56 protein-coding genes, 1 pseudogene and 1 riboswitch (2 of these 58 cut by a window edge) are annotated in these 54,643 nt (G+C 71.9%); of the genes and pseudogenes, 33 read left to right on the plus strand and 24 right to left on the minus strand.

All coding sequences use genetic code 11. The features are described from left to right. Both AB4Y78_RS07265 and AB4Y78_RS07270 read right to left on the minus strand, forming a co-directional pair. Positions 1-307, minus strand: the 5' portion of a protein-coding gene (locus AB4Y78_RS07265) for a YbjQ family protein (protein WP_441713595.1). It extends 221 nt beyond the left edge of the window; only the first 307 of its 528 coding nucleotides appear in the window; its start codon is at positions 305-307; its stop codon lies off the left edge, out of view. Continuing rightward, positions 307-627 (minus strand): YbjQ family protein, encoded by a 321-nt coding sequence (locus AB4Y78_RS07270; RefSeq protein ID WP_259908789.1) that lies wholly within the window; start codon positions 625-627, stop codon positions 307-309. Before AB4Y78_RS07270 ends, AB4Y78_RS07265 begins: the two co-directional genes overlap by 1 nt. 107 nt (positions 628-734) lie before the next feature. Between AB4Y78_RS07270 and AB4Y78_RS07275 the strand changes: the two genes are divergently transcribed. The 3 genes from AB4Y78_RS07275 (at position 735) to AB4Y78_RS07285 (ending at position 3,926) form a co-directional block, all read left to right on the plus strand. Continuing rightward, positions 735-1,787 (plus strand): 4-hydroxy-3-methylbut-2-enyl diphosphate reductase, encoded by a 1,053-nt coding sequence (locus AB4Y78_RS07275; RefSeq protein WP_441713597.1) that lies wholly within the window; start codon positions 735-737, stop codon positions 1,785-1,787. Positions 1,788-1,885: 98 nt separating this feature from the next. Further along, positions 1,886-3,361: an MFS transporter gene (locus AB4Y78_RS07280; RefSeq protein WP_441713599.1), complete on the plus strand. Its 1,476-nt coding sequence runs from the start codon at positions 1,886-1,888 to the stop codon at positions 3,359-3,361. Positions 3,362-3,371: 10 nt separating this feature from the next. Further along, entirely contained in the window at positions 3,372-3,926 is a 555-nt protein-coding gene (locus AB4Y78_RS07285; RefSeq protein ID WP_441713601.1) for a universal stress protein, read from the plus strand. Here AB4Y78_RS07285 and AB4Y78_RS07290 read toward each other — a convergent pair. Next, positions 3,923-4,681 carry an IclR family transcriptional regulator gene (locus AB4Y78_RS07290; RefSeq protein WP_441713603.1) on the minus strand — a complete coding sequence of 253 codons (759 nt, stop codon included), beginning with the start codon at positions 4,679-4,681 and terminating at the stop codon, positions 3,923-3,925. The genes AB4Y78_RS07285 and AB4Y78_RS07290 overlap by 4 nt on opposite strands. 78 nt (positions 4,682-4,759) lie before the next feature. On the opposite strand from AB4Y78_RS07290, the gene hutH reads away from it, so the two are divergent. Genes hutH through hutI form a run of 4 tightly spaced genes read left to right on the plus strand, consistent with a single transcriptional unit; the run spans position 4,760 to position 10,104 of the window. Then, a complete protein-coding gene (hutH, locus tag AB4Y78_RS07295; RefSeq protein ID WP_441713605.1) occupies positions 4,760-6,316 on the plus strand; it encodes a histidine ammonia-lyase in 1,557 nt (518 codons plus the stop codon). A 10-nt stretch (positions 6,317-6,326) separates the two neighbouring features. After that, entirely contained in the window at positions 6,327-8,021 is a 1,695-nt protein-coding gene (locus tag AB4Y78_RS07300) for a urocanate hydratase (RefSeq protein ID WP_441713692.1), read from the plus strand. Positions 8,022-8,023: 2 nt separating this feature from the next. Further along, complete coding sequence (gene hutG, locus AB4Y78_RS07305; RefSeq protein ID WP_441713607.1) at positions 8,024-8,947, plus strand: formimidoylglutamase; 924 nt, start codon at positions 8,024-8,026, stop codon at positions 8,945-8,947. Beyond that, complete coding sequence (hutI, locus tag AB4Y78_RS07310; RefSeq protein WP_441713608.1) at positions 8,944-10,104, plus strand: imidazolonepropionase; 1,161 nt, start codon at positions 8,944-8,946, stop codon at positions 10,102-10,104. Before hutG ends, hutI begins: the two co-directional genes overlap by 4 nt. Positions 10,105-10,406: 302 nt before the next feature. On the opposite strand, the gene AB4Y78_RS07315 is transcribed toward hutI, so the two are convergent. Both AB4Y78_RS07315 and AB4Y78_RS07320 read right to left on the minus strand, forming a co-directional pair. Continuing rightward, positions 10,407-11,615, minus strand: a complete 1,209-nt coding sequence (locus tag AB4Y78_RS07315) for a DNA recombination protein RmuC (RefSeq protein WP_441713609.1) — start codon at positions 11,613-11,615, stop codon at positions 10,407-10,409. Positions 11,616-11,672: 57 nt separating this feature from the next. After that, the gene (locus AB4Y78_RS07320; protein ID WP_441713610.1) at positions 11,673-13,379 is read right to left on the minus strand and encodes a DUF222 domain-containing protein; all 1,707 of its coding nucleotides are present in this window, start codon (positions 13,377-13,379) and stop codon (positions 11,673-11,675) included. Between the two features lie 104 nt (positions 13,380-13,483). Between AB4Y78_RS07320 and AB4Y78_RS07325 the strand changes: the two genes are divergently transcribed. From AB4Y78_RS07325 to ychF, 3 genes are read left to right on the plus strand one after another with little or no spacing between them, the layout of a single operon-like run. Beyond that, positions 13,484-14,038, plus strand: a complete 555-nt coding sequence (locus tag AB4Y78_RS07325) for an NUDIX domain-containing protein (protein ID WP_441713611.1) — start codon at positions 13,484-13,486, stop codon at positions 14,036-14,038. Next, complete coding sequence (locus AB4Y78_RS07330) at positions 14,035-14,346, plus strand: hypothetical protein (protein WP_441713612.1); 312 nt, start codon at positions 14,035-14,037, stop codon at positions 14,344-14,346. Before AB4Y78_RS07325 ends, AB4Y78_RS07330 begins: the two co-directional genes overlap by 4 nt. A gap of 12 nt (positions 14,347-14,358) precedes the next feature. After that, the gene (ychF, locus tag AB4Y78_RS07335; protein WP_441713613.1) at positions 14,359-15,444 is read left to right on the plus strand and encodes a redox-regulated ATPase YchF; all 1,086 of its coding nucleotides are present in this window, start codon (positions 14,359-14,361) and stop codon (positions 15,442-15,444) included. 23 nt (positions 15,445-15,467) lie between these two features. Here ychF and AB4Y78_RS07340 read toward each other — a convergent pair whose 3' ends face one another. Together AB4Y78_RS07340 and AB4Y78_RS07345 are read right to left on the minus strand one after the other, a co-directional pair. Further along, positions 15,468-15,902 (minus strand): hypothetical protein, encoded by a 435-nt coding sequence (locus tag AB4Y78_RS07340; protein ID WP_441713614.1) that lies wholly within the window; start codon positions 15,900-15,902, stop codon positions 15,468-15,470. Between the two features lie 228 nt (positions 15,903-16,130). Next, the gene (locus AB4Y78_RS07345) at positions 16,131-16,733 is read right to left on the minus strand and encodes a histone deacetylase (protein ID WP_306512162.1); all 603 of its coding nucleotides are present in this window, start codon (positions 16,731-16,733) and stop codon (positions 16,131-16,133) included. A gap of 89 nt (positions 16,734-16,822) precedes the next feature. Here AB4Y78_RS07345 and AB4Y78_RS07350 point away from each other — a divergent pair, with 89 nt between their 5' ends. After that, entirely contained in the window at positions 16,823-17,662 is an 840-nt protein-coding gene (locus AB4Y78_RS07350; protein WP_259908765.1) for a hypothetical protein, read from the plus strand. Further along, positions 17,659-18,411: a hypothetical protein gene (locus tag AB4Y78_RS07355; RefSeq protein WP_441713615.1), complete on the plus strand. Its 753-nt coding sequence runs from the start codon at positions 17,659-17,661 to the stop codon at positions 18,409-18,411. Before AB4Y78_RS07350 ends, AB4Y78_RS07355 begins: the two co-directional genes overlap by 4 nt. Before the next feature lie 236 nt (positions 18,412-18,647). Here the strand turns inward: AB4Y78_RS07355 and AB4Y78_RS07360 are convergent, their stop codons facing one another. Then, positions 18,648-19,832 (minus strand): hypothetical protein, encoded by a 1,185-nt coding sequence (locus AB4Y78_RS07360; protein ID WP_441713616.1) that lies wholly within the window; start codon positions 19,830-19,832, stop codon positions 18,648-18,650. Next, entirely contained in the window at positions 19,832-19,957 is a 126-nt protein-coding gene (locus tag AB4Y78_RS07365) for a hypothetical protein (protein WP_272948436.1), read from the minus strand. Before AB4Y78_RS07365 ends, AB4Y78_RS07360 begins: the two co-directional genes overlap by 1 nt. A 34-nt stretch (positions 19,958-19,991) precedes the next feature. On the opposite strand from AB4Y78_RS07365, the gene AB4Y78_RS07370 reads away from it, so the two are divergent. Next, a complete protein-coding gene (locus tag AB4Y78_RS07370; RefSeq protein ID WP_441713617.1) occupies positions 19,992-21,095 on the plus strand; it encodes a PQQ-dependent sugar dehydrogenase in 1,104 nt (367 codons plus the stop codon). Here the strand turns inward: AB4Y78_RS07370 and AB4Y78_RS07375 are convergent. Both AB4Y78_RS07375 and AB4Y78_RS07380 read right to left on the minus strand, forming a co-directional pair. After that, complete coding sequence (locus tag AB4Y78_RS07375) at positions 21,082-21,702, minus strand: hypothetical protein (protein ID WP_441713618.1); 621 nt, start codon at positions 21,700-21,702, stop codon at positions 21,082-21,084. The two genes, AB4Y78_RS07370 and AB4Y78_RS07375, sit on opposite strands and share 14 nt — an antisense overlap. Next, positions 21,699-22,481 carry an alpha/beta fold hydrolase gene (locus AB4Y78_RS07380; protein ID WP_441713619.1) on the minus strand — a complete coding sequence of 261 codons (783 nt, stop codon included), beginning with the start codon at positions 22,479-22,481 and terminating at the stop codon, positions 21,699-21,701. The genes AB4Y78_RS07375 and AB4Y78_RS07380 overlap by 4 nt, the downstream gene beginning before the upstream one ends. Positions 22,482-22,535: 54 nt before the next feature. Between AB4Y78_RS07380 and AB4Y78_RS07385 the strand changes: the two genes are divergently transcribed. Continuing rightward, the gene (locus AB4Y78_RS07385) at positions 22,536-24,302 is read left to right on the plus strand and encodes a GNAT family N-acetyltransferase (RefSeq protein WP_441713620.1); all 1,767 of its coding nucleotides are present in this window, start codon (positions 22,536-22,538) and stop codon (positions 24,300-24,302) included. A 12-nt stretch (positions 24,303-24,314) separates the two neighbouring features. On the opposite strand, the gene AB4Y78_RS07390 is transcribed toward AB4Y78_RS07385, so the two are convergent. Further along, the gene (locus tag AB4Y78_RS07390) at positions 24,315-24,566 is read right to left on the minus strand and encodes a hypothetical protein (protein WP_441713621.1); all 252 of its coding nucleotides are present in this window, start codon (positions 24,564-24,566) and stop codon (positions 24,315-24,317) included. On the opposite strand from AB4Y78_RS07390, the gene AB4Y78_RS07395 reads away from it, so the two are divergent. Genes AB4Y78_RS07395 through AB4Y78_RS07415 form a run of 5 tightly spaced genes read left to right on the plus strand, consistent with a single transcriptional unit; the run spans position 24,561 to position 27,242 of the window. Further along, positions 24,561-24,929, plus strand: a complete 369-nt coding sequence (locus AB4Y78_RS07395) for a hypothetical protein (protein ID WP_259908757.1) — start codon at positions 24,561-24,563, stop codon at positions 24,927-24,929. The genes AB4Y78_RS07390 and AB4Y78_RS07395 overlap by 6 nt on opposite strands. A 49-nt stretch (positions 24,930-24,978) precedes the next feature. Next, positions 24,979-25,902 carry an NADP-dependent oxidoreductase gene (locus AB4Y78_RS07400; protein WP_441713622.1) on the plus strand — a complete coding sequence of 308 codons (924 nt, stop codon included), beginning with the start codon at positions 24,979-24,981 and terminating at the stop codon, positions 25,900-25,902. 9 nt (positions 25,903-25,911) lie between these two features. Beyond that, complete coding sequence (locus AB4Y78_RS07405; RefSeq protein ID WP_259908755.1) at positions 25,912-26,286, plus strand: hypothetical protein; 375 nt, start codon at positions 25,912-25,914, stop codon at positions 26,284-26,286. Next, entirely contained in the window at positions 26,279-26,791 is a 513-nt protein-coding gene (locus AB4Y78_RS07410) for a hypothetical protein (RefSeq protein ID WP_387354940.1), read from the plus strand. Before AB4Y78_RS07405 ends, AB4Y78_RS07410 begins: the two co-directional genes overlap by 8 nt. Before the next feature lie 10 nt (positions 26,792-26,801). Then, the gene (locus tag AB4Y78_RS07415) at positions 26,802-27,242 is read left to right on the plus strand and encodes an SRPBCC family protein (protein ID WP_259908753.1); all 441 of its coding nucleotides are present in this window, start codon (positions 26,802-26,804) and stop codon (positions 27,240-27,242) included. A gap of 19 nt (positions 27,243-27,261) precedes the next feature. Here the strand turns inward: AB4Y78_RS07415 and AB4Y78_RS07420 are convergent, their stop codons facing one another. The 4 genes and pseudogenes from AB4Y78_RS07420 to thiD form a co-directional block, all read right to left on the minus strand. Beyond that, complete coding sequence (locus AB4Y78_RS07420; RefSeq protein WP_007923803.1) at positions 27,262-27,582, minus strand: DMT family transporter; 321 nt, start codon at positions 27,580-27,582, stop codon at positions 27,262-27,264. Continuing rightward, complete coding sequence (locus AB4Y78_RS07425) at positions 27,579-27,731, minus strand: hypothetical protein (protein WP_441713693.1); 153 nt, start codon at positions 27,729-27,731, stop codon at positions 27,579-27,581. The genes AB4Y78_RS07420 and AB4Y78_RS07425 overlap by 4 nt, the downstream gene beginning before the upstream one ends. Positions 27,732-27,778: 47 nt before the next feature. Further along, positions 27,779-27,922 (minus strand): annotated as a pseudogene (locus AB4Y78_RS07430) (SMR family transporter); the annotation flags it as partial. Positions 27,923-27,983: 61 nt separating this feature from the next. Next, positions 27,984-28,820, minus strand: a complete 837-nt coding sequence (thiD, locus tag AB4Y78_RS07435) for a bifunctional hydroxymethylpyrimidine kinase/phosphomethylpyrimidine kinase (protein ID WP_441713623.1) — start codon at positions 28,818-28,820, stop codon at positions 27,984-27,986. Between the two features lie 29 nt (positions 28,821-28,849). Next, positions 28,850-28,957: riboswitch (TPP riboswitch) on the plus strand. Between thiD and thiC the strand changes: the two genes are divergently transcribed. From thiC to AB4Y78_RS07455, 4 genes are all read left to right on the plus strand, one after another. Continuing rightward, complete coding sequence (thiC, locus tag AB4Y78_RS07440) at positions 28,955-30,706, plus strand: phosphomethylpyrimidine synthase ThiC (protein WP_007923800.1); 1,752 nt, start codon at positions 28,955-28,957, stop codon at positions 30,704-30,706. Its footprint overlaps the riboswitch before it by 3 nt. Beyond that, on the plus strand, positions 30,703-32,061 hold the full coding sequence (locus AB4Y78_RS07445; RefSeq protein WP_282071492.1) for an MFS transporter: 1,359 nt from the start codon (positions 30,703-30,705) through the stop codon (positions 32,059-32,061). Before thiC ends, AB4Y78_RS07445 begins: the two co-directional genes overlap by 4 nt. After that, a complete protein-coding gene (locus tag AB4Y78_RS07450; RefSeq protein WP_441713624.1) occupies positions 32,058-32,846 on the plus strand; it encodes a hydroxyethylthiazole kinase in 789 nt (262 codons plus the stop codon). Before AB4Y78_RS07445 ends, AB4Y78_RS07450 begins: the two co-directional genes overlap by 4 nt. Then, positions 32,843-33,487, plus strand: coding sequence for a thiamine phosphate synthase (locus AB4Y78_RS07455; protein WP_282071497.1), 645 nt, complete (start codon positions 32,843-32,845; stop codon positions 33,485-33,487). The genes AB4Y78_RS07450 and AB4Y78_RS07455 overlap by 4 nt, the downstream gene beginning before the upstream one ends. On the opposite strand, the gene AB4Y78_RS07460 is transcribed toward AB4Y78_RS07455, so the two are convergent. Next, complete coding sequence (locus tag AB4Y78_RS07460; protein ID WP_441737001.1) at positions 33,468-34,691, minus strand: MFS transporter; 1,224 nt, start codon at positions 34,689-34,691, stop codon at positions 33,468-33,470. The two genes, AB4Y78_RS07455 and AB4Y78_RS07460, sit on opposite strands and share 20 nt — an antisense overlap. 44 nt (positions 34,692-34,735) lie before the next feature. On the opposite strand from AB4Y78_RS07460, the gene AB4Y78_RS07465 reads away from it, so the two are divergent. Together AB4Y78_RS07465 and AB4Y78_RS07470 are read left to right on the plus strand one after the other, a co-directional pair. Then, positions 34,736-35,188, plus strand: coding sequence for a deoxycytidylate deaminase (locus AB4Y78_RS07465; RefSeq protein ID WP_007923792.1), 453 nt, complete (start codon positions 34,736-34,738; stop codon positions 35,186-35,188). A gap of 41 nt (positions 35,189-35,229) precedes the next feature. Next, positions 35,230-36,141, plus strand: coding sequence for a universal stress protein (locus tag AB4Y78_RS07470; protein ID WP_441713626.1), 912 nt, complete (start codon positions 35,230-35,232; stop codon positions 36,139-36,141). Positions 36,142-36,144: 3 nt separating this feature from the next. On the opposite strand, the gene AB4Y78_RS07475 is transcribed toward AB4Y78_RS07470, so the two are convergent. Further along, a complete protein-coding gene (locus AB4Y78_RS07475) occupies positions 36,145-36,843 on the minus strand; it encodes an alpha/beta fold hydrolase (RefSeq protein WP_007923790.1) in 699 nt (232 codons plus the stop codon). 1 nt (position 36,844) lies between these two features. Continuing rightward, entirely contained in the window at positions 36,845-37,765 is a 921-nt protein-coding gene (locus tag AB4Y78_RS07480) for a pirin family protein (protein WP_441713627.1), read from the minus strand. Positions 37,766-37,824: 59 nt separating this feature from the next. On the opposite strand from AB4Y78_RS07480, the gene malQ reads away from it, so the two are divergent. The 6 genes from malQ (at position 37,825) to AB4Y78_RS07510 (ending at position 46,097) form a co-directional block, all read left to right on the plus strand. After that, positions 37,825-39,948 (plus strand): 4-alpha-glucanotransferase, encoded by a 2,124-nt coding sequence (gene malQ / locus AB4Y78_RS07485; protein ID WP_441713628.1) that lies wholly within the window; start codon positions 37,825-37,827, stop codon positions 39,946-39,948. A gap of 304 nt (positions 39,949-40,252) precedes the next feature. After that, positions 40,253-41,848 carry a peptide ABC transporter substrate-binding protein gene (locus tag AB4Y78_RS07490; protein ID WP_441713629.1) on the plus strand — a complete coding sequence of 532 codons (1,596 nt, stop codon included), beginning with the start codon at positions 40,253-40,255 and terminating at the stop codon, positions 41,846-41,848. 169 nt (positions 41,849-42,017) lie between these two features. Continuing rightward, positions 42,018-42,947 (plus strand): ABC transporter permease, encoded by a 930-nt coding sequence (locus tag AB4Y78_RS07495; protein WP_259908742.1) that lies wholly within the window; start codon positions 42,018-42,020, stop codon positions 42,945-42,947. Then, positions 42,940-43,929 carry an ABC transporter permease gene (locus AB4Y78_RS07500; RefSeq protein ID WP_282071512.1) on the plus strand — a complete coding sequence of 330 codons (990 nt, stop codon included), beginning with the start codon at positions 42,940-42,942 and terminating at the stop codon, positions 43,927-43,929. The genes AB4Y78_RS07495 and AB4Y78_RS07500 overlap by 8 nt, the downstream gene beginning before the upstream one ends. 19 nt (positions 43,930-43,948) lie before the next feature. After that, the gene (locus tag AB4Y78_RS07505) at positions 43,949-44,956 is read left to right on the plus strand and encodes an ABC transporter ATP-binding protein (RefSeq protein ID WP_007923780.1); all 1,008 of its coding nucleotides are present in this window, start codon (positions 43,949-43,951) and stop codon (positions 44,954-44,956) included. After that, the gene (locus AB4Y78_RS07510) at positions 44,949-46,097 is read left to right on the plus strand and encodes an ABC transporter ATP-binding protein (protein ID WP_282071514.1); all 1,149 of its coding nucleotides are present in this window, start codon (positions 44,949-44,951) and stop codon (positions 46,095-46,097) included. The genes AB4Y78_RS07505 and AB4Y78_RS07510 overlap by 8 nt, the downstream gene beginning before the upstream one ends. A gap of 76 nt (positions 46,098-46,173) precedes the next feature. Here the strand turns inward: AB4Y78_RS07510 and AB4Y78_RS07515 are convergent, their stop codons facing one another. The 5 genes from AB4Y78_RS07515 to AB4Y78_RS07535 form a co-directional block, all read right to left on the minus strand. Continuing rightward, complete coding sequence (locus AB4Y78_RS07515) at positions 46,174-47,328, minus strand: ABC transporter ATP-binding protein (protein ID WP_441713630.1); 1,155 nt, start codon at positions 47,326-47,328, stop codon at positions 46,174-46,176. After that, the gene (locus tag AB4Y78_RS07520) at positions 47,325-48,371 is read right to left on the minus strand and encodes an ABC transporter ATP-binding protein (RefSeq protein ID WP_441713631.1); all 1,047 of its coding nucleotides are present in this window, start codon (positions 48,369-48,371) and stop codon (positions 47,325-47,327) included. Before AB4Y78_RS07520 ends, AB4Y78_RS07515 begins: the two co-directional genes overlap by 4 nt. A gap of 5 nt (positions 48,372-48,376) precedes the next feature. Further along, a complete protein-coding gene (locus AB4Y78_RS07525; RefSeq protein ID WP_265231127.1) occupies positions 48,377-49,384 on the minus strand; it encodes an ABC transporter permease in 1,008 nt (335 codons plus the stop codon). Then, positions 49,381-50,385 carry an ABC transporter permease gene (locus AB4Y78_RS07530; RefSeq protein WP_007923775.1) on the minus strand — a complete coding sequence of 335 codons (1,005 nt, stop codon included), beginning with the start codon at positions 50,383-50,385 and terminating at the stop codon, positions 49,381-49,383. Before AB4Y78_RS07530 ends, AB4Y78_RS07525 begins: the two co-directional genes overlap by 4 nt. A gap of 89 nt (positions 50,386-50,474) precedes the next feature. Further along, on the minus strand, positions 50,475-52,130 hold the full coding sequence (locus AB4Y78_RS07535) for an ABC transporter substrate-binding protein (RefSeq protein ID WP_265231129.1): 1,656 nt from the start codon (positions 52,128-52,130) through the stop codon (positions 50,475-50,477). Positions 52,131-52,364: 234 nt separating this feature from the next. Between AB4Y78_RS07535 and typA the strand changes: the two genes are divergently transcribed. Beyond that, positions 52,365-54,260, plus strand: coding sequence for a translational GTPase TypA (typA, locus tag AB4Y78_RS07540; protein ID WP_259908737.1), 1,896 nt, complete (start codon positions 52,365-52,367; stop codon positions 54,258-54,260). Between the two features lie 13 nt (positions 54,261-54,273). Further along, positions 54,274-54,643 carry the start of an ABC transporter substrate-binding protein gene (locus AB4Y78_RS07545; RefSeq protein WP_441713633.1) on the plus strand. 1,379 nt of this gene lie beyond the right edge of the window, so 370 of the gene's 1,749 nt are visible here — the first part of the coding sequence; its start codon is at positions 54,274-54,276; its stop codon lies beyond the right edge, outside the window.

Consider the following 54,643-nt stretch of genomic DNA (forward strand, 5'->3'; position numbering starts at 1 on the left):
TCGTCATGCTCTTGCCCTGACCGCCGAAGAGGTTGACGTATCGGGTCACCCACCTCGAGGGGAAGTCCGGTGCATAGGCCACGCTCCCGTGGACGAGCGTCGAGGTGCCGACGTGGTCGGGGGACTCGGTGCTGCTCCGCGTCAGGTGCGCCAGACGGGGCTCGGCCTCGGCCAGCAGGCGCTGGGTCGCATCCCTGCGTTGCAGCCCCACGAGCGCCGCGTAGACCGGCACGAGGAGCGGCAGGACGACGACGAGTCCGCAGCACAGCAGGCTGACGACCAGGCCGGCGGCGTCGCCGCCGCTCATCAGGCGTCCGCCAGCACGACCGCGGTGCCGTAGGCGTAGATCTCGGCGGCGCCGGGGGCCACGGCAGCGGTCGTGAAGCGGACGTTGACGACGGCATTGGCGCCCATCCCCTGGGCCTGGAGCACCATGCGGTGGATGGCTTCGTTGCGGCTCTCGGCGAGCAGCTCGGTGTAGGCGGTGAGCTCGCCGCCGGCGAGGTTGCGGAAGCCGGCCATGATGTCGCGGCCCAGGTGCTTGGCCCGCACCGTGTTGCCGTTGACCAGGCCGAGGGTCCGGGTGATCCGCGCCCCGGGCACGCTCTCGGTGTTGCTGAGGAACATCCGTCTCTCCCTGCTCGTCGTCCTGTCCAGGGCACAGTCAAGCAGCCCCGCCCGACGGTCCGGCGGCGATCAGGGCGTGTTCAGCCCCCTCACCTACGATGGAGGGCATGACCACCAGTGCGACCCCGACCGCCGACACCGCCGCCCCGCAGGATGCCAAGCGCGTGCTGCTCGCCGCGCCCCGCGGCTACTGCGCCGGTGTCGACCGTGCCGTCGTCACGGTCGAAAAGGCCCTCGAGCTCTACGGCCCGCCGGTCTACGTGCGCAAGGAGATCGTCCACAACAAGCACGTCGTGACGACCCTCGAGAAGAGGGGCGCGATCTTCGTCGAGGAGACCGACGAGGTGCCCGAGGGTGCGACCGTCGTGTTTTCCGCCCACGGCGTCGCCCCGATCGTCCACGAGGAGGCCAAGGCCCTCAGCCTCAAGACGATCGATGCGACCTGCCCGCTGGTCACCAAGGTCCACCGCGAGGCGGTCCGCTTCGCCGACGACGACTTCGACATCCTGCTCATCGGTCACGAGGGGCACGAGGAGGTCGTCGGCACCTCTGGCGAGGCGCCGAACCACATCACCCTCGTGGAGGGCCCCGATGACGTCGCCAACGTCGAGGTCCGCGACCCCGACAAGGTCGTGTGGCTGTCGCAGACCACCCTCTCGGTCGACGAGACGATGGAGACGGTGCGCCGGCTGCGCGAGAAGTTCCCCAAGCTGCAGGATCCGCCCTCCGACGACATCTGCTACGCGACGCAGAACCGTCAGCTCGCCGTCAAGCAGATGGCCAAGGACTGCGACCTGATGATCGTCGTCGGCTCGCGCAACTCCTCCAACTCGGTGCGCCTCGTCGAGGTCGCCATCGAGCACGGCTCGCGCGATGGTCACCTCGTCGACTACGCCGACGAGATCGACGAGGCCTGGCTCGACGGTGTGCGCACCGTCGGTGTCACCTCCGGAGCCTCCGTGCCCGAGATCCTCGTGCGCGGGGTCCTCGACTTCCTCGCCGAGCGGGGCTACGGCGAGCCGCAGCCGGTCACCGCCGCGGAGGAGTCGCTCCTCTTCGCCCTGCCCAAGGAGCTGCGCCGCGACCTCAAGGCCGCCGGCATGAGCGACCAGATGAAGCACGACGCCGGCGCCCTCGGTGACGCCAGCCAGCTGCACTGAGCAGAGGCCGTCACTTCCACCCGCGAGTCGTCCCTCGGGAGTAACGTCGGCGCGGGCGCGAGTCCTCAGCGTCCACCGAACTCCACGGAAGGACGCTGATGCCTGATCAGGTCGTGGCACAGGACAAGCCGGTGAGGAGCCTCATCCCGGCCCGCATGCACGACATGCCGTGGTCGCGGTTCCACTGGATGGTGATCTTCGGTCTCGGGACCGCCTGGATCCTCGACGGGCTCGAGGTCCAGATCGTCGCCGCCGGAGGCTTCGAGAAGACCCTCGGGATGACGGCGGCTGACGTCGGCCTCGCCGGCACCGTCTACCTCGTCGGTCAGGTGACCGGCGCCCTCTTCTTCGGGCGGATGACCGACACCCTGGGCCGCAAGAAGCTCTTCACGCTCACCCTGGCGCTCTATCTGGTCGCTTCGGGTCTCGCGGCCTTCTCGCCGAACATGTGGATCTTCCTCGCCCTGCGGTTCGTCGCCGGGACCGGCATCGGCGGTGAGTACTCCGCCGTGAACTCGGCGATCGACGAGCTCATCCCCGGCAAGTTCCGCGGGCGCGTGGACCTGGCGATCAACGGCACCTACTGGTTCGGTGCGGGGGTCGGCGCCTTTGCCAGCTACTGGCTGCTCAACCCCGACATCGTCGGCGAGTCGATCGGCTGGCGGATCGCCTTCCTTCTCGGCCCGGTCCTCGGTCTGGGCATCATCTACCTGCGTCGTCACATCCCCGAGAGCCCGCGATGGATGGTCACCCACGGCAAGATGGACGAGGCCGAGGAGGTCGTCTCTCGGATCGAGGACGAGGTCCGGGCCGAAGGGAAGACGCTTCCGGAGCTCGACATGGAGCATGACGGCATGTGGATCAAGGCCCGCGAGGGCCTCACGCCTCGGCAGCTCGCCTACGTCTTCTTCCAGATGTACCCCACGCGCACGGTCCTCGGCGCGACGCTGATGATCACGCAGAGCTTCCTCTACAACGCGATCTTCTTCACCTACTCACTCGTCCTGCAGAACTTCTACGACAAGACGCCTTCGAGCGCCGCGGTGTACTTCTTCCCCTTCGCCATCGGCAACCTGCTCGGACCGCTGCTGCTCGGCCCGCTCTTCGACACCGTGGGGCGCCGCAAGATGATCGGTGGCTGCTACGGCTTCGCGGCGGTCGTCCTGACGACCTCGGCCTTCCTCTTCAACGCCGACGTGCTGACCGCGGGGACGCACACGATCTTCTGGTGCGTGGCCTTCTTCTTCGCGAGCGCCGGCGCCTCCGCCGGGTACCTCACGGTCTCGGAGATCTTCCCCCTCGAGGTGCGCGGCCAGGCGATCTCCTACTTCTTCGCCATCGCGCAGATCTTCGGCGCCATCGGCCCCGTCTTCTACGGGTGGCTCATCGGCGACGGCAGCAGCCGGGGGCCGATGTTCTGGGGTTACCTCATCGCTTCAGGGATCATGCTCATCGGGGCGCTCGTCGCCGCGGTCTGGGGCGTGGACGCCGAGGGCAAGTCGCTGGAGGAGATCGCACCACCGCTCACCAGCTATGACGACGAGGGCAACGAGACCGTCGACCTGCCGGTCTGAGGAGAGTGAGATGAGCGAAGCACCCCGCCCCTACACCGTCGTCGTCGGGGTCAGCACGACCTCCGGGTCCCCGGCGGCACTGCGCTGGGCGGCGGCCCAGGTGGCCCTCAACGAGGGCCGACTGGTCGCCGTGCGCGCCTGGAAGATGACCGCCACCGCGGGCTCGACCTCCGGAGTCATCGCCGCGAGCACACCGCGAGAGCGGGACGTCGTGGGGACCCTCGAGCGCTCGCTCGCCGCCGACGTCGCCGCGGTGCTCGGGCCCGACCACGGCGCCGAGCTTCGCCTCGTGCGCGGCGGGCACCGGCGGGTGCTCCTCGAAGCGGCCGAGGGAGCTGACCTGCTCGTCATCGACGCGCCTCGCCGGCTGGCCGGCGAACCGATGTTTGCGCAGCGCCTCCTCGAGCGCGCGACCTGCCCGGTGGTCGCCATGCCCCCGAGCATCTCGGAGCAGCCCCTCGGAATGGTCGAGCGCGCAGGACGGGCCATCGGGCGCGCCGCGGTCCGCTCCGCAGGCACGGCCGGGAGGCCCGGCTATCGTCCCCCTGCGCCCCCACGGCACTAGCCGGTGGCCCGGGGCCGCAGTCGAGCGCTCACGAGATCGGCCGTGCTGGTAGCCGCCTGCGCCAGGCGGGCGGAGCCCCCTTCGTCGACGTCGGCGGAGCGATAGGTGACCGCTACCGCGGCCACAGGATGACCGTCGCGGTCAAGGACGGCCGAGGCGACGGATGACAGGTCGGGCGAGACGCTTCCCGCCTCGACGGCGTGCCCGCGGGCCCGGACGTCGACGAGCAGTCGTCGCAGGGCCGATGGTGTCGCCGGCCCACCGCCGACCATGACCGCGGCCGACGGGTAGAGGGCCGTGACCTGCCGGCGGGGGAGGGCGGCGAGCATCGCCAGCCCGCTCGCCGTGAGCGTCGCCGGCAGGCGCACCCCGACGTCGGTGACGAGCGAAGGGCGACGCGGCGCCCGCTCCTCGATGACGTAGAGGACGTCTCGACCCGACAGCACCGCCAGGTGCGCGTTGTGCGTCGTCGCGTCGACGAGCCGCTCGACGAGTGGCCGGGCCAGCCGCTGGAGCGGGTCCTGGCGCTGGTACCCCGCGCCGAGCTCGTGGACCGCGGCTCCGATGCCGTAGGTGCGCTCCTCGGCGTAGTGCACGACGTAGCCGTGCTCCACGAGGACCGTGAGCAGGTGGTAGGTGCTGCTGCGCGGCAGGTCGAGCGCGCGGGCGAGGTGCGCAGCGGGGATGGGTTCGGCGCGGCTGGCCAGGTGGGTCAGTGCGCGCAGCGCGTGGCCCGCGGAGGTGGCATTGGACATGGGGCTCCTGTCTCGTATCCGAGACACTATCCCCTCCGTCGGCGCTCCCGGTGACGCCGAAGGGAGTTGCATGGACCCATGAGCACCGACACCACCACCGTCGTCCTCGGCGACCGGCCCCTCACCATCGACGAGGTCGTCGCCGTCGCCCGCCACCACGCCGCCGTCGAGATCAGCGACTCCGCCTGGGAGCGGGTCCGCGCTGCGCGCACCGTCATCGAGGGCCTCGCGGAGGACACCGTCGCCCACTACGGCGTCTCGACCGGCTTCGGCGCCCTGGCGACGACGCACATCCCGCACGACAAGCGCGCCCAGCTGCAGCGCTCGCTCGTGCGCAGCCACGCGGCCGGCGCGGGCCCAGAGGTCGAGGAGGAGGTCGTGCGCGCGCTCATGCTGCTGCGCGTCCAGACCCTCGCGACCGGTCGCACCGGCATCCGCGAGGAGACCCTCCGTCTCTACCTCGCGCTGCTGCAGCGCCACATCACCCCGGTCGTCCACGAGTACGGGTCGCTCGGCTGCTCCGGCGACCTCTCCCCGCTCAGCCACTGCGCGCTCACCCTCATGGGCGAGGGGCGGGTGCGGGTCGACGGCGGCGACGAGGTCGACGCGGCCGAGGCGCTCACCGGTGCCGGCCTGACCCCCGTCGAGCTCCACGAGAAGGAGGGCCTGGCGCTCATCAACGGCACCGACGGCATGCTCGGCATGCTCTGCCTCGCCGTCCACGACCTGCGCCGCCTGCTCACCACCGCCGACATCGCCACCGCGATGAGCGTCGAGGGGCTGCTCGGGACCGACGACGTCTTCGCCGCAGACCTGCAGGCCCTGCGCCCCCAGCCCGGCCAGGCCCTCTCGGCCGCCAACATGCGCGCCGTCCTCGCCGACAGCCCGATCCGTGACAGCCACCGCGACCCGGCGGCCTGCACGCGCGTCCAGGACGCCTACTCCCTTCGCTGCGCGCCGCAGGTGCACGGTGGTGCCCGCGACACCGTCGAGCACGCCGCGACGATCGCCGGCCACGAGCTCTCCTCGGCCATCGACAACCCCGTCGTCACCCTCGACGGGCGCGTGGAGTCCAACGGCAACTTCCACGGGGCACCCGTGGCCTACGTCCTCGACTTCCTCGCGATCGTCGCCGCTGACGTCGCGAGCATGAGCGAGCGGCGCACCGACCGCTTCCTCGACGTCAAGCGGTCCAACGGGCTGCCGCCCTTCCTCGCTGATGACCCCGGCACCGACTCCGGCCTGATGATCGCGCAGTACACGGCCGCCGGGATGGTCTCGGAGATGAAGCGCCTGGCCACCCCCGCCAGCGTCGACTCGATCCCGAGCAGCGCCATGCAGGAGGACCACGTGTCGATGGGCTGGGGCGCCGCGCGCAAGCTGCGCCGCAGCGTCGACGCGCTCGCCCGGGTCGTCGCCATCGAGCTGCACACCGCCGCGCGGGGGATCGCGCTGCGGGCCCCCCTTCGTCCGGCATCGGCCACCGCCGCAGTCATCGACGCCCTCGCCGAGCACGGGGAGAGCGGGCCCGGCCCGGACCGCTTCACCTCGCCCGACCTCACCGCCGCCCACCTCGCCGTCGTCGACGGGTCGGTCCTCGCGGCCGCACAGTCCGTCACCGGCTCGCTGAAGTAGAAGGAGCCTGATCACCATGGACGGAGCCCGTCCCGTGCGTGCCCCCCGAGGCACCGAGCTGACCGCCCGCAGCTGGCAGACCGAGGCGCCGCTGCGCATGCTCATGAACAACCTCGACCCCGAGGTCGCCGAGCGCCCTGACGACCTCGTCGTCTACGGCGGCACCGGCCGTGCCGCGCGATCGTGGGAGGCCTTCGACGCGATCGTCGAGACCCTCACCGACCTCGCCGACGACGAGACGCTGCTCGTGCAGTCGGGCAAGCCGGTCGGCGTGCTGCGGACCAACCCGTGGGCGCCGCGCGTGCTCCTGGCCAACTCCAACCTCGTCGGCGACTGGGCCACGTGGCCGGAGTTTCGCAAGCTCGAGGCCGAGGGCCTGATGATGTACGGCCAGATGACCGCCGGGTCGTGGATCTACATCGCGACCCAGGGGATCCTCCAGGGCACCTACGAGACCTTCGCCGCGGTGGGTCGCAAGCGGTTCGGTGGGACGCTCGCCGGCACCCTGACCCTCACCGGCGGCTGCGGCGGCATGGGCGGCGCGCAGCCCCTCGCCGTGACGCTCAACGGCGGCGCCTGCCTCATCGTCGACGTCGACGAGACGCGGCTGCGCCGGCGCCAGGCCAAGCGCTACCTCGACGAGGTCGAGACCGATCTCGAGGTGGCCCTCGCCAAGGTCATCGCGGCGAAGGGGGAGCGCCGCGCCCTGTCCGTCGGTCTCGTCGGCAACGCCGCGGAGATCTTCCCCGAGATCCTGCGCCGCCACCGGGCCGGCGAGGTCGAGGTCGACGTCGTCACCGACCAGACGAGCGCGCACGACCCGCTGAGCTACCTGCCGGCGGAGGTGACGCTCGACGAGTGGCAGCGCGAGTCCGAGGCCGACCCGGAGGGCTTCACCAAGAAGTCGCGCGAGTCGATGGCCGCGCAGGTCCAGGCGATGGTCGAGTTCCAGGACGAGGGCGCCGAGGTCTTCGACTACGGCAACAGCATCCGCGACGAGGCCCGGCACGCCGGCTACACGCGGGCCTTCGAGTTCCCCGGCTTCGTCCCGGCGTACATCCGGCCGCTCTTCTGCGAGGGGCTCGGGCCCTTTCGCTGGGTGGCGCTGTCGGGTGACCCGGAGGACATCGCCGTCACCGACGCCGCGCTCAAGGAGCTCTTCCCGGACAACGAGCACCTGCACCGCTGGCTCGACGCCGCCGGCGAGCTCGTCGAGTTCGAGGGCCTGCCCGCGCGCATCTGCTGGCTCGGCTACGGCGAGCGGCACCAGGCGGGCCTGCTCTTCAACGAGCTCGTGCGCGAGGGCAAGGTCAAGGCGCCGATCGTCATCGGCCGCGACCACCTCGACTCCGGCTCCGTCGCCTCGCCCTACCGCGAGACCGAGTCGATGCTCGACGGCTCCGACGCCATCGCCGACTGGCCGCTGCTCAACGCCCTCACCGCGACGAGCTCCGGTGCGACCTGGGTGTCGATCCACCACGGCGGCGGCGTGGGCATTGGCCGCTCGATCCACGCCGGCCAGGTCGGCGTCGCCGACGGCACCGACCTCGCCGCGCAGAAGCTCGACCGGCTGCTCACCAACGACCCCGGCATGGGCGTGATGCGGCACGTCGACGCGGGCTACTCGCGGGCCGCGGAGGTCGCCGCCGAGCGCGGGGTGCGGGTGCCGATGGAGCCGCGCATCCGGGACGGGCAGGAGGGGTGAGCATGGCTCCCTTCGCGTGGAGCGGGCGCAGCGACGGCGACGGGCCGGCGCACCGGCGCTTCTGGGGCGTCGTGGCCGAGCCCAGGTCCGGCCGACCGGCCGACGCCGCGCTCGTCGGCTTCGCCAGTGACGAAGGGGTGCGCCGCAACCGCGGTCGCGTCGGCGCGGCCGAGGGGCCGGGGGCGATCCGGGCCGCGCTCGCCTCCCTCGCCGTCCACGAGGACCTCACGGTCGTCGACCACGGTGACGTCGTCATCGACGGCGAGGACCTCGAAGGGGGCCACGCCCGGCTCGGCGAGGTGATCGCGGCCGCCCGCGAGGGCGCCGACCTGACCGTCGTCCTCGGGGGCGGGCACGAGACGGCCTACGGCAGCCATCTCGGGCTCGGCCTGCGGCCGGGGCTCGGGGTGCTCAACCTCGACGCGCACTTCGACCTGCGGGAGGCGGACCGGCCGACGTCGGGCACGCCCTTCCGGCAGATCGCGCGCGAGCGCCAGGCGGCGGGGCTGGACTTCGACTACGCGGTGCTCGGCATCGCGCGCACCGGCAACACGTCGGCACTCTTCGACACCGCCAAGGCGCTCGGCGCGCGGTGGTTGCTCGACGACGACAGCCAGCAGGTCGAGCCGGCCGTGGCCTTCGTCGGCGACGTCCTCGCGGGGGTCGACGAGGTGTACCTGACGATCGACCTCGACGTGCTGCCCGCTGCGGTGGCGCCCGGGGTGAGCGCGCCTGCGGCACTGGGGGTTCCCCCCTTCGTCATCCAGTCGGTGTGCGACGCGGTCGTCGACAGCGGCAAGCTCGTCCACCTCGACGTCACCGAGCTCAACCCGCGCCTGGACGTCGACCAGCGGACCGCCCGCGTGGCGGCCCGGTTGATCCACCGCGTCATCACCCGCGAGGCCGCGCGCAGGAGGTCGGCATGAGCACGCTCGTCACCAACATCGGTGAGCTCGTCACCTGCGACGGCACGGGCGAAGGGGGCGTCGGCGCCCGCGCCGACCACGCCCTCGTCGTCGACGCCGGGCGCATCGCTTGGGTCGGGCCCGCTTCGTCGGCACCCGCCGCGGACGCGGTCATCGACGTCGAAGGGCGTTGTGTCACACCGGGTTTCGTGGACAGTCACGCCCATCTCGTCTTCGCGGGGGACCGGTCGGCGGAGTTCGCCGCTCGGATGGCGGGCCAGGTCTACGACGGGGGCGGCATCGGGGTGTCGGTCGCTGCGACCCGCGAGGCCGGTGATGACCACCTGCGGGCCGCGCTCGCGGCTCGCGTCGCGGAGATGCGCGCCCAGGGCACGACGACGGTCGAGGTGAAGTCCGGCTACGGCCTCACCGTCGCCGACGAGGAGCGGGCGCTGCGCCTGGCCGCTGAGGTCACCGACGAGGTGACCTATCTCGGGGCGCACGTCGTGCCCGCGGAGATGCGTGATGACCGGGCGGGCTACGTCGAGCTCGTCACCGGCGAGATGCTCGCGGCGTGTGCGCCGCACGCCCGGTGGGTCGACGTGTTTTGCGAGCCGCACTCGCCGCACGCCTTCACCGGGGAGGAGTCGCGCGAGGTGCTCGAGGCCGGCCGCGCGGCGGGGCTCGGGCTGCGGGTCCACGGCAACCAGCTCGGTCACGGGCCCGGTGTGCAGCTTGCCTGCGAGCTCGGCGCCGCGAGCGTCGACCACTGCACGTACCTCTCGTCGGCGGATGTCGACGCGTTGGTCGGCTGTGCCGGCACGACGACGGCGACGCTGCTGCCGGGCGTGGAGTTTTCGACCCGGTCTCCGTGGCCGGATGCCCGGGCGCTGCTCGATGCCGGGGTGTCGGTCGCGCTCGCGAGCGACTGCAACCCGGGGACCTGCTACTCGAGCTCGATGCCCTTCGTCATCGCGCTCGCGGTGCGGGAGATGGGCCTCACGCCGAGCGAGGCCGTCGTCGCCGCGACCCGCGGCGGAGCCCGCGCACTGCACCGCGACGACATCGGCCGGATCGAGGTGGGTGCCCGCGCCGACCTCGCCCTGCTGGAGGCGCCCAACCACCTGCACCTGAGCTACCGCGCCGGGGTACCGATCGCCCGGTCGTTGGAGGTCTGAGGGCTTGCGCATTTCCCTAGGGAAATACGGAGGACGGCTGTCATTTCCCTAGGGAAATACGGAGGGCGGCTGTCATTTCCCTAGGGAAATGCGGACGAAGGGGAGGGGCTCAGCCCCGGTCCCAGGGCGTCACCCAGTCCGGGGCCGGGTCCTCACCGGTCCGCCCGTCGACCGACTCGAGCCCATCGGCCTTCCACCGCAGGGTGGCTCGCTGGCGGTCGAGAGCCGCGACGATCTGCTCCGCGTCGCTGCCGGCGAGCGGCGGCTCCCACGACGGGTGCCGGTCGGGGTCGTGGGTGACGTCATGACGCCTCCTCCTGATCCGTGCTGGTCCTGCGACCGCCTGCCCACCGACTCGGCGGCATGTCGACGTCGAGCTCGGGGCGGGCGTCGGGCGCCGCGACGGCGTCGAGCAGCTCAGGGGCGGTGAGTGGGCGCGGGGCCACCGACACCGGCTCGACCTCGGGCAGGCCGTCGGTCGCGAGACCCAGCTCGTGCATGCGGCGGGCACTGACGAGCACCCGGCTCTCGAGCGACCCGACGAGCCGGTTGTAGTCGTCGACGGATCGCTGCAGCGAGCGGCCCATCCGGGTCGCGTGCTCCCCGAGCGTCGCCAGTCGGGCGTACAGCTCGCGGCCGACCGACAGCAGCTCGCGGGCTTCGCTCGTCACCGTGTCCTGCTGCCACGCGAAGGCGACGGTGCGCAGCAGCGCGAGCAGGGTGCTCGGGGAGACGAGCACGACCCGCGCCGCCATGGCCTCCTCGTGCAGGCCGGGCACCCGCGCGAGGGCCGCGGCCAGCGTCGCGTCGGATGGGACGAAGCACACGACCATCTCGGGCGAGGGGTCGAAGGCCGTCCAGTAGGCCTTGCCCGCCAGGGTGTCGACGTGCGCGCGCAGCGCGGCCGCGTGCCCCTCGAGCAGGCGGTCCCGCTCGCCGGGGTCGATGTCGTCGGCCTGCGCCTGAAGCCAGTGCGACATCGGGGCCTTGGCGTCGATGACGAGGTGCTTGCCGCCCGGCAGGTGCACCACGACGTCGGGGCGCACCGCACGCTCGTCGCGCGCCACGCCCTGGGCCTGCTCCTCGAAGTCCGTGCGCGCGAGCATCCCCGACACCTCGAGCACCCGTCGCAGCTGGACCTCGCCCCACGCCCCGCGCACCGACGAGATGCGCAGGGACGAGGCGAGCGACGAGGCCTCGTGGCCGACCCGGGTCGTCGTCTGCTCGACGCGGCCCAGCGCTTCGCGCACCGACGCGAACTGGTCGACCCGGTCGCGCTCGAGCTCGTCGACCTTGCGCGAGACCCGCTGCAGCACCTCGCCCATGGGGGCGAGGGCCGCGGCCGTGCGGGAGTCGTCATCGTGGACCGCTGCGATCTCGTCGATCCGCTCGCGCAGCCCGTCGCGCTCTGCCCGCAGGCCGGCCACCTCGGCTCGCCCGGTCAGCCACACGAGCAGACCGCCGACGACGAGGCCGAGGAGCAGGCCCGTGATGAGGGTCGTGATGTCCATGGCCCCAGCCAACCAGCGACCCCCGACAGCCGTGGGACGGGCGGCGGCCGAAGCCGATCAGAAGGGCGGCGCGTCCTCCTCGGCCTCGTTGGTCCCCACGGGCGGGGACGAAGGGGAGGTGGGGCTCCCTTCGTCGGGCTCGTCGGTCCCCGCCAGCGGGGACGAACCCTCCGCGTCGACCGCGTGCACGGGGTAGGTGAAGGCGACGACACCGCCCGGCGTCACCCATTCGGTCGAGCCGTCCTCGCGCAGGCGGTGGCCCCAGCGGGGGGAGTGCTTGACCCGGTGGTGGTGCCGGCACAGGTCCGACAGGTTGGCCGGGCTGGTCTCGCCGCGCGGCCACGGCGTCGCGTGGTCGACGTCGGCGGACCAGCCGAGTCGTCGCGACTCCACCGGCCGGTCGCAGCCCCACATCCGGCAGATGCCGTCGCGGGTCGCGACGAACTCGCGCTGCGCCCGCGGGATCGCATAGCTCGACGTCGACGTCTCGAGCAGGGTGCCGGTCCGCGCGTCGAGCAGCGCCCGACCGACCCGCGTGTCGAGGCGCCCGACGACTGCCGCGACGGCGTCGGGCGGCACGAAGCCGACGCCCGGGATCGTGGTCCCCGACACCCACCGGTCGCCGCCACCGACCCGAACCTGGGTCGTCACGTCTTCGCCCATCCACTCGTGCGCGAGCACACCGACCGCGTCGGCGCCCTCGCCAGAGACGATCCGCAGGTGCTCGTGCACCACCGCCTCGTGGGTGACGCCCTCCTCGAAGAGGCCGGCCACGGGGTCCTCCTCGCCACGGCAGACGGGGCACGTCGGGTCGTCCACCGGCACGAACGTCAGCCGCGAGACTGCCGACGCGATGATCGGCACCCCGAGCCGCACCTCGGCAGTGACCTCGCTGCCGCACAGCACGAGGTCGGCCAGGCCCAGGGCTCGTGCGGTGCCGATCGGCAGGTCCGGCTGCTCAGCGCGCCACCGCTGGCCCGCGGCGTCGACGGCGACCTTGATCGCCGCGGCGATTTCGCTCGGCAGGACCGCCGTGAGCCAGCTGGTGCCGACCGCTCCGGGCTCCGTACGCACGTCGAGCCTGGTGGCGCGGTTGGCGTCGGCCCGGGCCTGCACGAGGTCCGGCTCGAGCCGCGAGACGAGGCGTCGGCAGGTCTTGGCGACCTCATGCGGCTCCATCCCGACGACCCGGACCGAGCCGGGCGATCCACGGCGGGCGGCGAGCAGGTGCTCGACGATCGCCGCCGTCGTCTCGGGCGTGGTGTCACGCGTGTGCCGGTGCACCATCTCGAGGGCGCGGCGCCCGATCCGACCCTCGGCGACGAGCGCCGCCAGGGCTGCGAGGTCGGTCGCCGCACGCGACGCCACCGCGCACCGTCGGCTCGCCTCGGTGGGTCCGATACCGGTCGCCACGGCCACCGCGTCGGACGCCATGTCGGCGACCGTGCCCGCGGGCAGGCGCACCTCCCGGTAGCGGCCGTCCGGGCCGCGCTCCTCGCCCCGGCGCCCGACCTCCGCGACGAGGGCGAGCTCCAGACCGTCGACCGCCCGGCGGACCGCCTCGGTCGCCACGAGGCCCCGCTCGAGCTGCCCGTCGTCGAGGCCGGGAGCGCCACGCAGCACCCGGTCGCGGGCCGTCGTCACCGCCCCCAGCACCCCGTCGAGCCACCGATCCGGGTCCGGACCCGGGTCACCTGGACCCGTCCGCGACCGCACCTCCCCGAGCGGCCCGGTCCCCACCGTCTCCATCTGCACGACCGTCACGTCGTCCCCCTTCGTCATCGTCGACGAGCCATGCCCCCATCCTCTCGCCGAGCACCGACAACGCTGCGGGCGAAGGGAGTACACGCCCGGGTAGCCTCGTGGCCATGACGAGCGACGAGCCCACCGAGGAAGAGGTGAAGGCCGCCGCGACGCGGCCCGACCTCGCGACAGAGGCCGGTCGGCTCGCCTTCATCAAGGTCCTCAACACACGCCTTCCCAAGAAGCGGCTCATCGCCCAGGGCCTGCTGCGCGACGAGGCCGGCCGGGTTGCCCTGTGCGAGCTGGTCTACAAGCGCGACCAGGATCTGCCCGGCGGCATCGTCGACCCGGGGGAGTCCCCGGCGCACTGCGTGGTGCGCGAGGTCAAGGAGGAGCTCGGTCTCGAGGTCACCGTCCGCGGCATGCTCGCGGTCAACTGGCTGCCGCCCTACCGAGGGTGGGATGACGCGCTGCTGTGCCTCTTCGACCTCGGGACCGTGCCCAGCACCTTCCTCGACGACGCGACCCTGCAGGCCCGCGAGATCAAGGCTGTGCACTGGGTCGACCCGGCGACGGTCGCCGAGCGGGTCGCGCCCTACACCGCGGCGATGATCGCCGAGGCGGTCGCGACCGACACGACGCTCTACCTCGAGAACTCCACGGAACGGGGCGACCCGTGAGCGACCCCCTCCACGACCTGGAGCTGCCCCGCCGCCAGCCGACGAACCGGCCCCTCCTGTGGCAGATGTGGGGCCGCGAGACGGCCAAGGACTTCATCCTGCTGCTCGCCGCGCTGCCGATCGTGTGCACCCTGGTTTACGTGCCGGTCATCGCGACGTCCGGTGGGTCGTGGCCGCGTCTGCTCGGACTGCTCGCACTCTTCGTCGCGATCTGGTGGGCCCTGCGGACCGTGCTGCGGCGCTGGGTCGCCGCCGGCGACGCCCGTGACGGGACGGACGAGGCCGGGGATCCCCCTTCGCGCGGTTAGACTCCTGTCCCCGTGGCACTCTCCATCGGAATCGTCGGTCTCCCCAACGTCGGTAAGTCGACGATGTTCAACGCTCTGACGAAGAACAACGTCCTCGCCGCGAACTACCCCTTCGCGACCATCGAGCCCAATGTCGGCGTCGTCCCGCTGCCGGACTCCCGCCTGGCGCGGCTCGCCGAGATCTTCGGCAGTGACAAGATCCTGCCCGCGACGGTCTCCTTCGTCGACATCGCCGGCATCGTCCGTGGCGCGAGCGAAGGGGAGGGGCTGGGCAACAAGTTCCTCGCCAACATCCGCGAGTCCGACGCGATCTGCCAGGTGGTGCGCGCCTTCGTCGACGACGACGTGACCCACGTCGACGGCAAGATCGACCCCGCCTCCGACATGGAGACGATCAACACCGAGCTCGTGCTCGCCGACCTGCAGACCCTCGAGACCGCGATCCCGCGGATCGAGAAGGAGGTCAAGGGCAAGAAGACCGACAAGGAGGTCCTCGACACGGCGCTCGCCGCCCGCGGGGTCCTCGAGGCCGGCGACACCCTCTTCGCGAAGGGGGCCGCCGCCGGGGTCGACATGACCATCGCCTCACAGCTCGGGCTGCTCACGACCAAGCCCTTCCTCTACGTCTTCAACGTCGACGAGGACCAGCTGACCGACACCGACCTGCAGGCCCAGTGGCAGGCGCTCGTCGAGCCGGCGGAGGCGATCTTCCTCAACGCCAAGCTCGAGTCCGAGGTCGCCGAGCTCGACGACGAGGACGCCCGCGAGCTGCTCGAGGGTGTCGGCATCGACGAGCCGGGCCTGGACCAGCTGGCGCGCAAGGGCTTCAACACGCTCGGGCTGCAGACCTACCTCACCGCCGGCCCCAAGGAGTCGCGCGCCTGGACGATCCACAAGGGTGACACCGCGCCCAAGGCCGCCGGCGTCATCCACACCGACTTCGAGCGCGGCTTCATCAAGGCCGAGGTCGTCTCCTTCGAGGACCTGGACACGCTCGGCTCGATGGCCGAGGCGAAGGCCGCCGGCAAGGTCCGCATGGAGGGCAAGGACTACGTCATGGCTGATGGTGACGTGGTGGAGTTCCGCTTCAACGTGTAGCGGAAGCTCCGGGCAGTTGGCGTTCAGACCACCCGCGGGTAGTCGATCGTCAGCAGAGTGTCGTCGCGGACGTCGCGCAGCACGCTCTCGCTGAGTTCTCCGATGCCGATGCCTCGAGCTCGGGAGGGCACCACATCGTCGTCCCCGGGGCTCCAGGCTCGGAGCACAGCGACACGCGAGACGTTCGCGACGTGGTCCGGCATGTCACGCAACCACCCGAGCCACGCGTCGGCTTCGATCTCACCGTGGACCGGCGCCTCGTTGCGACGCCCGATGAGAGTGTCGCAGTCACACATCCGGCTGGTCAGAGTGAACACCACGGACGAGCCTCGGACACGACCGGAGGCTATGCGCATGGTGGTCTGCACGGGCGGCATGCCCAGCCTGTCCTCAGTGAATCGCTGGAACTTCGAAGTGAAGGCTGCGGCGTTGATCGCCCACAGATTGGTGGCGCACATCCTCCCGAATTTACGTGCTCTCGATACGCGACGGCGAGGCCTATCCGTGACGCCACCCGGTCGAGTTTCGTTTCGACGAGAGTGAGTCCGCCGACGTCGACACCGGCACGATCGAAGATGGCTTTCGCTCGCTCTTCGCGGGGAGCGCGGGCCCGAGTACGCGCTGCACTACCTGCAGCGCGCCAGGTCCTTCATGGCCGCCCTCGCGCGGAGCGGCCGTGGCATGGGCTACACGATCGGCTGATCGCGCAGCGCGCGCGCCGCGAAGTACCCCTCGATCCGCTCCTCGTCCCACCGGTGCGCCTCGCGCAGCCCCTCGGCGAGCATCGCGAGGTAGGCCGGTCGGGGAGCGGTGTGCGGGACCGCGTGCATGCCGTGGGGCGCGGTGAAGGTGAGCATCGGCAGCCCCTCGTGCTCGCCGACCCGCACGAGCGTCTCGTAGTGGCCGGGCCCCGCCTGGTGGCGCTCGCCGGGCAGCCCGGTGAGCAGCACCTCCTCGAGCGGGTCGTCCGGGTCGGCCGGCCGGTGCATCTCCTGGTTGGCGACGTCGACGAACTGCCCGATCGTCAGCAGGTAGGCGCGGCCGGCGGTCTCGCCGGGGGAGTCGTGGTCGTAGAAGGCGACCCCGCCACCCCAGGTCCGCGACTCGCCGGCGAAGTACAGGCTCCCCGGCAGGGTCACCGCGTGATCGGCCGTCGGCATGGTCCGGTCGCGCGCCCCGGCATAGGTCCTCATCGATCCAGGCGGCGTGCCACCGGCGAGGTAGCAGCCGAGACGGCGGCGGGACATGTTGGAGCCATAGCTGACGTACCACAGGTGCGAAGGGAGCATCCCTCCCATTGTCGTCCGCGCACCTCCGGACGGCCACACAGCCCCCGCTTGGGCCGGTCCGCCGAGCCGTCTGCGGCACAATCGAGCGCGTGCCGCACCTGCTGGACATCGGGTCCCGGAAGTTCTGGACGATCACCGGGCGATCCGTCGACCTCGATGGCGACGAGAGCTGGCTCGACGGCCCCGTGAGCGGCTCGCCACGGGTGGCCAAGGACTGGCTGGCGGCCGAGGCCGCGCGCCACGGCGGTTCGGTGGTCGACGACGACCCCAGCGCGGGTCTGCTGCCGTCGATGTCGCTCCTCGACGGGCCAGGCTTCGACGCCGCCCGGCTGCACCCGGCGGTGCGTGACTTCTACGAGCACACGGCCTCGTGGCGGATGGAGGTCTGGTCGGCCTGGTCCCCGCTCTTCTGGCCGGGCGGGGAGCTCGTCGCCAGACTCTGGGGGAGGCGGGTGGAGCAGCTGGCCCTGCCGATGCGCCCGCTCGACGTCGCCCACGGCATGGACAGCGTCGTGACCCCGATCCTCGACGCGCAGGGCGAGCAGGTCGCCGCCGCGTGGACCCGCGCCCTGCGCGCCACCGGCCGCACCGTCTTCAGCGGGGCCTACGCGACGCGGACCCTCCCCGGGGCCGACCGCCCCAGCGTGCACGTGACCTTCCCCCTCGAGTCGGGCAACCTCCAGGTCTTCCTGCGGCCCTCGGTCCTCGACGGCGGTGGCTTCCTCCTCGAGTCGCTCGGTGGGCGGTTTGGCGAGGACGGTGCCTACGTCGTCGTCCGGGGGCGACGCAGCCACGCGGCCAAGGTGCCGCTGCGGGAGACCTTCCACATGTACCTCGACCCGCAGGGGACGCTGCGCACCGACCACGTGCTGCGCATGTGGGACCGTCCCGCCCTTCGCCTGCACTACAAGCTGGAGCCCGCGGCATGATCCACAGCTTCCACCTGGCCCAGGTGCCCGCGCGCGTAGGAGCGGCAGTACTTCTGCGGCCGCGCACCCCGGCAAGCGTCCCCGGTCTCGACCACCTCGAGTGTCTCTCCCTCATGCGACTCGGGGCGCCCGTCGTCTCGCCCGAGCGACTCCAGCTGCGACGGCTGGCGGTCTTCGCCCAGTGGCGCGACGAGGATGCCCTCGTCCGCTTCCTCGAGCGTGACCCGCTGGGTCAGCGGCTCGACGCCGGCTGGCACGTGCGGCTGGAGTTCGTCCGGCGCTGGTCGACGATCGCGGCCTTCGACGGGCTGCCCGCCCGCACCGGCACCCTGGAGCAGGACGAGCCGGTCGTGGCCGTCACCCTCGCCCGCATGAAGATCCCCGAGATCCCGCGCTTCCTGCACCACGGCCGCCCGGTCGAGCGCCTCGTCCGCGACCACCCCGGGGTGACGCTCGCCGCGGCCGCGCTGCGCCCGCCGCGGACGATCTCGACCTTCTCGATCTGGCGCAGCGTGCGCGAGATGGGCGAGATGGTCCACGGCCGCTCCGAAGTGCCTGAGCCGGACCGGCACTCCGCGGCGATGCGCGAGCGGGAGCGGCGCGACTTCCACCACGAGTTCGCGACCTACCGCTTCCGACCGCTGTCCGAGCACGGTTCGTGGCTGGGGCGGTCGGATCTCGTGCCTTGGTCGGACCCGGCCAGCTCCTCCGCCAGCCCGAGCAGGATCCCGTCGGGCCCTCGCACGTAGCAGAGTCGATAGGCGTCCTCGAAGCGCAAGATCTCGGTGCTCACCATCTCGACGCCCTTGTCCTGCAAGCGATCCAGCGTGGCGTCGAGCTCGTCGACGGCGCACATCACCCGGAGGTAGCCGAGCGCGTTGACCGGCGCAGTGCGGTGGTCGGCGACGACCGGTCCTCCACGACGATGCCGACGTTGTCCATCCTCAGGCCCATCACCCCAGCGTGGGGCCGCGTGGGTCGGCGCTCAGTCCCCGTCGGAGAGCATCCGGCGGTGCGCCGCCTGCCGCCGCTCGGCGACCCACCGGTGGTCCCGGACGGCGACCGCAAACTCCGCCACCAGGTCGGCAGCCGTGCTGTCGAGGTGCAGGTTGCGCCGGCCGACAGGTGAGTCCTGCGACCACGGGCGGCTCACGTCGATCCGCCGCGCCAGGTCGTCGAGGTACTCGGCTCCACTGCACTCGTACCCCTCGACCTCCGCGGGCTCCAGCCGGACGAGGCACGACCCGTCGACCATGCTGCTGCGGACGTACCGCGACTCGAGGTAGAGGTCGTCCCCGCGCCGCGCGAGGAACCACGACCCCGGTCGGTGGTCGACGTAGCGCAGCGCATCCGCGGCGGCGGCGATGCGGGCCGCATCGCCCCACTGCTCCACGGGCGGGATCGCCTCCATCGGTCGCCGCCTGGCCTCGTCGTACATGACGTGGCCGAAGGTGGCCGGCCCGTCCCGATGGAGGGTGAGCGCGCTGATCCGACCGCAGTCGGAGCAGTCGAGCTGGCTCTCGACGCGCTCCATGAGCCCGGAGCGGTGCAGCAGCTGGAGGTCCGCGAGCGGCGCGGGGGAGTACGTGTCGGAGAGCAGGCCGTCGTCCCGCCTGCGGTGCAGGGCAACGACGGTCGCGTCGACGTCGAGCCCGTCACCGGCGGGTGCCCGCACCGGCAGGTCACCGCAGACGGGGCAGGTGTCGTCGTCCGGCTGGCAGGCGCGTCCCGGCTGGTCGAGGGTGACGGCGAACTCGACGAGGTGCCCGGGTTCCGTCCACCGACCGTCGAACCGGCAGCGCACGAAGCCGCCGTCGCGCTCGAAGTACGCGTACCTCCCGCCGAACCTCGGCCTGGCGTCCACGGCCTTCGCGAGGCCGTCCAGCGTCGTTCGTCGACCGGCTCGGCCGAGCCAGTCGCGCAGGTCGATCCCCGTGCGGGCGAAGGGAGTCGGCCGCACGTGGAGCAGCACGGCCACGACCGCGCCGTCGTGCAGCACGATCTCCCCGCCCGAGGCGAAGGTCAGCCGACGCGAGCGGTGAGCGGGCTCGTCGACGAGCCGCTCGTCCGTGGCGACGGGGGTGCCGCCGAACAGGTCGACGAGCTCCCGCACGGTCGGGTGGTCCTCGCTCGCGCCGAGGGTGTCGAGGAGCAGCTGGAGGCGGGTCATCAGTTGAGGATCTCGGTCTGCCGGAGCGTCCCGAGCCGCGCGCGCCAGGCCTGCCTCGCCGCCGGCGTCAGGCGGGTCCAGTCGTCGACCACCGGCACGACGCGAAGGGGGGTCGTCTCGTCCATGGCCTCAGGCTAGGCCCGCCGGTAGCGTCAGGTCATGGACCACCGGACAGTTCCCCGTGCCGCCGCGCTCGCCGCGGCGACAGCCCTGCTGGTCGGCTGCTCGGGGGAGGCGACGGACCGTGGTACCTCCGGGTCCGGCACGACGACGTCGGGTGCACCCCCTTCGTCCTCGTCCGGCAGCGCGCCGCCTGACGTCGTCACCGGCCTCGACGCCCCGTGGTCCATCGTGGTCGACGACGACATGACGCTCGTCAGCGAGCGCGACTCCGGCCGCGTCCTCGAGGTCACCGATGATGACGGCGGCACCCGCGAGGTCGGCACCGTCGAGGGCGTCTCCGCGGGAGGCGAAGGGGGCCTGCTCGGCCTCGCCGTGCACGACGACCACCTCTACACCTACTTCACGAGCGCCGACGACAACCGCGTCGTGCGCCACGAGCTGACCGGCGAGCCGGGCTCGCTCGCTCTCGGCGACGCCGAGACGATCCTCGACGGCATCCCGTCGGCGAGCTTCCACAACGGCGGTCGGATCGCCTTCGGGCCCGACGACATGCTCTACGTGACGACCGGTGACGCCGGCGAGACCGACCGCGCCCAGGACCCCGAGAGCCTCGCCGGCAAGATCCTGCGGCTGACGCCCGAGGGCGAGGTGCCCGAGGACAATCCCTTCGACGACTCGCTCGTCTGGACCCTCGGCCACCGCAACCCGCAGGGCATAGCCTGGGACGACGACGGGACGATGTATGCCAGCGAGTTCGGCCAGGACACGTGGGACGAGCTCAACGTCATCGAGGCCGGCGCCGACTACGGCTGGCCGACCGTCGAGGGCGCCGCCGACGACGGGCGCTTCACCGACCCGGTGCAGCAGTGGGCGACCGACGAGGCGAGCCCGAGTGGCATCGCGATCACCGACGACAGCATCTGGATCGCCAACCTGCGTGGCGAGCGGCTGCGCGAGGTGCCGCTCGACGACCCGAGCACCTCCACCGAGCACCTCGTCGGCGAGCACGGTCGGCTGCGGGACGTGGCGGTGGCACCCGACGGCTCACTGTGGGTCCTCACCAACGACACCGACGGTCGCGGCGACCCCGACGACGGCGACGACCGCATCCTGCGCTTGGGCGTCGTCAGGAAGGCCTGATGCCGCCGTAGCGGTGGTGCGCGGCGGCGAGGAGCTCGTGGAGGCGCCGCCGTCCGCCCGTGTAGCCGTGCTCGAGGACGTAGCCACCGGGCCCGAGCGGGCCGTATCGCGGTGGGCGCCGGCCGGCAGCCAGCAGGGCTCGGTCTCGCGCCTCGATCGCCTGCGGTGTCAGGACGTAGGTCACTGATCGCGGGCCGGGGCGGTAGGGCGCGCCGTGCATGCTCATCCGCTCGAAGCCCACCCGGGCGATGCCCGTCCACGGAACGTGCGAGCGGATGACACCGCCGGACTCCGTGGACAGACCCTCGCGGGAGAGGACGAGGGCCTCCCGACGGCGCAGTCGCACGACGACGGCGACGGGCAGGACGGCGCAGCCGAGCACCGCGACGGCGGAGGCCCAGGTGACGGGGTGCGCGAGCGCCACGCCCATCCGGTCGCGGCGCAGCCCGTCGCCGACGGCGAAGACGAGCCAGGCGAGCAGGCCCGCCCCGACGAGCAGAGCCAGCACGAGGAGGCCGAGCGCGTAGGCGCGTGAGCGGGCGATGCGGACCTGCCCGCCCGCGTCGAGCACGGCCATCGCCTGGGGCAGGGGTGGCGGGCCGCTCATCGTCCGGTGCGCTCGACGTCGGCCATGAGGACGGCGGGCCAGAGGTGGACCTCGGCTCGGGTGCTCGCCACCTGCAGGGTGGCGCGGGGGAGCAGGTCGAGCAGCGTCTCGGCCGTCGACAGCGGGTGCGCCGGGTCGTCCGTCCAGGCGAGGATCGTCGTCGGCAGGTCGATCGAGCGCAGTGCCTTGCGGTCGGGCAGGTCGCTGCGGGCGGCTCCGCGGAAGACCCACGGCAGCAGGTCGGTCCGCACGTCGGGCACGGTGTCGGGTGCCCCGGCGGTCGCCGGCGGCGCGGGTGCAGCGGCCTGGGCCCGCAGCAGTAGCTCGACGCCGTGGGTCTCGACCGCCTCGGCGGACCGCTCGTAGTCATGCGCCCTGGCGGCGCGGGTCTCCCAGGCCGTCGGGGGCACGATGAGTGTCAGCCCGCTGAAGCGCCCCGGCTCCAGCAGTGCCGCGTGCAGCAGGGTCGCACAGCCCATCGACGGCCCGACACCGTGCACGCGCTCGCCGGGGAACCACGCGTGGAGCAGGGCGAGCAGATCGTGGGCGAGCCGGGGCCACGCGTAGTCGTCGGCCACCGGTCGGCCGGTCGACCGGCCGTGCCCGCGGGCGTCGTAGCGCAGCAGTCGGGTACCGCTCAGACCGCGGCCGAGATCGAGGTCGAGGACCCGGTCGCGCTCCCGGCTGGAGGTCAGGCCGTGGAGCTGGACGACGGGGTGTCCCCCTTCGTTGCTGTACTCCGTCTGCAGCCGGGCGCCGGGGACGTCGAAGTCCGTCACGGGCCACCTCCTCGCCCGGCGCGCGGTCGGCACCGTGCGGCTACGGTAACCGCCATGAGGCTGTCCAACGTCGCCCACCTGCGGCTGCCCTTCGGGAGGCTCCTGGGTTACGACGTCACCGCCCGGCGCACCGGTCGCCCCCTGCCCGTCTCCTTCGACCAGCAGCGTCACGTGAGCGCTGGCGAACGGCCCGGCTCCTGGATGGCGATCTGCTTCACCCTGCCTGCCCCGGTTGCGCGGCAACGACTCTCGGCGGCCTGGCTCGCGGTCGTCGCCCGCCACGGCACCCTGCGGTCGAGCTTCTCCGTCGGCCCCGACGGGCAGCCGCTGCTCGAGGAGATCGAGGTGACGCCGGGGCAGTGGGTGGAGCACCCGATCGCCACCGGGCAGGCGGTCAACGACGCGGTGCGCGACGTCCTCGACGCCTCCTGCACCCCCTTCGCCACGCCCTCCCACCGGCTGTGCGTCCTGGAGACCGCGACCGCTCCGACGATGATCATCGGCGCCGACCACGCGCACGTCGACATGTGGTCGATGCTCGTCGTCATCCGCGACCTGCTCGCGGCCCTCGAGCTGACCGACGGCGACGAGGTGCCCGAGCTCACGCTCGTTCCCCCCTTCGCCGAGCACACGACCGCCCTGCGCCACCGCGACCCGGCGCCCGAGCACGTCCAGCGGCGCTGGGCGGAGGTCCTGGCCGCGAGCGGCGACGTCATGCCTCGCTTCCCGCTGCCCCTCGGCGAGCCGGTGCCGCAGGCCGAGCGGGTCGAAGTCCGTGACGTGCTCGACGTCGACGGCTCGGCGGCGCTCGCCGCCCAGGCACGTGGCGACGGCGTCTCGACCCTGGCCACGGTCGTCGCCTCGATGACGGCGGTGACCCGCAACCTCGCGGACGTGCCTCTCCGCGCGGTCTTCCCGGTACACTCGCGCTACGACGCGACGTGGCACGACTCGGTGGGCTGGTTCATCGCCAACTCCGTCCTCGAGTCCGCGGACCCCGACCCGAGCGCCTGTGCCGACGCTGTGAAGGAGGCGGTGCAGCTCGGCTCGTGGCCGCTCGCCGAGGTCTTCGCCCCGTGGGGCGGCATGCCCGAGGCGCCAGGCATGTTTGCGGTCTCGTGGCTCGACCTGCGGCGCCTGCCGGTGAGGGTCGACGCCGCGGGCCTCGACGCGCAGTACGTCGGCGCGAGCATCCGCTCCGACGGCGTCATGCTGTGGTTCATCATCGACGAGACCGGGCTGCACCTGCGCTGCCGCTACCCCGACACCGACGAGGCCCGGAGACACGTCGGCGGGTGGCTCGATGCCCTGGTGCACGATCTGAGGACCCGGGCCACCGAGTCCGTCGGTGGTGTCCTCGAGCTGGGGGAGCGTCGCTTCCGGGTCCGCCGGGCCGTGCGCGGCGACGTCGCGGCCATCGTCGCGCTTCTCGCCGACGACGAGCTCGGCGCGGCGCGCGAGGGCGACGACATCGCCCACTACGAGCGGGTCTTCGATGCGGTCGACCGCGACAGCGCGCAGTACCTCGCGGTCGTCCGGGACGAGCGCGACCGGGTGGTCGCCACCATGCAGCTGTCGATCATCCTCGGCCTGTCGCGCCGCGGCGCCACCCGACTGCAGGTCGAGGGCGTGCGGGTGGCCTCTGGTGAGAGGTCGGCCGGGCTGGGGACGGCGATGCTCGAGTGGGCCCACGAGCACGGGCGCGCGCACGGCGCGGCCCTGTCCCAAGTGACGACCGACCGGGTACGGACCCGGGCACACGCCTTCTACGAGCACCTGGGCTACGAGGCGAGCCACCTCGGTCTCAAGCGTCCGCTGTGACACGCCCCCTCGTCAGGGCAGGCGACCGCTGCGCATGAGCTGCTCGAGCAGCCGCACCGCGGCGACCGCGGCGGCGTCGGGGACCCGCACCATCCGGTCGATGTCCGCGGCGATGAAGCTCGTCTCGACCCGCTGGCGCCCGACGCCCTCGATGCGCGAGGTCGTGCTGGCGGAGGGACACGGCCGCCACCGCAGTCCGCGTCGACCGGCCGGCAGCGCCCGCCCGCTCGGGACGGCCCGCTCGATAGGCTCGCGGTCATGCACCCCATGCGCATCCGGGCCAACCAGACCATCGCCATCCTCCTCGTCTGCCTCGGCGTGGTCTCGCTCGCCGTCGGGATCCTGGCGCAGTCGGCGTCAGTCGTCGTCGGGGTGGTCCTCGCGGTGCTCGGCGTCCTGCAGCTGATCAACCCCATGGTGCGGCTGGAGCCGCACGAGGCGCGCGTCATCAGCCCGATCGGGATCACGATGCGCCGCTTCCCGCTGCGCGGCCCCCTCGACCTCGTCATCGACGGCAAGAACCTCGTGCACGTGCCGACGGGCAAGCGCGTGACGACCCTGGGCTTCGGCGTGCACCAGCCCGACGTCGAGGCTCTGCGCCACGTCATCCCGACCGCTCAGCGCTGAGGCGAGGGTCGCGGGAATGCCATCCGGCGCGCTCCCCGTTGTACCCACCATGCGCGCCATCACCTACGACCAGTACGGCACCACCGACGAGCTGCACCTGAGCGACCTGCCGGTCCCCAAGGTGGGCCCGAGCGAGGTCCGCATCCGGGTCACCCGGGCCGGGGTCAACCCCGTCGACTGGAAGGCCATGTCCGGCGGTCTCGACCCGATGCTCTCCGCCGACTTCCCGGTCATCCCCGGCTGGGACGTCGCCGGCGTCATCGACGCCGTCGGCCCGGACAGCCCCGAGTTCAGGCCCGGCGACCGGGTCGCCGCCTACGCCCGCAAACAGGTCCTGTCGGCCGGCACCTTCGCCGAGTACGTCACGGTCCGCGTCGACGACGTGGCAGCCGTCCCCGACGAGGTCACCGACGACGTCGCTGCGGCCCTCCCGCTCGCCGGGCTCACCGCCCTTCGTGTCCTCGAGACGCTGGCCGTGACGAAGGGGGACACCCTCCTGGTCCACGCCGCCTCCGGTGGCGTCGGCTTCGCCGCCGCCCAGCTGGCAATCGCCGCCGGGGCCACGGTCGTCGGCACGGCGTCGACGGCCAACCACGACAAGCTGCGCGACATCGGCGTGACGCCGGTGGAGTACGGCGACGGGCTCGACGAGCGGCTGCGCGACGTGGCGCCAGAGGGCTTCGACGCGGTCGCCGACTTCGTCGGCGGGGTCCTCGACGTCAGCCTCGCGGTGCTGCGCGAGGGCGGTCGCCTCGCCTCGATCACCGACCCGGCCGTCGAGGAGCACGGCGGCCGCTGGGTGTGGGTGCGGCCCGACGGGGCCCGCCTGGCCGACCTGCTCGACGAGGTCGCCGCCGGCCGGTTGATCGTCGACGTCGACCGGACCTTCCCGCTCGAGGACGTGGCGCAGGCCTTCGCCGCCAGCCAGTCGGGCGACGTGCGTGGCAAGCTCGTCATCGAGGTCGCCGACTAGGGTGCGGCCATGCCGCCGATGACCATCCGCCACAGCCGTCCCATGGCCATCACCTTCGTCGCCCTGGGCGTGCTCATCGCGCTCGTGTCCCTGCTCACCTCGGCGTGGGTCACCGTCGCGGCGGGCGTCGTGCTCACCGCCCTCGGCATCCTCCAGCTCGTCAACCCGATGCTGCGGATCGGGGTGGACGAGGTGCGCATGTGCAACCCGCTCGGCATCACCTTGCGCCGGTTCCCCGTCACCGAGCCGCGCGACCTCGTCCTCGACGGCAGGAACCTGCTCCACGTGCCGACCGGCAAGCGGGTCGCGGCACTCGGCTTCGGCGTGCACCAGCCCGACGTCGACTCGCTGCGGCAGGTCGTCCCCTTCGTGCCGCGTGGCTGACGAGGTCTCCTCCCGGGCCCGCCGCGACCGGCGTCGCCGCCAGTACCTGTCCCTCGGTCTCGGCGAGCTCGCCGCGGCCGCGGTCTTCGTGGGGGTGGCGCTCTGGCACGGCGCGCCCCTCGACACCGGCGGCCGGCTGGCCGTCCTCGGTGCCGTCGGGCCGCTCGCCGTCGTCCTCGTCGCCGCCGGCACCTACTGGCTGCTGGCCCGACGGTGGGTCGGCGTCGGCGTGATGCCCCTCGGGCTCGCCCGCGCGTACCTCGCCCTCGGGGTGCTCGCCGTCATCCTCCTCGCGGCCGGGCTCGCGGCGGTCGTCGCGGGCGCTCCCTCCCTGGCGTGGCTCGTGCTGCTCCTCCTCGTCTGGGCCTTCGGCGTGGTCGAGGTCGTCAACTACGCGCTCCGCCGCCTGGCCTTCCCCGCGCACCGGTGGGTGGCCGGGGTGGCGCAGGGACGCGTGCCTCAGCTGGCCGCCGACGTGCGGGCGGCCCTGATCGCGCGGTCCTAGGGTGGGTGCCATGGACGAGACCAAGGTCGTCACCGCATCCACCACCATCACCGCACCGCCCGAGGCGATCTTCGAGGAGATCGCCGACCCGGCGCGGCAGCTCGCCTGGGACGGCAACGACAACCTCGCGTCGTCCGCCTCCGGTCAGCGGGCCCGGGCCGTCGGCGACGTCTTCGTCACCACGACGACGCGGGGCAACGACCGCTACAACCACGTCGTCGACTTCGAGGAGGGGCGCCGCATCGCGTGGCGCCCGGCCGCGCAGGGGCAGGCTCCCTTCGGCCACGAGTGGCGGTGGCAGCTCGCCCCGACCGACGACGGTCGGACCCTGGTGACCCACACCTACGACTGGCGCGAGCTGACCGACGCGTCGCGGTACGAGCGGGCCCGCAGCACGACCGAGAGCAACCTGCGCGCCTCCCTCGACCGGCTCGCCGCGCTCTTCGGCTGAGCCCTGCGGGGCGCGTCGGTCAGTGGCCCGCCCCGAGCTCGAGCAGCAGGACGCCGACCATGATCAGTCCGATGCCCGCGAGCATCGGGCGGGTGAGCGGCTCGGCGAAGAGCACCCGTGAGCCGAGCGCGGTGAGCGCCACCCCGGCGGCCGCCCACGTGCCGTAGGCGACGCCGAGCGGCATCCCGTGCGAGAGACTCGCCGAGAGGGCGGCAAAGGCGGTGAGGTAGCCGACGCCGACGAGCCCGTACCACCGTCGGTCCTCGACGGCCGACCTCAACGCGAGGGTGCCGGTCACCTCGGCGCAGACGGCCACCGTGAGCCAGAGCCACCCGGTCACGCGCTCACGTCCTCGACCGGGGCGTGGCGGGTCCCCGTCTCGACGAGCAGCACCCCGGCGATGACGCAGCCGACGCCCAGGCCCATGACGGGGGTGAAGCGCTCGCCGAAGACGACCGTCGACAGGACCGTCTGAGGGTCACCCCGCACGCCGACCAGATGCCGTAGGCGACGCCCAGGCCCATCCCGCGGCGCAGGACGGCGGCCAGCAGGGTGAAGGAGGCCATGTACCCCGCCACGACGACGACGTAGAGCGCGGGTCGGTCCAGCGCGCCCTTGAGGCTCAGGGTTGCCGCCACCTCGCACAGGATCGCGGCGGCGAGCAGCAGCCAGGTCGTCATGGGAGGACTCTAGGTGCGCTCCGCGGGGACGTCGCCGGCTGACCGCCGGGTCGGCTCGACCTCAGGTGGTCGCGCGCCACCTGACGAGCTCGTGGAAATGGTGTACCGGCCCGGCGCCGGCCCCGATCTCGAGCGACTCCCCGTGACGCAGTGCTTCGGTGAGCCAGCCACGGGCCTCACGAACCGCTGGCAGCCACCCGTCGTGGCGCGGGCGAAGGGCGGCGATCGCCGAGCTCAGCGTGCAGCCGGTACCGTGCGTCGCCGTGGTCGCGACCCGCGGCCCGCGCAGCGCGACCGGTCCGTCGTCGTCGAGCCAGAGGTCGACCGACTCGGGACCGTCGAGGTGGCCGCCCTTGAGCAGCACCCGACGCGCACCGAGCTCGCGCAGCCGCCGGGCCTGCTCGGGCAGGTCAGCCGCGGCGGCGGCCGGTGGCTCGTCGAGCAGGACCCCGGCCTCGGGCACGTTGGGCGTCACGACGTCGGCGCGGGGCAGCAGCGCGCGCACCGCGTCGACCGCGTCTGGCGCGAGCAGCCGCGAGCCCGACGTCGACACCATGACCGGGTCCAGGACGACCGGTGTCGCAGCGAGCGGACCGGTCGTGAGCAGCTCGTGGACCACCTCGACGAGCGGTGCCGACGCGAGCATCCCCACCTTGACCACGTCGATGCGCACGTCGGCGACGAGGGTCTCGAGCTGGGCCCGCACGTGTGCGACCGGCGCCTCGTGCACGTCGGTGACGCCGGTCGTCGACTGGGCGGTGAGGGCGGTGATGACGCTCGTGCCGAAGGCCCCGAGCGCGCTGAAGGTCTTGAGGTCGGCCTGGATCCCTGCCCCGCCCGACGGGTCCGACCCGGCGATCGTCAGGGCCACCGGCGGTCGGGGGAGCGGGGCGGTCATGCCGCCACCGTAGCCATGTGGTTGTATCGGAGCACCCCCACGGGAGCTCGGGCACGAGCTGAGATCGGACTGACGCCGTCCGGACCGTCTGAACCTGTCCGGATCACGCCGGCGAAGGAAGAGGAGGCGCACTGGTGCGCACCGACGAGCAGACCGAGCTCCACCCCCAGCACCGTCGTGAGGTGCTGACCGACCCCCACGACCCGTCGATCGAGGTGCCGGTGACGGCGATCTCCCTGGCCGACAGCCCCGACGGCAGCACCAACGATGACGTGCACGTCTACCGCACGGCCGGCCCCGGCAGCGACCCCGAGGTCGGGCTGCCCCCGGCGCGGGCGGCGTGGATCACCGCGCGCGGCGACGTCGAGCCCTACGCGGGGCGACCACGCGACCTGCTCGACGACGGACGGTCCGCCGTGCGCCGCGGCGAGGCCTCCCGGGCCTGGCGGGGCGAAGGGAGGGACCCCCTTCGTGCCGTGGAGGGCCGCACCGTCACCCAGCTGCACTACGCACGCCGCGGCGAGATCACGCCGGAGATGCGCTACGTCGCTCTGCGAGAAGGATGCTCGCCCGAGCTCGTCCGCGACGAGGTGGCCGCCGGCCGCGCGATCATCCCGGCCAACGTCAACCACCCCGAGTCCGAGCCGATGGTCATCGGGCGGGCCTTCCTCACGAAGATCAACGCCAACATCGGCAACTCCGCCGTCACCTCCTCCATCGCCGAGGAGGTCGACAAGCTCACCTGGGCCACCCGCTGGGGGGCCGACACCGTCATGGACCTGTCGACCGGCGACGACATCCACACGACCCGTGAGTGGATCATCCGCAACAGCCCCGTGCCCATCGGCACCGTCCCGATCTACCAGGCGCTCGAAAAGGTCGACGGTCGGGCCGAGGACCTCACCTGGGAGGTCTTCAGGGACACCGTCGTCGAGCAGTGCGAGCAGGGCGTCGACTACATGACGATCCACGCCGGGGTGCGGCTCGCCTTCGTCCCGCTCACCGCTGACCGGGTCACCGGCATCGTCTCCCGCGGCGGGTCGATCATGGCCGGCTGGTGTCTGGCCCACCACGAGGAGTCCTTCCTCTACACCCACTTCGACGAGCTGTGCGAGATCTTCGCCCGCTACGACGTCGCCTTCTCGCTCGGCGACGGGCTGCGGCCGGGGTCGGTCGCGGACGCCAACGACGCCGCTCAGCTCGCCGAGCTGCGGGTGCTCGGTGAGCTGACCCTGCGCGCGTGGGAGCACGACGTCCAGGTCATGGTCGAGGGCCCGGGCCACGTGCCCCTGCACCTCGTCAAGGACAACGTCGACCTCGAGCAGGACTGGTGCCACGGCGCGCCCTTCTACACCCTCGGGCCGCTCGTCACCGACATCGCGCCCGGCTACGACCACATCACCTCCGCCATCGGCGCCACGGAGATCGCCCGCCATGGCACGGCGATGCTCTGCTACGTCACGCCCAAGGAGCACCTCGGCCTGCCCGACCGCGACGACGTGCGCACCGGCGTCATCACGTACAAGATCGCCGCGCACGCGGCCGACCTGGCCAAGGGGCACCCGAGGGCCCGGGAGCGCGACGACGCCCTGAGCCGGGCCCGCTTCGAGTTCCGCTGGCACGACCAGTTCGCCCTCGCCCTCGACCCCGAGACGGCGATGGCCTTCCACGACGAGACCCTCCCCGCCGAGCCGGCGAAGACCGCCCACTTCTGCTCGATGTGCGGGCCGAAGTTCTGCTCCATGCGGATCAGCCAGGACATCCGCGACGCCTACGGGTCGGCCGCCGACCAGCGAGCGATCGCCGAGGCGGGCATGGCGGCCAAGGCGCGCCAGTTCGTCGAGCTCGGCTCGAGCGTCTACGTCCGTGACGAGTCGACCCGATGAGCCTCGTGCCCGACCTGCCACCGGCGGGACGCGCCGCCGTGCGCGCCGGGGTCGTCGGCAACTACGTCGACCAGGTCAACATCTTCCTGCCCGTCGTCGCGCTCGCCCCGGCGCTCGTGACGCTCGCCGGGCCGCACGCCGGCGTCACCTCCGGCGCCCTCGTGGTCGTCGCCACCCTGCTCGGCCGCCCCGTCGGGGCGATGGTCTTCGGGCGGATCGCCGATCGCGTCGGCCGCACCCGCACGACCCAGGTGGCCATCGCCGGCACGGCTGCCTGCTCTCTGCTCATCGCGGCGGTCCCGACCCACGCGAGCGTCGGCGTGCTCGCCATCGGCGCCGTCGTGCTGCTGCGCTTCGTCGGTGGCGTCTTCCTCGCCGGGGAGTACGCCTCGGCGATCCCGCTCGCGATGGAGTGGTCACCACCGCGGCGCCGTGGTCTCGTCTCCGGGCTCATCATGTCGATGGCCCCCTGGGCCCAGTCGACGATCGCCTTCGCCACCGCGGCGCTCCTCGCGCTCCTCGGCCCGGCCACCTACGCGGAGTGGGGCTGGCGCCTCTCCTTCGTCGCCGGAGGGCTCGCCAGCCTCGCCCTGCTCGCCTACTACTCCGCGCGGGTCGTCGACGCGCCCCACGTCGTGCGTCAGCGCGAGCAGGCCGACACCAGGGCGCCCGCCGCGCTCGGTCTCCGGGCCGTCCTCGGTGGCGCCTACGCGGGTGCCTTTTGGCAGATGTTCGGCCTGATGTCGGGGCTGTGGCTCATGACCAACATGGTCGTCATCGCCGCGACCGGCCGCCTGGCCGCCGACCACGGCCTCGACGGCGGCGAGGTCGCCACGGTCATGGGCGTCGCCTCCGTCGCCCAGGCCCTCGTCATGTCGACGACCGGGCACTGGTCGACGGTGCTCGGCCGGCGGCGCTACTTCGTCGGCTGGGGCCTCGCGGCCGCCGTGCTCGCGCCACTGCTCTGGCTGGCGACGATGACCGCAGCCGTCCTCCCCTTCGTCGTGGGGGTGGCCCTGCTCCAGGTCGTCACCGTGTGCGGCTACGGGCCCGTCGGGGCCTACCTGTGCGAGCGCTTCCCCGCGCACGTCCGCTCGACGGGGTACGGCACCGCCTACTCCCTCTCCATCGTCGTCCCGGCCCTGTGGCCGTGGTGGCTGCCCCGGCTCGAGCCGCTCCTCGGGCACGAGGGGGCGGTCGTCGCGGTGCTCGTCGTCGGCGGTCTGCTCGTCGCCGGGTGCGGCGCCCTCGGGCCACGCCTGGCCCGGGGCGAGCTCGACGACGACGTCGAGGCGGTCGCCGTCCGATCTGGCACGCTCCTCCGGCCGGGCGTGCCGTCGGGGGCCACGACATGAGCGACCTGCGCGCCGAGGTGACCGCCGCCGTCGCCGCGATGCGGGCCGCCAGCCCGCTCGTCCACGGGGCGACCGGGTCGGTGACCCGGGCGATCGTCGCCGACGGGCTGCTCGCCGCCGGCGCCCGGCCGATGCTCACCGAGACCGTCGACGAGGCGCCGACCCTCGTGACCGTGGCCGACGCCTTCCTCGCCAACCTCGGCTCGCTGAGCTCCGACGGGCGCGACGGGCTGTTCCCGACGGCCGAGGTGGCGGCCGAGCGCGGCACCCCCTGGGTGCTCGACCCGACCGCCATCGGTCTGGCGCCCGTGCGCACCCCGCTCGCCCTCGAGCTGCTCGCCCTCGGGCCGAGCATCGTGCGCGGCAACGCCTCGGAGGTCCTCGTGCTCGCCGGGGGAGGGCAGCCCGGTCGCGGGGCCGACAGCACCGTCGCCCCGGACGCGGCCGCCGAGGCGGCCCACTCCCTCGCGGCCGCGCACGGGTGCGTCGTCGCCGTCTCCGGGGCGGTCGACCTCGTCACCGACGGGCGCCAGAGCGTCCGGATCGCCTCGGGCGCACCGGTGCTCACGCGGGTGACCGGCACCGGGTGTCTGCTCGGCGCCCTCAGCGCGGCGCACGCCGCCGTGGCGGCCCCCTTCGTCGCGGCGGTGGCGGCGACCGCCTTGCTCACCGTCGCCTCGGAGCGGGTGGGCGGTCTCGGGCCGGGCAGCTTCCGGGTCGGTCTGCTCGACGCCCTCGACGCGGTGACCCCCACCGAGGTCGGGAGCGGGGTGCGGCTCACGTGATCGACTGGCGCCTCCACCTCGTCACCTCAGGCCACGGGCCGGCCACCGTCCGGGCGGCGGCCGCTGCGGCAGCAGCCGGCGCAGGCATCGTCCAGGTCAGGGCCAAGCACCTGCTCGCGGGCGAGCTGCTCGACCTCGTCCTCTCCGTGGCCGGCGCGGTCGCCGAGGTCGCCCCCACCACCCTGGTCATCGTCAACGACCGCGCCGACGTCGCCCATGCGGCGCGTCGACGCGGTGCCCCCGTGCACGGGGTCCACCTCGGGCAGGCCGACCTGCCGACTGCGGACGCTCGGGCCCTGCTCGGGCCCGATGCCCTCGTCGGCCTGACCGCCGGCACCCTCGAGCACGTCCGGGCCGCCGAGGCGCGCGTCGGTGCGGATCGGCCCGACTATCTCGGGTGCGGCCCCTACCGCCCCACCCCGACGAAGAGCGTGGGTCGCCCCCCGGTGGGTCTTGCGGGGTACCCCCTTCGCGCTGCTGCCACTGACCTGCCGGTCGTCGCTATCGGTGACGTGACGGTCGCGGACGTGCCGGCCCTGTCCCTCACCGGCATCGCCGGCGTCGCCGTCGTCCGCGAGATCATGGGCGCCCACGACCCGGGCGCCGCGGCGGCCGCCTGCCTCAGCGCGTGGGCGAGCTGACGCCGATCTCGTCGTCCACGAGCACCGGGCGGGCGACCCGCAGGCCGGCGAGGGTGATGCCGACACCCGTCGTCATGAGCAGCAGGAGCACGACGGTCCAGCCGCCGGTCAGCTCGTGCAGGAGGCCGACGGCGAAGGGGCCGATCCCTGCGAGCAGGTAGCCGACCGGCTGGACGAATCCCGACAGCTGGGCCGTCACGTGGGGGTTGTGGGTGCGGACCGCGATGAGGGCGATGGCGGTGGGGAAGGCGAAGCCCGACAGGCCGAGCAGGACCGCCCACAGCCACGGCACGGGCGCCGGGGCGAGGAGCAGGCCGAGGTAGCCGGCGACGGCGAGCGTCCCGAAGCCGATCATCCACGCGGACAGGTCACGGCTGCGAGCGATGACGGTCGGCATGAGCAGCCCGCCGAAGATGCCGAGCGCGGCGAGCACCGAGGTGAGCAGGCCGGCGGTGGCGGCCGAGAGCCCCGCGTCGCGGTAGATCTGCGGCAGCCAGCCGAACTGCACGTAGGCATTGGTCGACTGCACGCCGAAGAGCACCGTGAGCGCGATCGCGGTGGGGGAGTGCCAGATCCGCGACGTCGGGGTCTCGCCCGCGGCGCGGCGGTGGACCCGGTCGCGCAGGGCGATAACGACCCACGGGACGAGGGCGAGCAGGGCGACGAGCCCCCACATGCCGAGGGCGCCGCGCCACTGGCCGGGGGCGACGTCGGCGACGGGGGCGGCGAGCAGCGGGCCGAGGGTGCCGCCGACCGTCAGCCCCATCGAGTAGATCGTCATGAGCCGCACCCCACCGTCGGTGGAGTGCGCCTTGATCCACGCGGGGACGAGGACGTTGCCCAGCCCCATGCCGGCGAGCCCGATCGCGGTGAGCACGAGGAAGACCGCGGACGAGTCGGTGACGACCCGCGCGAGGAGCGTCACGACGACGGCGGCCACGCCGAGGGTGATGCCGGCGGAGACGCCGACGCGCCGGGCGAGCGCGACGGCACCGCCACCGGCGACGGCGAAGGCGAAGCCCGGCAGCGCGGTCACCACACCGGCGAGGGTCGGGCCGATCTCGAGGGCCGCACGCACCTCCGCCAGGAGCGGGCCGATGGAGGTCGCCCCGGGGCGCAGGTTGATCGAGATGAGGGCCACGCCGAGGAGCGCGAGCCCGGGTCCGAAGGGGGGAGTCCGTCGCGTCGTCTCGTGGCTCGTCACCCCAGCGGTCTATCACGCGGGCCCGGTCTGCCTAGGATCGGTCCGTGCCCGACGAGACCCCGACCACGAGCGTGCCGAGCTGGGACGACTACTTCCTCGGCATCGCCACGGCTGTCGCCGCCCGCGCCAAGTGCACCCGCCGCCGCGTCGGTGCCGTGCTGACGATCGACCACCGGATCATCGCGACCGGCTACAACGGCGCCGCCCCGGGCGAGGCCGACTGCCTCGAGGGAGCCTGCCCCAGGGGGCAGCTCGACTACGACGCCGTGCCGGGCCTCGGCGACTACGACCGCCCGGGGACGCCCGGCTTCTGCATCGCGATCCACGCGGAGGTCAACGCGCTCCTGTTTTCCACCCGGGACACCAAGGGCGCGACGGCCTACATCACCGACCCACCCTGCCCCGGCTGCCGCAAGGCGCTCGCGGCAGCCGGCATCGTGCGGGCGGTCTGGCCCGGCGGGAGCCACGACCGGCCCGGTCTGACGGACTGGCGCTGAGCCCCCCTTCACGCGGTCGGGGTTCGTGGGGACAATGGGGCATGAGCACCGACGCCAGCACCCACGACACCCCGACACCCTCCGGCGCCGTGGTGGCTGCCCTCGACGGCAGCCACCGGGACGCCGCAGTCATCGACTGGGCCGCGGGCGAGGCCGCGGCGCTCTCCGCGCCGCTCCACCTCGTCCACGCCGTCGACCTCGGCACCCCGCTGTCCGCCTACGGTGAGCTGCTGACCAGCCCCGAGATCGTCGACCGGGTCGAGCAGGAGTCGACGCGCGTCGTCGTCGACGCCAGGGCGCACGTCGAGTCGACCCACCCCGGCCTCCCCGTGTCGACGGCGCTGCCGACGGGCTCGCCGTCGGGGGCCCTCATGGCGAGCGCCCAGGGCGCGCGGGTCCTCGTCGTCGGGTCCGCCCGCAAAAATCGTGCCGAGCGGATCGTGCTCGGCACGACGTCGATGAGCGTCGTCGCCCACGCCCCCTGCCCCGTCGTGCTCGTGCCCGAAAATGCCAGCACGAAGGGCGACGGGCGCGTCGTCGTCGGCATCGACGGCAGCGAGCACAGCCGCCTGGCCTTCGACCACGCCCTCGACGCGGCCGCCCTGCGGGGGCGCACCGTGACGACGGTGACATCGTGGAACGTCGAGGTGGAGGGTGGCGTCGTCGTCACCGAGCCGGGGACCCCCGAGTGGGAGGCCGTTGACAGCCGCTACCGCCGGATGGCCGAGTCGACGATCGAGGCGGCCCGCAGGGCCCACCCCGAGATCGAGGTGACGGTCGAGGTGCGCCACGGTCGCGCCGCGGACTCGCTCGTCGAGGTCGCCGAGGGGGCCGACCTGCTCCTCGTCGGCTCGCGCGGCCGGGGCGGGTTCCGCGGGATGCTCCTCGGGTCCGTCACGCAGCGGGTGCTGGCGCTCGCGACCTGCCCCGTGGCGGTGCTCCACCGGCAGTGAGGCTCAGCGGCCGTGCCGCGCCACCCAATCGGTGATCGCCGCCGCGCCCTCGGGCGTGTCCTGGGGTCGGTGACCGGCGCCGGGCAGCGGGAGGTGGGTCGCGCCCTGGGCCTCGAGGGCCGCGGCGACCTCCGCGTACATCGGTGAGCCGTCCCCGGTGATGACGAGGGTCGGGACGAGGCGCGGGGTGTCGGCCCGCAGCGAGATCTCCCACGGCGCCGGCGTCGCCCGGATTCGGGCGGCCACCGCGTCGCACGTGCCGTCGTCGACCTCCGGGTCAGGGGCGCCCATGCCGGCGGCGAAGCGTCGGAAGAACTCTCGCCCGTCGACGCTCGGGTCGTCGGCGACGGCGAAGACCTGGGCCATGGCGCTGATGTGCCGCTCGACCCCACGACCACCGCGGGCGACGTCGTAACAGGCGGGCTCGATGAGGACCAGGCTGCGCAGCCGGTCCGGTCGGCGCTGCGCGGCGAGCATCGCGGTGACCGCGCCGTAGGAGTGGCCGACGAGGTGGCCGCGCCCCTCGAGGGCGTCGATGGCCCGGTCGGCGTCGCGCTCGGGCTGGTCGGCCGGGCAGGTGCGCTCGAGGAAGACGTGCTCGGGAGCGCCTGCCTCCGCGAGCAGCGGCCAGGCGCTCGGCCCGCTGCGGCCCCGCCCGTGGATGAAGACGACGCGGGCGGACGGTGCGTTGATCAGACCCATGTCAGCCCCGCGCCCGCAGCCGACCCCCCGGCAGGGCCGGGGCGGGTAGGGCGGCCGGCTGCCCGTCGGGGAAGGGTCCGAAGCGCTCCTCGCCCTCGACCGGCTCCCGGCCGATCTCGGCCATCCAGCGGTCGCGGGCGGCGACGACGTCGTCGTGGCTGCGGCCGATGAAGTTCCACCACATGACGATCTGCTCGCCGAGGGGCTCACCGCCGATGAGGACGAGGCGGGCTCCACGTGCCGAGCGCAGCGTGAAGCTGCGGCGTCCGGTCGAGAGGTAGCCGAGCTCTCCCGCCTCGAGCTCGGTGCCGTCGACGGTGACGTCGCCGTCGTCGAGCAGGAGGGCGTGCTCGTGGCCCGCCGGGACCTCGACGAGGGTCTCGGCGTCGGCGTCGAGGAGGATCTCCGCGCCGGTGATCGGGGTGTGGGTCCGCACGGGGGAGCGGACACCGAGCAGCTCGCCGAGGAAGACGCGGGCAACGCCGCCGGGGACGTACATGGGCTCGGGCACGTGGTGGACGAAGGAGGGCTCCTCGTCGCGCGCGCTCGACGGCAGCGCGAACCACAGCTGCACGCCGTGGAGCACGCTCGTCGCCGGGGTGGAGAACTCCGAGTGGCTCACGCCGCGGCCCGCGGTCATGAGGTTGAGCTCACCGGGTCGGACCATCGCGTGCGCACCCGTGGAGTCACGGTGCTCGATCTCCCCGGTGAAGAGCCACGACACCGTCGCGAGCGCGGTGTGGGGGTGGCGGGGCACGGCCATGCCGCCGGTGGCGGCGACGTCGTCCGGGCCGTAGTGGTCGAGGAAGCACCAGGCGCCGACGAGGCTGCGCTGCCGGGAGGGGAGGGTGCGCCGCACGGTCATCGCGCGCGGCCCGCCGAGCGGCACCTCACGCGGCGCCAGGAGCTGTACGTCGTCCATCGCGCTCACGCTACCCGCCCCGGTGGACACGGGTGGCCCCGCTGCTGAAGGCTGGCCACGTGAGCGACGAGACGCACGCCCCGGAGGAGCCCCGCGGGCTGCTGGAGGAGCTGGCCGCCGCGAAGGGGGTCGACACCCTCTGGTGGGACTGGCGCGGTGAGCACCGTCGGGTCCCGGGCAGCGCGCTGCGGGCGGTGCTGGAGGCGATGGGCGAGGACGTCACGGACGACGCGGCGACGGCGACCGCGCTCGAGCGGGTCCGCACCGCCCCGTGGCGACGCACGCTGCCCCCGACCGTCGTCCAGCGCGAGGGGGACCCCCTTCGCCTCCTCGTCCACGTCCCGCACGGCAGCGCCGTCACGGTCCACGTCCAGCTCGAAGGGGGTGGACGTCGCGACCTCGTGCAGGTCGAGCACGTCGTCGACCCCCGGGAGGTCGACGGGGTCCTGGTGGGCGAGGCGGCCTTCGAGCTGCCGGCCGACCTCCCGCTCGGGTGGCACGAGCTCCTCGCCCGGCCGGAGGTGCCGCTCGTCGAGGGGACGGAGCAGGCGACCCTCGTCACCGTCCCGCAGCGACTGGAGCTGCCCGCGGTCCTGCGCGAGGCGCCGCGCGCCGGCCTGATGACGCAGCTGTACCAGGTGCGCAGTGCCGGCAGCCAGGGCATCGGCGACCTCGGCGACCTCGTGGCGCTCGGTGAGTGGTCGGCACGGGAGCACGACGCGCACTTCGTCTTGGTCAACCCGATGCACGCGGCCGAGCCGGTGCCACCGATGGAGCCCTCGCCGTACCTCCCGACGTCACGCCGCTTCGTCGACCCGATCTACATCGACCTGCGCCGGCTGCCCGGCCTCGACCTGTTGCCGGCGCCCGTGCGCGAGGAGGTCGAGACGCTCGCCGACCGGGCGGCCCGGCTCAACGCGGCCGACACCATCGACCGGGACGCGGCGTGGGCGCTCAAGGGGGCGGCGCTGCGCCTCGCCTACCGTCACCTCGGGCCACGCCAGGCCGACGAGGTGGCCCGCCTCCATGCGCGTGAGGGGCAGGCGCTCGTCGACTTCGCCACGTGGTGCAGCCTGGCTGCCGAGCACGGCTCGCTGTGGGAGAGCGAGTGGCCCGAGGAACTGCACACCCCGACCTCGCCCGCCGTCGAGGCGCACCGCTGTGCCCACCGCGGGGAGATCTCCTTCGTCGTGTGGGTCCAGTGGGTCGTGCGCAGCCAGCTGACCGAGGCCCAGCAGCGGCTGCGTGACGCGGGCATGGGCATCGGGCTGGTGGCCGACCTCGCCGTCGGCATTCACCCCGAGGGGGCCGACGCCTGGTCTCTCGGTGATGCCCTCGCCCGCGGGGTCGACGTCGGCGCCCCGCCCGACCAGTTCAACCAGCTCGGGCAGAACTGGTCCCAGCCGCCGTGGCGCCCGGACCGTCTCGCCGAGCTGGGCTATGCCCCCTTCCGCGACATGCTCCGTGGGGTGCTCGACGGTGCCGGCGGCCTGCGGATCGACCACGTCATCGGGCTCTTCCGGCTGTGGTGGGTGCCGGAGGGGCACACCCCCGGGGACGGGGCCTACGTGCGCTACGACCACGAGGCCCTCGTCGGCATCCTTGCCCTGGAGGCGCAGCGCGCCGGCGCCGTCGTCATCGGCGAGGACCTCGGTGTCGTCGAGCCGTGGGTGCGGGACCACCTCGTCGAGCGGGGGATCCTCGGCACGAGCGTCGTGTGGTTCGAGTGGGGTGCCGACGGGCGCCCGCTGCCGCCGGAGGACTACCGCGAGCTGTGCCTGGCGACGGTGACCACCCACGACCTGCCGCCGAGCGCGGGCTACCTCGCCCTCGAGCACGTCGACCTGCGCGAGCGGCTCGGGCTGCTGACCCGGCCCGTCGACGAGGAGCGGGCTGCGGAAGCGGCGAGCGTGCAGGCCGTGCGCGAGGCCCTCGCCGAGCGGGGGCTGCTCGAGACCGCCGATGCCGAGGTGGCCGACGTCGTCGGGGCCCTGCACCGCTGGCTCGAGCTGACCCCGGCCCGGTTGCGCGGCATCGCCCTGACCGACCTCGTCGGCGACGTCCGAGCGATCAACCAGCCGGGCACCGACGAGGAGTACCCCAACTGGCGGCTGCCGCTCGCCGGACCGGACCGTCGGCCGCTGAGCCTCGAGGACGTCGTGGCAGGTCCTGCGCGCGGGTGACCGGGCAGGCACAGGACCGCCCCGGATTGTCGGGATCCGTGGCTCCAGCCGCAAGGTTTCCCGGCCGTAAGGGTTAACCCTGCATCTCCTGCGAGGGGTGCCGGGGTGGTCACCGAAGAGTCACAGTTGTGTCTCACAGCACACGGGGTCGTGGTCAACCGCCGCAGGGTGGTTTTTGATGGCTCGTGCAGTCGCGGACCGCGCTGCACCCAGGGGTGGACCCGGACGATCGGGAAAGCCGTTAGACCCGCCTTTCCCGGCGGCTTGACGTAGGAGGACCTCCATGCGAGTGAAGTCTCGCGCGATGGCAATCGCCAGCATCTCCGCGGCCGCGCTTCTCGCGACCGCGTGCGGTGGCAGCAGCGACGACGACGGCGGCTCGGGCGGCGGCCCGGGTGGCGAGATCGTCTCCGGTGGCTGCAACCCGGAGAACCCGCTCGTCGCGGGCAACACCGCTGAGACCTGTGGTGGTGACGTCCTCGACGTCCTGACCGCCAAGCTGGTCCACTACAACCCCGAGACGGCCGAGCCCGAGAACGACATCGCGGAGTCGATCGAGACCGAGGACAACAAGACGTTCACGGTCAAGATCAAGAAGGGCTACAAGTTCCACGACGGCACCGAGGTCAAGGCGAAGAACTTCGTCGACGCCTGGAACTACACGGCCTTCGGCCCCAACGGCCAGCAGGGTGGCTACTTCTTCGAGCCGGTCGAGGGCTACGACGAGGTCTCCGACCCGAAGTCCAAGGTCAAGGAGCTCTCCGGCCTCGAGGTCGTCGACGACCACACCTTCACCATCAAGACCACCGAGCCGGTCTCCAACCTGCCGCTGCGTCTGGGCTACACGGCCTTCGCGCCCCAGCCCGACTCCTTCTTCGACGACCCGGAGGCCTTCGGCAAGAAGCCCGTCGCCGCCGGCCCGTACAAGTTCGACTCCTGGGACGAGAACTCGTCGATCGTCGTCAGCAAGTTCGACGACTACGCCGGTGAGTTCGGCGGCCAGGCCGACAAGATCACCTTCAAGATCTTCCAGGACGCCGACGCCGAGTACACCGCGCTGCAGGCCGGCGAGGTCGACGTCGTCCGTCAGATCCCCGCGAGCGCGCTCGTCGACGACAAGTTCAAGGACGACCTCGGCGAGGGCCGGTACCTGGAGAAGGAGAACTCCACCCTCCAGTTCATCGGCATGAACTACCACGTCGACACCAAGCTGAAGAACGTCAAGGTCCGCCAGGCCATCTCGATGGCCATCGACCGGCCGACGATCGTCAAGCAGATCTTCAACGGCGCGATGACGCCGGCCACCGGCTGGGTCTCCCCGATCGTCGACGGCTACAAGGAGGGCACCTGCGGTGAGTACTGCGAGTACAACCCGACCAAGGCCAAGCAGCTCCTCGAGGAGGGCGGCGGCTACGACGGCAAGCTGACCCTCACCTACAACGGTGACGGCGGCCACAAGGAGTGGACCGAGGCGGTCTGCAACTCGGTCAACAAGGCCATCGGCATCGACTGCGTCGCCACCCCGGCGGTCGACTTCAAGACCATGCTGACGCAGCTCGGCAACGACGAGCTCAAGGGCATGTTCCGCATGGGCTGGGTCATGGACTACCCGTCCATCGAGAACTACCTCGCCCCGATCTACGGCAAGGGCGCTGGCTCGAACTACTACGCCTACGACAACGCGGACTTCCAGAAGAAGATGCGCGAGGCCGGTGCGGCGGAGACCCCCGAGGAGGCCAACAAGCTGTACCAGGAGGCCGAGGGGATGATCGCCAAGGAGTTCACCACCATCCCCACGTGGTACGGCAAGACGATCATCGGTTGGTCGGAGAAGGTCGACAACGTCCAGGCGACGCCCTTCGGCAACCCGGACCTGGCGGCCATCACCGTCAAGGAGTGACCCAGCCCCACGGCTGACTCAGCACGACCCCGGCCGGCCATCACCTTCGCGATGGCCGGCCGGTGGCGTGCACTCCCGCCAATGGTCTGCGGCGGGGTCGCACACAGTGAGTTACCCTCTCCCGGCACCCCGGGCCTGAGGTGCGTACCAGTTCCATGAGGAGGTGCACGTGGGCAAGTACATCGTTCGACGATTGCTCCAGATGATCCCGGTGATCATCCTTTCCACGTTCCTGATCTACGCCATGGTCTTCGCCATGCCGGGTGACCCCACGGCCGGCAAGTGTGGCGAGCGGCCCTGCCCGGCTGCCTACGTCGAGAAGTTCAACGAGAAGTACCACCTGAACGACCCGTTGATCGTCCAGTACGGCTACTACGCCAAGAACGTCGTCCAGGGCGACCTGGGTGAGAACCAGTACGGCATCTCCGTGGCCAAGGAGCTCGGTGAGCGCTTCCAGGTGACCGCCAAGCTGGCCGTCATGGCGCTGGTCTTCGAGGGCGTCATCGGCATCATCGCGGGTGTTCTCGCGGGACTGCGCAAGGGGGGCTTCATCGACAACCTCGTGCTCGTCAGCACCCTCTTCGTCATCTCGGTCCCGATCTTCGTCATCGGCTTCGCCGCCCGCTACTTCCTCGGCCTCAAGTGGGAGATCTTCCCCGCGCTCGCCTCGGGGAAGGATCCGGACTTCGTCGCGCTGATCATGCCGGCGATGGTGCTCGGGTCGACCTCGTTGGCGTACATCGCCCGCCTCATGCGGACCAACATCTCCGAAAACATCCGCTCCGACTACGTGCGCACCGCCAAGGCCAAGGGGCTGAGTCGGGGGCGCATCGTCGGCGTGCACACCCTGCGCAACTCGATGATCCCCGTCGTCACCTTCATGGGCTACGACTTCGGCGCCCTCCTCGGCGGCGCGATCGTCACCGAGGGCATCTTCAACGTCCAAGGGGTCGGCGGCTACATCTTCACCGGGATCCGCAACCGTGACGGGATCGCGGTCGTCGGGGCGGTGACAGCGCTCGTCATCGTCTACCTCCTGATGAACCTGCTCGTCGACCTCCTCTACGGCGCACTCGACCCGAGGATCAGCAATGACTGACAAGACCACGGCGCAGGACGCCGCCCGGGAGCCGGGCCAGGACGAGGCCGCAGCCACGACGACCCGAACGGCCGTGATCGCCGAGGCGGCCGAGGGCCCCTCGCGCTCGCTGACCGCGGACGCCTTCGCCTCGCTGCGTCGCAACCCGCTCTTCTGGATCTCGAGCCTGCTCATCCTCATGTTCCTGCTGATGGCCATCTGGCCGTCGCTCTTCACGACCTACGACCTGAGGTTCAACGACCTGAGCAAGGCCCGCCAGTCGCCGAGCGGGGAGCACTGGTTCGGCACCGACGTGCAGGGCCAGGACATCTACACCCGCGTCGTCTACGGCGCCCGCGCCTCGATCCTCGTGGGCGTGCTCGCGACCTTCGGTGTGCTCGTCCTCGGCTCCTTTTTCGGCCTGCTCGCCGGCTACGTGGGCGGCCTGGTCGACACCCTGATCAGCCGCTTGGGCGACATCTTCTTCGCCATCCCGCTGCTGCTCTCGGGCATCATCTTCCTGTCCTCGCTGCGTGACACCGAGGAGATCTGGGGGATCCCGATCCAGGGCTACTTCGGCGTGGTCATCCAGGTCGTGCTCGTCTTCGTTCTCTTCGGCTGGCCGAGTCTCATGCGCCTCATGCGCAGCTCGGTCATCCAGGTCAAGCCCAACGACTACGTGCAGGCCGCCCGGGCGCTCGGCGCCTCGCCGATGCGGATCATCCGCCGGCACGTGCTGCCCAATGCCATGGCCCCGGCCATCGTCGTCACGACGATCAACCTCGGCTCGTACATCGCGGCGGAGGCGACGCTGTCCTTCCTCGGCATCGGCCTGCGGCCGCCGACCGTGTCGTGGGGCGTCATGATCAACGACGGGCTGACCCCCCTTCGGGCGTCGCCGCACATCCTCTTCTTCCCGGCCCTCTTCCTCAGCATCGCGGTCCTGGCCTTCATCATGCTCGGCGACGCCGTGCGTGATGCCTTCGACCCGAAGAGCCGCTGAGAGCAAGGTGAGTAGTCACATGAGCACTGAGACGACACAGTCGACGGGCGAGCACCTGCTCGAGGTGGATGACCTGTACGTCGAGTTCCACACCCGTGAGGGAGTGGCCAAGGCGATCAACGGCGTCAACTTCAGCCTCGACGAGGGCGAGACGCTCGCCATCCTCGGCGAGTCAGGGTCGGGCAAGTCGGTGACCGCGCAGGCGATCATGGGCATCCTCGACATGCCTCCGGCGGTGATCCCGGGCGGTCGCATCCTCTACAAGGGCAACGACCTCCTGACGATGCCGGAGGACCACCGGCGCCACCTGCGTGGCCCGGAGATCTCGATGGTCTTCCAGGACGCGCTGAGCTCGCTGAACCCGGTCTTCCCCGTCGGGTGGCAGATCGGCGAGATGTTCCGCGTGCACCAGGGCATGAACAGGTCCGATGCCTACGCGCAGGCGGTCCGTCTCATGGAGCGGGTCAACATCCCCGCGGCCAAGGAGCGGGTCAAGGCCTACCCCCACCAGTTCTCCGGGGGCATGCGCCAGCGGATCATGATCGCGATGGCCATCGCGCTCAACCCCAAGGTCCTCATCGCGGACGAGCCGACCACGGCTCTCGACGTGACGGTGCAGGCCCAGATCATGGCCCTCCTGCAGGAGCTGCAGGAGGAGTTCAACATGGGTCTGATCCTCATCACCCACGACCTGGGTGTCGTCGCCGACGTCGCCGACCGGATCGCGGTCATGTACGCCGGGCGGATCGTCGAGCGGGCCGAGGTGGGCGACATCTACGCTCGGCCCGCCCACCCGTACACCCGGGGTCTGCTCGAGTCGATCCCGCGTCTGGACCAGAAGGGGCAGACCCTCTCGGCCATCGGCGGTCTGCCGCCGAACCTCACCCGGATCCCCTCCGGCTGCGCCTTCCACCCCCGGTGCGTCATGGCGCAGGACATCTGCTCGACGCAGCGGCCCGAGCTGCTCGACGTCGGCCCGCAGCGCCAGTCGGCCTGCCACTTCAGCGAGGAGGTGCTCGATGTCTGAGGTGATCCTCAAGGCACAGGGCCTGAAGAAGCACTACCCGATCAAGGGTGGCGTGCTCCGCTCGACCGTCGGCCACGTCAAGGCCGTCGACGGTGTCGACTTCGAGCTGTACAAGGGCGAGACGCTCGGCATCGTCGGTGAGTCCGGGTGCGGCAAGTCGACCCTGGGTCGGCTGCTCATGCGGCTCGAGGAGCCGACCGAGGGCACCGTCGACTTCGACGGGGTCGACATGTACGCGCAGTCCGGCGCCGACATGCGCCGCCTGCGGCGTGACATCCAGATCGTCTTCCAGGACCCCTACACCTCGCTCAACCCGCGGCGCACCGTCGGCGAGATCGTCGGCGAGCCGCTGGAGATCCACTCCGACGTCGTGCCCAAGGGCGGTCGTCGGGCGCGGGTGCAGGAGCTGCTCGAGCTCGTCGGGCTCAACCCCGAGCACATCAACCGGTACCCGCACCAGTTCTCCGGTGGTCAGCGTCAGCGCATCGGCATCGCCCGGGGCATCGCGCTCAACCCCAAGGTGCTCATCTGCGACGAGCCGGTCTCCGCGCTCGATGTCTCCGTGCAGGCGCAGGTCATCAACCTCATGGAAAAGCTGCAGGACGAGCTCGGTCTGTCCTACATCTTCATCGCCCACGACCTGTCGGTCGTGCGCCACATCTCCGACCGGGTCGGGGTCATGTACCTCGGCCGCATGGTCGAGATCGGCGACGAGGACGACATCTACTCGCGCCCGACGCACCCGTACACGCAGGCCCTCCTGTCGGCGGTGCCCGTGCCGGACCCGACGCTGCGGGGCAAGCGGGAGCAGATCGTCCTCCAGGGCGATGTGCCCTCGCCGGCCAACCCGCCGGCGGGCTGCCACTTCCACACCCGCTGCTGGAAGGCGCAGGACATCTGCCGCACCGAGACGCCGCTGCTCGAGCTGCGCACCGACGGCTCGGGGGAGCACCCCTCGCGCTGCCACTTCGCCGAGCCGCGCGTCATCGTCGACACCCAGATCGTCACCGAGGAGCACGGTCTCTTCGCGGGGCAGGGTCTCGTCGACCGCACCGACGCCGTGTCCGCTGGCCAGGCCGGCGCGGTCGAGGGTGGCGCCTCGGCGGCCGGAGCCTTCACCTACGATCCCGGTGGAGCCTGACCGACCCGCACGACGAAGGGGGGTGCCCACCAGCTGGCGGGCACCCCCCTTCGGCATGCGCGGGGCGCGACGGACGTCAGGCGAAGGGGAGGTCCTCCGTCAGCCGCTCGGCCTCGGCGTCCGCGGCGAGCTCGGCCCCGGTCTCGTCGATCCGTGCCGTGACGGTGTGCGGCTGCAGCTCGCCCGACTCGATCTGCTCGGCCCAGTGGCAGGCGACCTTGTGCCCGTCACCGGCGCCGCCGATCTGCACGACCCGCAGCTCCGGTCGCTCGGTGTCGCAGCGCGTCTCCTGACGCCACGGGCAGCGGGTGTGGAACCGGCACCCGCTCGGCGGGTTGGCGGGCGAGGGCAGGTCCCCGCTGAGCAGGATCTGCTCGCGCGAGTCCTCGACGACGGGGTCGGGGACCGGGACCGCGGACAGCAACGCGCGCGTGTAGGGGTGCAGGGGAGTGGCGTAGAGGTCGTCGGCCGGGGCCTCCTCGACGATGCCGCCCAGGTACATGACGCCGACGCGGTCGGAGATGTGCCGCACGACGGCGAGGTCGTGGGCGATGACCAGGTAGGTCAGCCCGTACTCCTCCTGCAGGTCGGACATGAGGTTGAGGACCTGGGCCTGCACGGAGACGTCGAGCGCGGAGACCGGCTCGTCGGCGACGACGAGCTCGGGGTTGACGCTGAGCGCCCGGGCGATGCCGATGCGCTGGCGCTGGCCGCCGGAGAACTCGTGGGGGTACTTCTTCAGGGCCGCGGGCGGCAGACCGACGTCGCTGAGCAGCTGGCGCAGCCGGGGCTGGGCCTCCTTGGCGTCCTTGACGATGCCGTGGGCGCGCATGCCCTCGACGAGCAGCGCCTCGACGCTCTGCCTCGGGTCGAGGCTGCCCATCGGGTCCTGGAAGACCATCTGCAGGTCCTTGCGCCGGCGACGCAGCGCCTCGCCGGAGAGCGTGGAGATCGGCTCGCCGTCGAAGGTCACCGTGCCGTCGGTCGGCGGCTCGAGGTGGAGGATCGCCCGGCCGAGCGTCGACTTGCCGCAGCCCGACTCCCCGACGAGGCCGTAGGTCTCGCCGCGGCGGATCTGCAGGTCGACGCCGTCGACCGCGTAGACGTGGCCGACGACCTTGTCGAAGATGATCCCCTTGGTGATGGGGAAGTGGACCTTGATGCCCCGGACGTCGACGAGCACGTCGTCGGTGGTGGCCGGCGCCTCGGCAGGGGTGGTGTCGGTGGTCATCGGGCCTCCTGGGTCGTGGCGCCCTCGGCGGGTGACGGCGTGCCGGACATCGGGTGGAAGCACCGCAGCGCGCGGCCACCTCCCGCCACGGACAGGTCGGGGGTGGACTCGCGGCACGCGGAGGTCGCGTTGACGCACCTCGGCGCGAAGGCGCACGCGCTCGTCCACGGCAGGTTGTCGGAGACGGAGCCGGGCACCGGGTTGAGTTGGCCGCCCCGCTCGCCGTCGAGGCTGGGGACGCTCGCGAGCAGGCCCGAGGTGTAGGGGTGGCGCGGCTCGGCGAAGAGGTCGTGACGGCCGGCGCGCTCGACGAGGCGGCCGCCGTAGAGGACGTTGATCTCGTCGCACAGCCCGGCGACGACCCCGAGGTCGTGGGTGATCATGATGAGCGCCGTCCCGGTCTCCTCGACGAGCTCGCGCAGCCGCGCGAGGATCTGCGCCTGGATCGTCACGTCGAGGGCGGTCGTCGGCTCGTCGGCGATGAGCAGACGCGGCTCGCAGGCCAGGGCCATGGCGATGAGCGCGCGCTGGCGCATGCCGCCGGAGAGCTGGTGCGGGTAGTCCTTGAGGCGGCGGTCCGGGTCGGGGATGCCGACCTTGCGCAGCATCTCCCGGGCGTGGGGCATCGCCTCCTTCTTGGACATGCCCTTGTGCCGCTCGAGGACCTCGGTGACCTGCCGTCCGATGGGCACGACCGGGTTGAGGGAGGACAGGGGGTCCTGGAAGATCATGCTGATGTCCTTGCCCCGCTTGCCGCGCATCTCCTTGTCGGAGAGCGAGAGCAGGTCCTCGCCGCCGTAGGTGACGGTGCCGGACACCTGGTTGCCGCGGTCCGGGAGCAGCCCCATGATCGCCAGCGAGGTCACCGACTTGCCGCAGCCGGACTCGCCGACGAGGCCGACGGTCTGGCCCGGCCGCACGTCGAAGCTCAGACCGTCGACGGCGCGGAAGGGGGTGGCGTGCTTGATCCCGAAGGTCACCGACAGGTCGCGCACGGACAGCAGCGGCTCGTCGGACCGGCGGGAGGTGTGGGACGTGGTCATGCGGGTCACCTGCGGCTCTTGGGGTCGAGGGCCTCTCGCAGCGACTCACCCATGAGGGTGAAGCCGAGCGCGACGACGATGATGCACGCCGCCGGGTAGAAGGCCAGGTGGGGGTCGTCGTAGATGTAGCGCTGCGCCTGGCCGAGCATCTGGCCCCACTCGGGCGAGCTGTCGTCCGGGTTGCCGAGGCCGAGGAAGGACAGCGCGGCCGCGTCGATGATCGACGTCGCGAGCACCAGGGTGGCCTGCACGATGACCGGGCCGAGCGAGTTGGGCAGCATGTGCCGCAGCACGATGGCCGACCGCTTGACGCCGAGGGCACGGGCGGCGAGGACGTGGTCCTTGCTCCGCTGGGCGAGCATCGAGCCGCGCAGGAGTCGGGCGAAGATCGGGATCTGCACGATCGCGACGGCGATGATGACCGTCCACTGGCTGGGGTTGGTCGCGAGCGCCGAGATCGAGACGGCGAGCAGCAGCGAGGGGATGGAGAGCATGACGTCGACGAGGCGCATGATCACCGAGTCGACCCACCCGCCGAAGGCGCCGGCGATGGTGCCGAGCACGAGGCCACCGGCGAGGCCGATGAGGGTGGCGCAGACGCCGACGAAGAGGGTCTGCTGGCTGCCCACGAGCAGGCGCGAGAGCAGGTCGCGCCCCTTGTCGTCGCCGCCGAGGGGGTGACCGGGCTGCGGGTCGGGGATCGGGTTGGTCTGCTGGGAGATCTGGTCCTTGAGGATCCACGAGGCCGGGTCGTGGGGCGCCAGCACGGGGGCGAGGATCGCGAGCAGCACGAAGAGCGTCGTGATGCCGAGGCCGATGAGGAAGATCGGGTTGCGGCGCAGACGGGCCCACGCGGAGGCCACGAGCCCGACGCCACCGGTGTCCTCGATGGTGCCGGCCTCGTCGACGGTCGCCGTCGCGGTGCCGCTCGTGGCCGCGAGCTCGTCGATGCGCTCCTTGCGGCGCGCGCCCAGCCCGCGGCGGGGGGTCTTGTCGGGGTCGGAGGTGCTCATCGGGTCCTCACTCGGGGGTCGACGACGGCGTAGAGGATGTCCACGAGGAGGTTGACCAGCACGTAGGTCAGGGCGGCCACGAAGACGAGCAGCTGCAGGACCGGGTAGTCCCGCTCGGAGAAGGCGATCTTCAGGGCCTCCCCGATGCCACCGAAGTTGAAGACGGTCTCGGTGAGCACGGCGCCGGCCAGGAGCGCGCCGACCTGCAGGCCCACCGCGGTGATGACGGGCAGCAGGGCATTGCGCATGACGTGCCGGCCCCGGACGACGCGGTGGCTCAGGCCCTTGGCCTGGGCCGTGCGGACGAAGTCCTCGTCGAGGACCTCGAGCACCGAGGCGCGGGTGATGCGGAAGATCATGGCGAAGGGGATCGAGGCCAGGGCGATGCCGGGAAGGATCAGGTGCTTGAGTGCATCCCAGGAGGCGTCCCACTCGCGGGTCAGCAGCCCGTCGAGGACGAAGAAGCCGGTGACCCGCGTGGCGTCGACCTCCTGCCGACCCGAGACCGGCAGCCAGCCGAGCTCGATCGCGAAGACGTACTTGAGCAGGAAGGCGAGGAAGAAGACGGGGACCGCGACGCCGATGAGCGAGCCGACGATCGAGAGGTTGTCGAGCAGGCTCGCGCGCTTGCGGGCGGCGAGGTAGCCGAGCGGGATGGCCAGCACGAGGGCGATCGTCAGGGCGACGATGCTCAGCTCGATGGTCGCCGGCAGGCGCGTCATGAGGATCTCGGTGGACTGCGTGCCCGGCTGCACGGCGGTCGAGACGCCGAAGTCTCCCTGGACGGCGCGGGAGAGGAACTTGCCGTACTGCACCCACAGGGGCTGGTCGAGGCCGAAGGCCTCGGTGAGGGCCGCCCGCGACTCGGGGGTGGCCCGCTCGCCGAGCATCGCCGACACGACACCGCCGGGCAGCGCGCGCAGCCAGGCGAAGAGCAGGACGGAGAGGATGAAGAGGACGACGACCAGCTGCAGCAGTCGGCGGATGATGAACTTCAGCACGTATGCGCTCCTGACGTGGATCGCGGACCGGGGCCGCCCCGACCGAGTGGTCGAGGCGGCCCCGTCACGAGGTCACCTGCGGTCGGGGCTCACTTGCCGCCCACGGAGACGGTGGAGAACTTCTCCGCCGTCAGCGGGGAGGTGACGAGTCCGTCGACGTCCTCGCTGACCACGAGGGCCGGCGGGGAGTGCGACACCGGCACGCCGGGCACGTACTCCTCGGCGATCTTCTTGTTGATCTCCTCGTACTTCGTGGCGCGCTCCTCCTCGTCGACCGTGGCGTCGGCCTCCTTGAGCTCCTTGGCGAGCTCGTTGCCGTAGCCGCCGGCGACGGAGTGGAAGTCGTTCTGCTTCGCGTTGCCGAAGAAGGTGCCGATGAAGTTGTCGGCGGAGTCGTAGTCACCGGTCCAGCCGAGCAGCCAGGCGTCGTACTTGCCGGCGTCGACGTTGTCGAGGTAGCCACCGTTCCACGGCTTCGTCGTCACCTCGACCTTGATGCCGGCCTCCTCGAGGTCGTTCTTGATCGCCTCGTGGAGCTTCTGCGGGTTGGGCATGTAGGGGCGGGAGACCTCGCTGGGGTAGGCGAACTGGAGGGTCATGCCCTCCGCGCCGGCCTCCTTGAGCAGGCTCTTGGCCTTGGCGACGTCGTGCGCGTAGGGCTTGAGGTCCTTGTTGTAGCCGCTGACCGTCTCGGGCATGAACTGCGACGCGGCGGTCGCACCCTCGGGCAGCTGCGACTTGACCAGGCCCTCACGGTCGATGGCGTAGTTGATCGCCTGACGGACCTTGACGTCCTTGAGCTTGGGGTTGGCCTCGGGGTTGAGCCCGATGTAGAAGATGTTGAAGGGGTCGCGGATCTCGACCTTGTTGCCCGAGTCCTCCAGCCCCTTCCAGTCCACCGGGTTGGGCAGGTCGTAGCCGTCGATGCTGTTGGCCTCGAGCTCCTGCCGGCGGGTCGACTCGTCGGGGATGATCTTGAAGGTGATCTGGGCGTTCTTCGCCTTCTCACCCCAGTAGTCGTCGTTGCGCTTGATCGTGACCGTCTTGTTGGCCTTGTCGTAGTTGTCGAAGACGTACGGGCCGGTGCCGACGGGCTTCTCCGAGTTCTCCGGGTAGACGAAGCCCTCACCCTGGGTCTTGACGTCGTTGGCCTTGCCCTCCTCGAGCGCCTTCGGCGACTGGATGGCGAAGGAGGAGAGGGAGAGCATCGCGGGGAACTTCGAGGTCGCCGACTTGACCTTCAGGACCACCGTCTTGGCGTCGGAGGCCTCGCAGCCGTCGTAGAGGGCGTCGTCTCCGAAGCCGCCCATCGCGGTGCTCCAGTACTCGGCCGGGCCGGACTGGGCCGCCTCGTTCTGGTCGGCCATCCGCTCGAAGTTGGCGCAGACGGCCTCGGCGTCGAGGGCCTCGCCGTCGGAGAACTTCACGCCCTCGCGGAGGGTGAAGGTCCAGGTCTTGCCGTCCTCGGAGGGCTCCCAGGACTCGGCCAGGCCGGGGCCGAGCTCGGCGCTGCCGGGCTTGACCTCGACGAGGCCCTCGAAGATCTGGCGGGTGATGCGGAAGGTCTCGCCGTCGGTGGCGTAGAAGGGGTCGAAGACCTCGGGAGCGCCCGCGGCGCCGAAGGTGAAGGTCCCCCCGGTGTCACCCCCGGAGCCCGAGTCGTCCCGGTCGCTCTGCGCGCAGGCACTCAGGGTCAGTGCGGTCGCGGCGAGAGCGGCCAGCGGGGCTGCTTTCCTCATCGACATGTGTTCCTCGCTTGGTCGGGCCGGCCCCAGCGCTGCCGGGGTGGGTCGCCCACGGGCGCGATGGTGATCCACCGCACACAGGGGTTGGCGGGCAATCTAGCCGCAACGTGCGGTCAGGGGCCGCTTGGACGAGGACCTTTATCGGAGTGAGACCGGTGTGGCCGCAGGTCCTCCGGGCCGACGGGCTCCCACAGCATTTGGGGCTTGGCCCCGCGGGCTGAGATGATCGCGACCATGCCCTTGATCTCCCGCAGCGACATCCGCAATGTCGCCATCGTCGCCCACGTCGACCACGGCAAGACCACGCTCGTCGACCAGATGCTCTGGCAGGGGGGTGCCTTCGGCGAGCACGACCACGTCGACGAGCGGGCGATGGACTCCGGTGACCTCGAGCGCGAGAAGGGCATCACCATCCTCGCCAAGAACACGGCGATCCACTACAACGGCCCGTCGGCCGCGGCGCACGGTGCCCCCGACGGCGTGACGATCAACATCATCGACACCCCCGGCCACGCCGACTTCGGTGGTGAGGTCGAGCGCGGCCTGTCGATGGTCGACGGTGTCGTCCTCCTCGTCGACGCCTCCGAGGGCCCGCTGCCGCAGACCCGCTTCGTCCTGCGCAAGGCGCTCGCGGCGAAGATGCCGGTCATCCTCGCGATCAACAAGGTCGACCGTCCCGACAGCCGCATCGCGGAGGTCGTCGACGAGGCCTACGAGCTCTTCATGGACCTCGACGCGGACGAGGACCAGATCGAGTTCCCCATCGTCTACACCTCCGGCAAGGCCGGTGCGGCGAGCCTGACCCGCCCCGAGGACGGCACCCTGCCGGACAACGACGACCTCGAGCCGCTCTTCAAGACGATCATGGAGACGATCCCGGCCCCGTCCTACGAGGACGACGCCCCGCTCCAGGCGCACGTCACCAACCTCGACTCGAGCAACTTCCTCGGCCGCCTCGCCCTCCTGCGGGTCTTCAACGGCGAGCTGCGCAAGGGGCAGCAGGTCACGTGGTGCCGCCACGACGGGTCGACCGAGAAGGTCAAGATCACCGAGCTGCTCATCACCGAGGGCCTCGAGCGCAAGCCGCTCGACCAGGGCGCCGCGCGCCCCGGTGACATCATCGCCATCGCCGGCATCCCGGAGATCATGATCGGCGACACGATCGCCGACGCGGACAACCCGATCCCGCTGCCGGTCATCACCGTCGACGAGCCGGCGATCTCGCTGACGCTCGGCACCAACACCTCCCCGCTCGTGGGCCGCGGCCCGACGAAGGGGACCAAGGTCACCGCCCGCATGGTCAAGGACCGTCTCGACAAGGAGCTCATCGGCAACGTGTCGCTGCGGGTGCTCCCGACCGAACGTCCCGACGCCTGGGAGGTCCAGGGCCGTGGTGAGCTGGCGCTCGCGATCCTCGTCGAGCAGATGCGTCGTGAGGGCTTCGAGCTGACCGTCGGCAAGCCGCAGGTCGTCACCAAGGAGGTCGACGGCAAGGTCCACGAGCCCGTCGAGCGCCTGACGATCGACACCCCCGAGGAGTACCTCGGCGCGATCACCCAGGTCCTCGCGGCGCGCAAGGGCCGCATGGAGCAGATGACCAACCACGGCACCGGGTGGATCCGCATGGAGTTCCTCGTGCCCTCGCGCGGCCTCATCGGCTTCCGGACCGAGTTCCTCACCGAGACCCGCGGCGCCGGCATCGCGCACCACATCTTCGAGGGCTACGAGCCGTGGTTCGGCGCGATCACCACCCGCGTCTCCGGCTCGCTCGTCGCGGACCGCTCCGGCCCGGTGACCTCCTACGCCATGGTCAACCTGCAGGAGCGCGGCTCGCTCTTCACCGAGCCGGGCACCGAGGTCTACGAGGGCATGATCGTCGGCGAGAACTCGCGCGCCGACGACATGGACGTCAACATCACGAAGGAGAAGAAGCTGACGAATGTGCGCGCGTCGTCGGCCGACAACTTCGAAAAGGTCGTGCCGCCGCGCAAGCTGAGCCTCGAGCAGTCGCTCGAGTTCTGCCGCGAGGACGAGTGCGTCGAGGTCACCCCGGACGCGATCCGCATCCGCAAGGTCGAGCTCGACGCCAACCTGCGCGCTCGCGCGGCCTCCAAGGCTCGCAACTCCTGAGAGGGGAGCGCCGATGCGGCGCATCAGTCGAGGTCTCATCTGCGGTGTCGGCGCACTCGCCCTGGTGGCGGGTGCGTCGGCCTGCACCGACGACTCCGAGGGCGGCGCGTCCGGCTCCGGGTCGTCCGGCTCGGGTCGGGTCAGCGGCCCGGAGAGCCGGCTGACGGTGCTCTCGACGGGCCCCGTCCAGGCCTGGGACCCGCAGCGGATCACCCAGCGCCAGGTCGCCGGCTTCGCGTCGCGCACGTGGATGCGCACCCTCACCGCATACCAGCCCGAGGTCAACCTCGCGGCGCAGCGCAAGCTGCGGGGCGACCTGGCCACGACCCCCGGCGTCGCGAGCGACGGGGGCCGCACGTGGACCTTCACGCTGCGTGAGGGCA

Source organism: Janibacter sp. RAF52 (assembly GCF_052114035.1).
Lineage (GTDB): Bacteria > Actinomycetota > Actinomycetes > Actinomycetales > Dermatophilaceae > Janibacter > Janibacter hoylei.

What these genes read in the sequence shown, in the direction of transcription:
- AB4Y78_RS07270 (WP_259908789.1), bottom strand. Translation starts at nt 627, where the DNA reads ATGTTCCTCAGCAACACCGAGAGCGTGCCCGGGGCGCGGATCACCCGG.
- AB4Y78_RS07275 (WP_441713597.1), top strand. Translation starts at nt 735, where the DNA reads ATGACCACCAGTGCGACCCCGACCGCCGACACCGCCGCCCCGCAGGAT.
- AB4Y78_RS07280 (WP_441713599.1), top strand. Translation starts at nt 1,886, where the DNA reads ATGCCTGATCAGGTCGTGGCACAGGACAAGCCGGTGAGGAGCCTCATC.
- AB4Y78_RS07285 (WP_441713601.1), top strand. Translation starts at nt 3,372, where the DNA reads ATGAGCGAAGCACCCCGCCCCTACACCGTCGTCGTCGGGGTCAGCACG.
- AB4Y78_RS07290 (WP_441713603.1), bottom strand. Translation starts at nt 4,681, where the DNA reads ATGTCCAATGCCACCTCCGCGGGCCACGCGCTGCGCGCACTGACCCAC.
- hutH (WP_441713605.1), top strand. Translation starts at nt 4,760, where the DNA reads ATGAGCACCGACACCACCACCGTCGTCCTCGGCGACCGGCCCCTCACC.
- hutG (WP_441713607.1), top strand. Translation starts at nt 8,024, where the DNA reads ATGGCTCCCTTCGCGTGGAGCGGGCGCAGCGACGGCGACGGGCCGGCG.
- hutI (WP_441713608.1), top strand. Translation starts at nt 8,944, where the DNA reads ATGAGCACGCTCGTCACCAACATCGGTGAGCTCGTCACCTGCGACGGC.
- AB4Y78_RS07315 (WP_441713609.1), bottom strand. Translation starts at nt 11,615, where the DNA reads ATGGACATCACGACCCTCATCACGGGCCTGCTCCTCGGCCTCGTCGTC.
- AB4Y78_RS07325 (WP_441713611.1), top strand. Translation starts at nt 13,484, where the DNA reads ATGACGAGCGACGAGCCCACCGAGGAAGAGGTGAAGGCCGCCGCGACG.
- AB4Y78_RS07340 (WP_441713614.1), bottom strand. Translation starts at nt 15,902, where the DNA reads ATGTGCGCCACCAATCTGTGGGCGATCAACGCCGCAGCCTTCACTTCG.
- AB4Y78_RS07345 (WP_306512162.1), bottom strand. Translation starts at nt 16,733, where the DNA reads ATGCTCCCTTCGCACCTGTGGTACGTCAGCTATGGCTCCAACATGTCC.
- AB4Y78_RS07355 (WP_441713615.1), top strand. Translation starts at nt 17,659, where the DNA reads ATGATCCACAGCTTCCACCTGGCCCAGGTGCCCGCGCGCGTAGGAGCG.
- AB4Y78_RS07360 (WP_441713616.1), bottom strand. Translation starts at nt 19,832, where the DNA reads ATGACCCGCCTCCAGCTGCTCCTCGACACCCTCGGCGCGAGCGAGGAC.
- AB4Y78_RS07365 (WP_272948436.1), bottom strand. Translation starts at nt 19,957, where the DNA reads ATGGACGAGACGACCCCCCTTCGCGTCGTGCCGGTGGTCGACGACTGG.
- AB4Y78_RS07370 (WP_441713617.1), top strand. Translation starts at nt 19,992, where the DNA reads ATGGACCACCGGACAGTTCCCCGTGCCGCCGCGCTCGCCGCGGCGACA.
- AB4Y78_RS07375 (WP_441713618.1), bottom strand. Translation starts at nt 21,702, where the DNA reads ATGAGCGGCCCGCCACCCCTGCCCCAGGCGATGGCCGTGCTCGACGCG.
- AB4Y78_RS07385 (WP_441713620.1), top strand. Translation starts at nt 22,536, where the DNA reads ATGAGGCTGTCCAACGTCGCCCACCTGCGGCTGCCCTTCGGGAGGCTC.
- AB4Y78_RS07395 (WP_259908757.1), top strand. Translation starts at nt 24,561, where the DNA reads ATGCACCCCATGCGCATCCGGGCCAACCAGACCATCGCCATCCTCCTC.
- AB4Y78_RS07400 (WP_441713622.1), top strand. Translation starts at nt 24,979, where the DNA reads ATGCGCGCCATCACCTACGACCAGTACGGCACCACCGACGAGCTGCAC.
- AB4Y78_RS07405 (WP_259908755.1), top strand. Translation starts at nt 25,912, where the DNA reads ATGCCGCCGATGACCATCCGCCACAGCCGTCCCATGGCCATCACCTTC.
- AB4Y78_RS07415 (WP_259908753.1), top strand. Translation starts at nt 26,802, where the DNA reads ATGGACGAGACCAAGGTCGTCACCGCATCCACCACCATCACCGCACCG.
- thiD (WP_441713623.1), bottom strand. Translation starts at nt 28,820, where the DNA reads ATGACCGCCCCGCTCCCCCGACCGCCGGTGGCCCTGACGATCGCCGGG.
- AB4Y78_RS07445 (WP_282071492.1), top strand. Translation starts at nt 30,703, where the DNA reads ATGAGCCTCGTGCCCGACCTGCCACCGGCGGGACGCGCCGCCGTGCGC.
- AB4Y78_RS07450 (WP_441713624.1), top strand. Translation starts at nt 32,058, where the DNA reads ATGAGCGACCTGCGCGCCGAGGTGACCGCCGCCGTCGCCGCGATGCGG.
- AB4Y78_RS07470 (WP_441713626.1), top strand. Translation starts at nt 35,230, where the DNA reads ATGAGCACCGACGCCAGCACCCACGACACCCCGACACCCTCCGGCGCC.
- AB4Y78_RS07475 (WP_007923790.1), bottom strand. Translation starts at nt 36,843, where the DNA reads ATGGGTCTGATCAACGCACCGTCCGCCCGCGTCGTCTTCATCCACGGG.
- AB4Y78_RS07480 (WP_441713627.1), bottom strand. Translation starts at nt 37,765, where the DNA reads ATGGACGACGTACAGCTCCTGGCGCCGCGTGAGGTGCCGCTCGGCGGG.
- AB4Y78_RS07490 (WP_441713629.1), top strand. Translation starts at nt 40,253, where the DNA reads ATGGCAATCGCCAGCATCTCCGCGGCCGCGCTTCTCGCGACCGCGTGC.
- AB4Y78_RS07500 (WP_282071512.1), top strand. Translation starts at nt 42,940, where the DNA reads ATGACTGACAAGACCACGGCGCAGGACGCCGCCCGGGAGCCGGGCCAG.
- AB4Y78_RS07505 (WP_007923780.1), top strand. Translation starts at nt 43,949, where the DNA reads ATGAGCACTGAGACGACACAGTCGACGGGCGAGCACCTGCTCGAGGTG.
- AB4Y78_RS07510 (WP_282071514.1), top strand. Translation starts at nt 44,949, where the DNA reads ATGTCTGAGGTGATCCTCAAGGCACAGGGCCTGAAGAAGCACTACCCG.
- AB4Y78_RS07515 (WP_441713630.1), bottom strand. Translation starts at nt 47,328, where the DNA reads ATGACCACCGACACCACCCCTGCCGAGGCGCCGGCCACCACCGACGAC.
- AB4Y78_RS07520 (WP_441713631.1), bottom strand. Translation starts at nt 48,371, where the DNA reads ATGACCACGTCCCACACCTCCCGCCGGTCCGACGAGCCGCTGCTGTCC.
- AB4Y78_RS07525 (WP_265231127.1), bottom strand. Translation starts at nt 49,384, where the DNA reads ATGAGCACCTCCGACCCCGACAAGACCCCCCGCCGCGGGCTGGGCGCG.
- AB4Y78_RS07535 (WP_265231129.1), bottom strand. Translation starts at nt 52,130, where the DNA reads ATGTCGATGAGGAAAGCAGCCCCGCTGGCCGCTCTCGCCGCGACCGCA.
- typA (WP_259908737.1), top strand. Translation starts at nt 52,365, where the DNA reads ATGCCCTTGATCTCCCGCAGCGACATCCGCAATGTCGCCATCGTCGCC.